Raw genomic sequence first — 56,896 nt, 5'->3', positions numbered from 1 at the left:
TCTCCAGAAAACACGGAGGTTTGCTCGTTTTTCCTGCTTCTGCAGGAAGGTGGTGCATTGCGGGTCAACTTTCCAATCCTCGAAACGAGGAGCTTGAGTCCGATTCTCCAAGTTCCACGTAAGGCCTTCGGTCTGTTCCAAGAACCAAGCCAAAGCCTTCTGGCTCTCCTTGTTTCCGGTGGCGTCCCGCTGTCTGGTCAGACTCATCGTCAGGGTGCGGTCAATGAATGCGACCCCATCGGCATCAAGACCGGTGTCCATCAATGACAGCGGCAATGGCCTGAAGGAATCTTCTCTGGTTTGTTTCGCGGCAAACGGAGCAATGCCCGATGCACTGTAATACAAAATGGCGCTCAATTGGTCGCATAACGAGAAGGGGGCATGCACTCCGTGGTGGACCCATGCCGAGGTTTGCGCATAGCGCGTCTCTTCATCTGCACAGGAAGCGAATAGATCAGCAATATCCTGGGGAAGCAGGAGAATTCGTCCATCTTCAACCGCCCAGATTCGCCACAACGGCAGGATGCCGCTTGAAAGGTCCAGAAAGGAGGAAGGCAAGTCGAGCAGTGCCTTTGCGAGTGTGCGGACAAAGCTGAGGGCCTCGCTCCGACGCGTGGTAGTCAATTCGGTGAACGGGAAAATGGGAAGTGGTTCGAAGGTCAGGCAGCGCTGTCCGTCGATGACACTGATACCTTTCCAATACCATGGGGCAAGGGACTGCCCGTCAAACAGATACCCCTGCGCTTTCTGGCCTTGCAGCAGATAGGAAGGCAGTTCCTGGTCCTGGGAACCGATGGAGATGCATTGCATCAGTACATGATCGATCAGGTGGGTGAAGGTACGATTAGCGTTTGACATCTGAAGCTCCTTGGCAGGCACACAGGTGCCATACATGTTTTTCCGTCCCTTCGGTGATCGGCTCAATGGCGGGATATTCCCTGCCTTGGCAGAAAGTGCCCAACAGGTTCCAGGATCCTTTTCGGCCCAAGGCCAGACGCAAGGCATCCAGACTGAAACGGTTACAGCTGCTGATCTTCGGACCGAGGAAATTCGCATTGGAAAGCAATGCATCGGTAAATGCCTGTCCATGTTCCTCAGCCTGTACCGAGGGAAGGAGGGCGTTGGCATTCGCCGACACTACGAACAGGGTGCTTTGCTCGTGTTTGATGATATATTCGAGAATATCCGCATATTTTCGGATCTGGCCGGAGGTACAACTTCCTGCCAACAACGGAAGCACCTTTGCCTGTGGATGGTAGCTTTGGATGAAGGGCAGGGTCAGTTCCAGAGCCGGCTCCTCCACGAAATAGCTTTCTTCCTGCATGAGTGCCGTTGCAAAGTTCTTTGTAAGGTCGGTGATCAAGGTGGATGCCCATCTTGTTTCCTTGCCGGCAATCCTCAGCGCCGATGACTCGGGTGCAAACAGGAATGCAGGTTCATGGATCGTCAGCACCTCCTGGTGCAACGGCCCGAGGAATACGATGAGTTCAGGGTGCAATGATGCGGTTTCGGCAAAACTGCGACTCATCGCTTCAGTGATGAGTGAAAGCGATGCATGGGGAACCAAGATGGATGAGGGAAGCATTCTGAGTAAGCCGCTTGCTGGGCGTACGGCAGTCCATTGGTCCAAGGTTTTTCTGTCCTCAGGATAAAAAATGGTATGGTGGCAGGAATCACGCATCGTCATGCTCCAAAAGTAATCGTGCAAGCCGCTGTTCGTCCAGTACGACTGCAAGGTTTTTTTCCTGTGTGGGGAGAACCAATCCTGTTTTTCCCCCTTTTGCTCTCCTGAGGTGCTTCACTTGGGTGTAGTACAAATCGGCTTTTCCCTCCTTCTTGGCTTTGGAGAACACGATGGCCAGATTCGCCGCATCGAGCAGAACCTCCAAGGGAACGGACTTTCCTTTGTTGTATTTGATGAATACATAGCCTCCTGGATAGTCACGGGTATGCATCCAGTAATCGTTGCCCCGGACATAGTGGCGGAGCAATTCATCGTTCTCCTTCGCATTCCGTCCCACCATCAGGGTGAATGCACCGCTTTGGATGGTAAGGCCCGGACTCTGCACCTTGGCTTGGGAGACCGATGTCTCCGAGGACAGCTCCTTTTTGAAACTTCTGATCGCTGCCTGCTGATTATCTTCGCTTCCCTCAAGCAGGGATGCAAAATGCAGTTCAGCCTGGGCAAGTTCCTCTTTGGCTCTCAACACTTCGCGTTCGGCATTCTCATAGGCACCTTTTGCTTTCTGGTATTTTTCGTAGTACAGGAGGATGTTTTCCCTGCCCTTGCGCTTGGGATCGAGCTCTATGACCACGGTTTCCCCGGTTTCCCAGTCCTCAAGCTCCACCTGTTGCTGGTTGTCTTTCAATTGATGTTGGTTGGCGCTCAACAAATCAGCAATCTTGCGTATTCTCAGGTAGTCCTCGCTTGCTTTGAGCGTGCGCAGGTGGCTGGCTAGGGTGGTGGTCAGGCTTTTGAGTTCCCTCTCGCGTTTGGCTTCCACCTTTCGTTTCAATTCCTGATAGGTGAACTCGTTGCTTTCGCTCCCGTACTCCTGCTCGATTTGACGGTTGAAGGAAGTGTCGGTCCGCTCCCGGATGAGAAAATCCCTTCCTTCCTCCAGCCTTGGAGGGGGGAGGGTGTAGGTCTGCCCACTGGCTTCACCCCGGTTCGGTCTGCGGTAGAGCAGATCGAGAATGACATCATCTGCATCGGTGATGAGGATGTTTGCTCCCGGTCCGCTGTAGAAACGCAGATACAGATTGAGCAAAACCCCATGGTTGTCGAGCCGTAGGTGTACCAGTCGATCGTAGGGTTGCTGCTGGACGGCCACGATTTTGGAACCTTGCAGGTTGGCACGGCAGAATTGGATGAAACGCTGTAATTTGGCTGTTTTGCCCTGTTGGTTCACCGTTACCGGACGGGTGAGCAGATGCAGTCGTGAGAAGGGTGTTCCGATTTCCGTATACAGCGTCCATCGACCGGTCTCAGGGTGGTAGAAGTTCCAGCTTAGGGAATGGAAATCGTGTTGGATGGTCTGTTGTAATGAGCTACCGACAAGCGGGAGCTCAGAGAGGATCAACTCGATCTCACGCCAATTGAGACTCATATTCCCTCCTCACCTGCTCATGGGCCAAAGCAACCCCGCCTGCGAGATAGAAGGATCCACATACCAGAATGGCAGCGTGTTCCGAGGTGACGGAATAGGCTGTCCGCAAGGCTTCCGTATTGTCTTCTCGAAGTAGGATCGTCGCCTCGATCCCTCGTTCCTTGGCTTTCTGGTTGAATAAGGAAAACAACAGAGCAATGTCACTCTTTTTGTAGGTGCCCGGTTTGCTGATGATGATTTTGGTGAAATGATCGAGCACCAAGTCAACCATATGCTGATGATCCTTATCTTCCAAGGCCCCGTATATGATGGTATTCTCCGTTCCTTGGTGAAGTGATGAGAATGATTCAAGCAATGCGGACAATGAATGGGTGGTATGAGCACCGTCGACATAGAGAGCCGGCTTCGATGCCAATTGCTGGAAACGTCCGGGTATTTGGTTGTCTTGCATGGCTTTGACGACGCGCTGGTCGTAAAGTCCCAGCGTGCGGAGAACCAGCAGGGCCAAGGCGCTGTTCTGCGCCTGGACGCTGCCGCGCATCGAAAGGGTCAACGTTTCCTTTCCGCCGTTCTTCCACGAATAGGTCACCACTTCCCCTTCGGTTGTGGTCGTGCTTGCAAGGGAAAGCAAGGCATCATCCAGTTTGTAGAGGGGGCTGTGTTGCGTCTGCGCCTCGCGCTCGAATACCTTCATTGCATCTTCTTGCTCGTAGCCGACGAAGACGGGTACACCTGCTTTGATGATCTTGCTCTTTTCCGTGGCTATCTCGGTGATGGTGTTTCCCAGAATCTTGGTATGCTCCAGTTCGATGGGACAGAGTACGCAGGCCTCAGGCAGGATGGTGTTTGTCGCATCAAGCCTTCCTCCAAGACCAGTCTCGATGACCGCCCATTGGCAAGCGGTGGCTGCAAAGAGCATATAGGCATATGCAGTATAGAGTTCGAAGGTGGTAGGATTGGTTTCTCCCCATTCATCCCGGAAGTGGAAGTGCTCTAGGCGACGTTGCAGTTCCTTTCCGGTCTCGACCAGAAGCCGGTCATCAAAGAATGTTCCGCTGAGCGTGAAGCGCTCACGATAATCGGTCAGGTGCGGGGAAAGGTACAATGCGGTTTTGTACCCGAGTGCGGTCAATGCACTGGCCAGGTAACTGGCCGTCGATCCTTTTCCTTTTGATCCAGCGAGATGAATTTTCCGGAACGAGCGCTCGGGGTTGCCGATATGCTCGAGCAACGCCTGCATACGATCCAGACGGTAGGTGCGGGTGGTATAATGATCGGTTTGCTTTTCCAGATTGGTAAAGCTTTCCATGAAATGAATGACATCGTCAAAACTACAAATCTGCATGTTCCAAACTTCCTCGACGTCAACTGTAGACGCTCGGAGGATTTTGGTCAACGCAAGGTTCCAAGAGATGCTGCGTTTGCATGCCTTGCTGTATGGCCGAATAGTACGGTGTTTGGAGGCTTCCCGTCAAATCGGAAACGGGCATCAATCCACGATGTGCAGTGCAGATGAAGGATCATGCGGGAAAATACCGGCCTCTGTCATGGTCCTCATGTGACGGTACATGCTGATGCCCGAATACCCATCCGCCTCGATGCGGTACTGCTTCAGACAACCGGAATTACAGGGAGTTCCCTCACCGCTTGTGGATGAGAACAGGCATCTTCACCCAGCCTTGGATCCGTTGTTTTTCCTTCCCAGACGTGCTGCACAAGCGAGTATTACACTATGACGCAATGTGAAAACGTGTCACGAAAATCTTGATTTTTCAAACTCATTCCGCCTATAGTATAGAAAGCAGGCATGGTATTCCATGCACTACGAGGAGTTGGATTATGGCTAGTGCAAAGAACGCTCCCAAACCCTGGGATTTTCTGGATGCCTTCCGTGGTACGATGTTCGAAGGCGAATGGCCGACCGTCGTACAGATGTTTGATATTTCCGTCAAGCGATATCCTGACAACAAGTGCTTCACCGCCTTTGTTCCGAAGAAGGAAACCTTCTCCTATGCCGAGGTGCATGCTTTTGTTACTGAAATTGCCAAATATCTGGTATCAAAGGGGATAGGAAAGGATGACAAGGTTGCGGTAAGCGGCAAGAACAGCCCGGAATGGGCCATGGCATATTTGGGAATTCTCTATGCCGGAGCGATTGTCGTTCCGTTGGACAGCACACTCAACAACAAGGACATGACCAAATTGATGGATTTTGCCGGGGTGAAGATTCTCTTTGCCGATACGGACCGTCTCGCTGATTTCGATACGGAGAATGCCTTGGGTTTGGTTGATCGCATCAGTCTGGAACCGGGTTCGGCGTTTCCCTTTGTCTTGGATGTAAAAGCAGACGCAAAGGGGGATTTCCACAAGGCTCAGAGCGATGAAACCGCCGCAATCCTCTTTACCAGCGGTACGACGGGGACTCCCAAGGGTGTCATGCTCAGTCACCGCAACCTGGTAAGCGATTGTTATCTGGCCCAAGGGAACATGAATCTCTATCCAAGCGATGTGTTCTATGCCATTCTGCCCATCCACCATGCGTATACCATGATGGCGGTATTCTTCGAGGCGATCAGCGTGGGTGCTTCCATCGTATTCGGCAAGAAGCTCATCATCAGTCAGGTGCTGAAGGAGCTGCGGGAAGGGGAAGTGACCATGTTCCTTGCCGTTCCGATGCTGTTCAATAAAATGATCGGAGCCTTGATGAATGGGGTGCGTGAGAAAGGAATCGTGCTGTATGGTTTCATCCGCTTTTTGATGGGTGTATCCGGTCTCTTGAAGAAAATTTTCAAAGTCAATGTCGGCAAGAAGATGTTTGGTTTTCTGTTGAAGAAGCTCTCGCTGGAGAAGAACCGGATTTGTATCAGCGGCGGCGGTCCACTTCCAGCCTCCACCTTCAAAATGTTCAATGAGCTCGGCATCGACTTTGTGCAGGGGTACGGCCTGACGGAAACCAGCCCGATCACCCACCTTAATCCTGTTGAAGCATACATAGAAACGTCGGTAGGGAAGAAGGTTCCCCAGACTGAGGTGAAAATCGTCCAGCCGGATGCGGAAGGGAATGGGATCATCTACATCAAGGGACCCATGGTGATGCAAGGCTATTACAACAATGCCGAGGCTACCGGCGAAGTGCTTGAGGACGGCTGGCTTAATACCGGGGATGTCGGACACCAGGACGGGCAGGGCTACCTGTATCTCACCGGTCGAGCGAAGAACATCATCGTGACCGAAGGCGGCAAGAATGTCTTCCCCGAGGAAATCGAGGACCATTTCCAGCTCTATAATGAGATAGATACCATCTGTGTTCTCGGGTATCTGATTGACAAGAAAACGAAGAGTGAGGGAATCCGAGCTTTGGTGTATCCTGCCGAGAAATATCGTGAGGATATGAACAAGGAACATGGTACGGAAGCGAAGCAGAAGATTGAGCAGCGGATACAGCAGATCGTCAGTGAGGTGAACAAGGAATTGCAGCCCTACAAGAAGATCACCCGGGTGACGGTAGTCGATGAACCGTTGGAAATGACAAGTACCAAGAAAGTCAAGCGCTTCGTAGTTGCACAGAAGTACAAGGACTAGGTATAGTGATGCCCATGAATAGTAGTGTACGGAGTTTTCTGAAGGCGCAGGCTCACGCTCTCAAACCGGTGGTCATGGTTGGCAAAGGTGGCCTGGACAACCGTATCGTCACCGCAATGGATCAAGCGTTGCTCAGCCATGAGTTGGTGAAGGTGAAGTTCCAGGCATTCAAGGACGAGATTCGTCCCTTGGCCGAGGAGCTTGCAGTCAAGACTGGTAGTGAACTGGTGAGCATCATCGGTTTCATTGCCACGTTCTATCGCGTAAGCGAGGGGCATTTGATTCATATCCCCAAGGATTTGGCCCAAAAAGGCGAATGAGGGTATGCATCGAGGATCAGGGCGGCTGTCTTGGTCCTTTTTTTGTGTCCGAGGGCAAGGCAGGCCCGCATCCAACGGAAGTCGGGCCTGCATAGAGAAAATCCACCAGAAGGTGTTACCCTGTGATACCATATCATTGTAGTGAATGGCAATAGCTCAGGTTGCAGGACCCTTATAGCACAGCAAGCCAAGTTTTTCACACATTTGGTACAGAATCGGAAGCTTTTCCAGTCCTTTTGCGTCATCCAGCGTATTCCAAAGCTGTTGGGATAGCAGGAAAAGGCGAGGGAAAAGCAAATACTCGGCCTGTCTGCTGCTGGTCACCTGCTCCGTCCAGAGGTTCGCCTGAGCTCCCAGGATTTTCTTTTTGGCTTGTTCATCCAAGGAATCTGAAACAGGGGAGAAGCTGGCGACCTGTGTGAGGGTACTTACTCCAAGGTTTCCCATTTCCTCCTTGCTGTCGGTATGTTTATAATCGAAATAACAGCCTTCGGTATTGGGGCTCATGATCACCTGATGGCCTCGCTTGCTGGCTTGGATGCCTCCCTCACTGCCTCGCCATGACATGACGATCAGATCCGGGGGGAGCCCCAGCTTCTCGGTGCCTTCCAGTACTTCATCCCATCCGATGGGGCGCTTGCCCTCCTGGTGCACCATTTGACAAATCTGGCTGGTCATCCAACTCTGCAATTGTCGTTCTTCGCTCAGACCCGCCTCCAGCATCCTCTGCTGGCATTTCGGACAGTGCTCCCACGCGGTATGGGGGCATTCATCTCCTCCGATGTGGATATAGGGGTCACTGAAGAGTGCTGCGATCTGCTTGATCGCATCACGGAGGAAATCGAGGACTGCATCATTTCCACAGCAAAGCACTTCATCAAAAATCCCCCAACGGTCCTGTACCTCATACGGGCCGGCAGTGCATCCGAATTCAGGATACGCAGCCAGAAGGGAGGATACATGACCTGGGGTCTCTATCTCGGGGATGATCAGTATATGGCGTTGATGTGCATACGCCTGTAGGTCAAGGATTTCCTCTTTCGTATACATGATGCCGTAGGTGCGTCCATCGGTGTATTGCAGCTGCCTGCGGTGGGCAGCTATTTTCTCCAGCCGATCCCATCCTTCAAGGGGGATTCGCCACCCTTGGTCGTCGGTAAGATGCCAGTGGAAGCGATTCAGATGGAACAGGGATGCCGTGTCGATGAGTTTCTTGAGAAACTCAATGCTCAGGTAATGTCTGCTGCAGTCAATCATGAAGCCACGCCAACCATAGTCCGGCGCATCCTCGATTTCACAGCAGGGAAGCTCGTGTGTAGTCAGCAGATCGAGTTTTCTGAGTGTGGAGAGCGCGCGAAACGCACCTGTGTTCGTACTTGCCCCGAGTACGATGGATTCGGATGTGATCGACAACCGATAGGCTTCTTCCTGCAAATCCCTCTCCAAGAGGATTTTGATATCATCGCCTTCCGTTTCGCAGGAAAAAATTTCCCGGGCGAACGATGCGATTACCTTGAATTGCGGTTCGCAAGAGAGGGTGGTGCCGCGATGAAGGATGAAAGTTCCTTCCGTATCTGTGATTCGTTTCGGTGAAGGAACGAGTAGTGCGCTTGCACGATATGGCTTGATATGCATGGGTTCTTCCTATCATCTCTTGGCCTGCAAGTCAAGTTCAGTGCTTGTACAAAGTAAAGAAATCTGTCGAGAAAGTTATGCTTGACAGCTGGGATGGCGGATGGTAGGCTTTGTTTGTACAGAGAGCGAACAAACTGCAGTGGTATCCAAACCAGTACCTTCAATACGGAGTAGAGAGAGGCGTATGAGAATTAACAACAATAACTTCCAAAAGAATGCCAACACCTCCTTGGTTTCGCAGCTGATATGGAAAAGTCCCGGCATCAGCAGGGTTGATATCGCCAGAGAACTGAATCTCTATCGGTCGACGGTCACCAATATCATATCCGCCCTGATCGATGATGAAGTCGTTTACGAAGGCGAGGAAGGCAGCGGAATGAGCCGGGGAGGGCGAAAGCCGATCATCTTGAGACTGAATGAGCGATTCGGTTGTGTGGTCGGTTTTGACATACAACCTTCCCATTATCGGGCGGTAATCCTGGATATCACCGGTTCCATGCTCTATCAGGACAAGGGAAAGCTTCCGGAATTGGATTTTGATGGTATTCTGACGTTTCTGATGGATCTGGTGCTTGCTCAGGTGGAGAAGTTGAACATTCCGTTGCTGGCAGTGGTCGCCGGCATTCCCGGTATCGTGGATGCCGAGAACGGCATCATTTTGTATGCTGAACCGTTCAATCTGCGAAATTATGACATATATTCCTTTTTTGCAAAGAAATATGATGTTCTGGTATTTGCGGAAAATGACGCAAACTGCACGGCATGGCTTGAAATGACAGTGAACCGTAACGTGAATCTTGGTGATTTCATGTGCATGATCGCCGATTACCATGAAGGGAGCTATCAATTCGGAGATCGTGCAGGGATCGGCGTGGGCATCGGGCTTTCCATCGGAGGGAAAGTCTACCATGGCAGCCATCACAGCAGCGGAGAGTTGTGCACCCTCAGCTGGAGGGGGAGCAATATCGGGCAGACAGGGCTCCCCGAGGATCTGCTCATCCGTTCCGTCTCGGATGAGCAGGCTTGGGAAGTCTGGATGGTCGACCTGTTCAGCTCATTGGTGCCGATCATTTCCGTGTTTGATCCCCGGGTGCTGTTCATCCACGGCAAACCGTTCAGCAATGAACCGAAGATCAGGACACTGCTTGAGCAATCCTGTCCGCAGTTTCTGGACATTCTCAAGAAGGTGGGCTGCAAGTTGATTTTCGACACGCAGGATGAGTCGGTCGTGGCAAAAGGAGCTGCAATGATGTTTCTGCAGAAGTTGTTTGCAGTGCCGGAACTGTCGGAAATTGAGAGCCGTACGCATTTTGATTGGGAGGATGTGGTTGCGCAAGCCTACCCGATGAAGAAGACCTATCGGAAACCTAGGATGGAGGTCTCCCATGCCTAAGACGCATACGCTTGCCGATGCACACCGGGAACAGCGGAGAGCCTACTGGACCTTGGTGCTCCCCGGGTTTTTGATCTACTTTGCGGTCATGGCGTTTCCAACGGTGTTCTCGGTCTTCCTCAGTCTCAGCGATTACAACGGGGGCAAGTTGTTCGGCGGAAAACCGGTCAGCTTGGTCGGTTTCAAATGGTATGGGAAGCTGTTCGTCGACGAATACTTCTTTCTGGCTTTGAAGAACAACCTGTGGATCGTGTTCGTCTCCGTATTCGGACAAATCCCGCTCGGCTTCTTTCTCGCCTACGTGCTCTATCGGGGGATCGTACGCAAACCCGATTTTTTCCAGACGATGATCTATCTGCCCACCGTCATCTCCACCGTGGTCATCGGCATTCTTTGGAAGTCCTTCTTTGCTCCCTACGGGGCCTTCCCGGAATTGATCCGGCTCTTCGATCCAACCTATGAGTATGGAATTTCGAATCATCCCATGTTTCCGGTGCTTTTCGTCATCCTGTGGATGTATACCGGTATGTATCTTATCATTTTCATAGCAAATTTGCAGAAGATCGACAGTGCTGTAATCGAGGCAGCCCGCATCGACGGTGCCAGTGAAGGACAAACGCTTCGCTACATCATTCTTCCTGCTCTCTCTGGCGTGTTGGTCACAACGGCGATCCTGGCGATCAGTGGATCCTTGAAAAGTTTTGACCTGATTTTCGTCATGACCGCCGGGGGACCCGCCAACCGAACCAGTGTCCTTTCGATCTACATGTTCGACAAGGCTTTCAAGGGTGCTCCGAATTATCCCTTGGCAAATTCGATCAGCACGGTGATGGTAGTCATCAGCTTTGCTTTGATCGGCTTGACCAAATGGGTGGAAGCCAAATTCGGGGGGAGGGAATAACCGATGCGGGATATCAAGGATACAAAGTCTGTGCGCGCCCGCATCGGGCTGGTGGCAACCTATATGGTTATGATTTTCTTTACCATTATGGCCATATATCCGTTGCTTTGGCTGGTGATGAATTCGTTCAAGACGACCACCGAGTTCCAGCTGAACAAGTTGGGCCTTCCCAAGGATTGGGTGGTGGTCAATTACCAGGATGCCTGGGTGCGGGGAAAGTTCCCCCAGCTGATCACCAACAGTATCATCTATACGGGCATTACCACCGTAGCTACGCTGGTCTTCTCATTTATGGCTGGATTTGCGTTTGCCAAGATTCCCAACAAGGCGACGAAAGTTCTCCACGGTTCGTTTGTGATCGGGTTGTTGTTGACCTTGCAGTCGATCATGGTGCCGTTGTTTTTGATCATCAACTGGGTTGGTTTGTATAATACCCGGCTCGGAGTCCTGATCCCCTACATCGGGATAGCCATGCCGATGGGCATCTACTTGGGGACGGAATACATCAAATCCATCCCGGATGCATTGGTTGAATCTGCGAGGATCGATGGGGCGACGTATCTGAAGATATTTGCCACGATCATTGTCCCGATGGCCGCTCCTGTCGGGGTGACGGTGGCCATCCTGACCGTAACCGGAACGTGGAATGAGTTCATGTTGATCAATATCCTGACCAGCAGCGATGTCCTCAAGAGTCTTCCTGTCGGGGTCCAGAAATTTGCAGGAGCACTATCTAGTGATTTCGGAAAGCAGTTTGCAGCCTTGGTGATCGGACTGGTTCCGATGCTGGTATTTTATTTGTTCTTCAGAAAGGAAATAACGAAGGGTGTAGCCGCGGGGGCTGTCAAGGGCTAATGGTGTTTGAATTTTATTTGACAGCCTATATAAGTCATGGTAGCATTAGTTTGTACAAAGTATGAACTAAAAATACGGGTGTTCTTCACCTCAGAACGGGGTGGTAACAAACGAACGAAGCGGGAGGGGAAACCTGAACGCAGTAGAGTTGAAGAAGTCATGAGGAGGTAAAAATGACTGGATTCAAGAAGTTTTCCGTAGTGGCTCTTGCATTGCTGATGGCATGTACATCGGTCTTTGCCCAGGGTACCAAGGAAGAGGCGACCGCCAAGGGACAGGTGGAATTGACGGTCCTCAACTACATCGACATGTCCGAACCGAACAGCGCGAATGAGATTGCGATGGTGTGGGACAAGTTCACCGCCGAGAATCCCGACATCAAGATTGTTCGTGAAGACTTGTTCAACGAGCCGTTCCACCAGAAGACGGAAGCCTACGTTGCCAGCGGCCAGGTACCCGACGTCCTGTATATGTGGCCCAGTGGACGTTCCACCAGCCTGCATACCACCAAGAGCGTGAAGGACCTCATGCCGTTCCTCGAGAAGGATGGTTTGGTTGGTGACTACAACCCGGCGGTCTTGGTTCCCCAGTTTGCAGGATATCTTGGTGAACTGCCCAATGGCTTGACCACCACCCATATGCTGTATGTCAATGCCAAGGTGCTTCGCGACAATGGTCTCTCCATCCCCAAGAGCTATGATGAAATGAAGGCTATGGTTGCACCGTTGAAAGCCAAGGGCATCGACCTCATCGCCATGGACAACATGGACGCATGGGTAATGCAGAGCTGCTTGTTCTCCATGGTAGTCGGCCGATTCGGCGGTACCGATTGGTATCCGAGACTGGCTTCCGGGCAGATCAAGTTCACCGACGATTGGTTCGTGAAATCCCTGCAGTTGATCGATGACATGTACAAATCCGGTATGATCAACCGCAACAGCCTGTCCAGTCCCTATGGTTCCTCACGCGGCAGTTTTGCAGCAGGAAAGGCTGCATTCTACATCGACGGCGACTGGTCGACCGCATCCTTCCAGACCGATATCACCACCGGCAAGGCATTGATCAGCCCTGCTTCCCAGCAGAATGATTTCGAACTCATGGTTATTCCGAACCTCCCCGGCGAAGTTATCCACAATTCCAACAGTGGTGTGGTGGGAACCGGTTGGGGTATGAGTGCGAACCTCCCTGCAGGTTCGGCCAAGGAAGCTGCTGCCTGGAAGTTGATCAAGTACTTGGAAGGCGAGTATGTACAGACCTACCGCCTGACCACCGGTGCTTCCTTCCCCTCCAACCTCAAGGTTGATGTGGCAAAGGTTGTGAAAGAGAAGAACCTCGAGCCGTTCATCGCCAAGAGAGCCGCATACTATGCAGCCTATACCACGATTACCCCGGTCATCGATGGTGTGTTGCACAGTGATGTCTATAACGTCATCAACACTGGTTTGCAGGAGATCGGCCTTGGTTCGAAGACTCCGGCACAGGTTGCTTCCGAAGTGCAGAAAGCTTGGGATACCTGGAAGAAGAACCAATAGGAAATCTCAACGCAGTACCGTATTACCAGGAAGAGGACCAAACGGTCCTCTTCCTGCATCAAATGAATATCTTCTCGTTCTTTCGTCACCTGATCTGTACAGAGCAACACTCCTTCAGCGGCTGCTCCCATACAAGTCGAACACCTTCAAGGAGTCCTTGAATTGTTTGATGGTACATACATCCTTGGTTTTGAAGAAGACCACTTTCTGGGCGGTCGGCCGGATATCGAACAGGTTGTCACTGAACACCCCCTTGATCGATCCGGCGTCCAATGCCACTTGGAAGGCAGGGTTCGTACAACTGACGGTGATCGAAAAGCCTCCGTTCACTTCGGCCACAACGGTATTCAGGCAGGGATCCTCCAAGCTGCACTCCTTGGGCTTTGCCAATAACAGGGTGTTCTCGATATATACGTCATCACTCTTGAGTTTGAGGTAGATGAACGTCCGCTTCGGATCAAGTTTGGGTTTCTTTCTCAAATCGATGGTACAGATATGATTGCTGGTCTTCGCCTCCAAGGTGAATCGGTACTCTTGTTTGCCGAGCTTCTGAGCTGAGAAGGTGCAGAACTTGACCGAGAGCTTCATATCCTCGATGGGTCTGGGAGCATCGTTTACGACATAGACTTCAACCTTCCCAGGTTCCTTCTGATAGGCGATGGGCAAGGCCGGGTTGTAGAAATGTTTGGCTGCATAGTGCAGGAGTTTCCATTTGCCCGTATAGTCGATGGAAGACCAGGAGGCGACCGGCCAGTTGTCATTGAGCTGCCAATACAGCGTTCCCATACAGTGGGGCAGCAAAGTCCGGTAGTACTCGATCGCCATTTTCATGGCAGTAGCCTGCTGGACCTGCGACAGGTACAGCATCTGTTCAAAATTGTTGGGGAACCGATAATAGCGGCTGAAATTTTCAATGATGATGGAATTACCCCGGTCATTCTTTTGATGGTGTTCCATAACCGGGCTGGTCAGGTTCCACATGTCCTCTGGAGCGTAGGTGGCCACTGTGGAAAGGGAAGGAAAACTTTGGTAACCAAATTCGCTGACAAACCGGGGTTTGATCGAATAGTAGTGCTCAAACGGCTTGCCTTCATGCCAGACTGACCAGAAATGCATATCACCGCGTTTGTCGCTGTGCCAATTGTCGGAAAAATCACCAGGACCTGAGGAAGGACTGGAAGGCCACCAGGTACGTTTTGGATCGAGTTCCTTGATGACTTTTCCGACCACTCCCTCGTTGAGCCGGTCGTAATCGACGACGTATCGGTATGGATGCGCTTTCGATTCCTCATACCAGCCGATGGCTCCCAGATCCTCATTGTTGCCGCACCAAAGTGCAAGGCTGGGATGGTCCATCAAACGCGGTACCTGATAGCGCAATTCCGCTTCCACGCTGCCAAGAAATTCCTGGGTTGCTGGATACATCGAGCAACTGAACATGCAGTCCTGCCAGATCAGGATGCCTTTTTCATCGCACAGATCATAGAAGTCTTCCATTTCATACAACCCGCCTCCCCACACGCGGAGCATATTCATGTTGGCATCCACGCAGGATTGCAGAAGTTGGTCATACCGTTCATGCCTGATGCGCGAGAACAGTGCATCCATGGGAATCCAGTTGGCTCCTTTTGCAAAGATGTCCCGACCGTTGACACAAAACGTCATACCCTTGCCACCCTGTACGTCTTCCTCGGTCCGTACCTCGAGTGTCCTGAAGCCCAGACGCTTGGTGTATGTCTGCATTCCAATCTGTAGTTCCAACGGGTAGAGCACTGCTTTGCCCTCCCCATTCGGCCACCAACGCTGAACGTTGTGACAACAGAGGTGAAAGGTAAGTTTGTTCAACCCGACATGCGTTGAGACAAGGCCCTCCTGCACGGCATCAGCGATGACGGCTTTGCAGGGAAGATCAGCTGCTTGCCGAGCGTTGTAGATGAGAGAGACGGTGACAAGCCAATCGTCATCCGCCCGGGCTGTGGTGTCGCAATTCACCGACTCGATCAAGCCTTCGTCGACGAAGGCCAGTTCGATCGGCTCATAGATACCGAAGCTGAGAATGCACGGACCCCAATCCCAACCGCTGTGGCACTGGGTCTTACGCACCAGGTTGCGGTGTTTTGCCGAGACCGGGTAGACCGAGTAAGGAATTGGATAGGGCAATTCCCTCGCTTTTTCCATCGCTGCCTGTTCGGCGCTGCGGAACCTGAGCTCGATCGTATTGCCGCCTTCCCGAAGGTGTTTGGAAAGGTCGAATCGCCATCGTCTGAACTGGTTGTCGCAAAATCCCACTTCCTCGCCATTGAGTGTGACGGCAATGATCGTATCGGCCATGGTCAGGGTGAGGACGGGGAGGCTGTTCTCCAACAATGATGCAGATACATCAAAGGTTTTGCTGAGCACCCAATCATGTTGTCCGACCCACTGGATGTCCAGTTCCTGCGTACCGATGTACGGATCCGGTATCAGTTGCTGTCCCAGCAAGGCTGAATGGATATCCCCCGGAAGGGTGCAGGGAATGGTCGGATGACTCTGAAAATAGGAACAATACGGAGCTATGGCGAGAGCATCCCTTGGGGAGAGCTCCCACACTCCGTTGATATCGATGGTTTGCATGTACATCCTCCTTCAGCGAGTATATCACAGCCTGCATCTGCTGTGCTGCTTTAGCGGGTACCATCCTTGTTCACTTCTGCAGGGCTTACTATACTACAACATATTTGAAATGTAGAAAGGATACAAAGTGAAGATTGGATCGGGTGAACCGAAAACCAAACAGGGAAGAGCATCGGCTTTGCTGCTTGCAATACTGGTTACTGTTTGCTTGCTTCTGATCACCGGCATACTCGCCCAAACGTGGAAGAACCGTCTGATCGAGAATACCAAGCATAGGGCTGAGCATGCTCTGTTGCAAGTTCGCAAGAATCTCTACCTCCTCTTGGGTAGCGAACAGACTTTCACCGCATTCTTCGCCCAACGGCTTGAGGAAGATTTGCAGAATGGCACCATGTTCGACCTTTCCCACTATGATACCTACCTGCAATTTCTCAGAGAAACTCAATCATCCTTTGTGTTAGCCACGATCATGCGCCAGTCGGAAATTCTGGACTTTTTCCCCAAGACAGCGGATGCATTGGATCCGAATGCGTTTGTTCTGATTCCAGAGCATCTTGCTGCTGTGCAGGCCATGGATACGGTGGTGCTGGACGGCCCCATACGCTATCAGGGAGCTTCCCGGTATTTCGTATGCAGGACAAGGTTGGATGAGGGGGGAGCGTCGTCGATTCTGTTGAATTTGTATTTTGATTTCGACCGACTTATGCAGATGATCACCGGAGATGCACTTTCGGATGATTACCAATATTTCATGGTGTTCTCCCATGTCGACGGACAGGCTACCTATGAATGGGGCGATCCTGCTGTCTTGGACAGCGATGCTGTCACCATGGACGTATCGGTATCCATGCTGGGAGGTACCATGAGCATCGCACCGAAACAGCCTTGGATGGGGCATTCTGTTCCCCTTTTGCTGTATACGATTCTCGGTGCGTTCGTCTCATGTTCAATTGGTTTTGTCATCTATCACCGGCACCAACGGTATCTCCTTCTTCAAGAACGCATCCATAGGGACGGCTTGACCAACCTTCTCAATCGTAAGGGATTCGAGGAAGTCCTGCGACATGCCCTCGCCGAGGATTTCCCGTTCGCGCTCGCTCTGCTTGATGTGGACAACTTCAAGCAAATCAATGATACCTACGGCCATCTTATCGGGGATCAGGCACTGCTTTCCTTGGTGGAGCAATGCAACAGGAGCCTGGCAGCAACCGACACTCTCGCACGGTACGGAGGCGATGAATTCATCTTCCTTTTCAGGAACTGTGCAACACAGGAGCTGTGCAAAGCGTTGCATCAATCAATTTCCCAAGCCTATTTCCGATCAGCCAGGATATCCTTTCCGATGGTGGTGAGCATGGGTGTTTCCTTCTTCCCCCGTGAAGGCGATACCTACGAAGGATTGTTCAATCTCGCCGATCAACGGTTGTACCGGGCGAAACAGGAAGGAAAAGGAAGGTTGTGCACCGAATAAAAAGAAACCAGGTTGCCGTAGCAACCTGGTTGGCTATGCAGCTCAGAGCCCCTGTTCCAACGCCAGGGTGACTGTGGTGCGATCACACACTTCGGCTGGTCCGAAGTACTGTACCGCCCCGGGATAGGTAAAGGACGTTGTTCTTGCCCAGTTGTCGCGATGTTCGGCGAAGTACTGGAAGGGTTTTCCTTCCAATTCCACCAAGGCTTTCTTGATAACCGGTTTATTCGTTCCATGACGGACTTCCATGTTCATCATCATGGTGATGGGAATACCGCCGGCGTTCCATTTTTCTGCCTGCTGACTAAGATTGGTGACCGAGGACAAGTAGCCGCTCAAACCGCCGCCGATCAGCAAAAAGGCATTATAGCCAAGGCTGTAACAGTAGTCTGCATCAAAATTGGTGGGGAACGCACAGCGTCCCTCATATCCGAAGAAATGGGTCATACTGCTGAATTTGCCGGTATAGCGACCTTCCGCCTTCATCTGCTTGAGTGTGGTTTCGACCATGGTGGCGAGCAGTTTGTCGGTCTCGATACGGGACACCTGAACATTTCCATGGGGGTCACGGTCCATCAGCAACTGCTTCTGAATTTCTTCGGGCAGTATGGTGAAGACCTGCTTGGATTTGCTGCTCAAGCGATCCTGGACGAACTGGATCCGTTCGTTGCTGTCCGAAATTGCATTGAAGGTGGATTCTTCCTTTGCCAGAAGGGAGTTGATTTCCTCGATGAGTGTCTTGATCTCAGGGATGAACTCGACCAAACCTTCGGGGATCAGGACAACTCCGAAATTATTCCCGTCGGCCGCACGGTCGGCAACTGCCTTGGCAATGGAGTCGACGATGCTGACCAGACTCTGCTGCTTCGCCTCGACTTCCTCGCTGATCAGGCAGATGTTCGGCTGGGTTTCCAAGGCGCATTCCAATGCGATATGGCTGGCACTTCGTCCCATCAATTTGATGAAATGCCAGTATTTCTTGGCACTGTTCGCATCGCGTTCGATGTTTCCGATCAATTCGCTGTAGGTCTTGGTGGCCGTATCAAAGCCGAAAGAAATCTCGATGAACTCATTTTTAAGGTCACCGTCGATCGTTTTCGGACAGCCGATTACCTGGATTCCGTGACCTTTTGCAAGAAAATACTCGGCGAGTACCGCCGCATTGGTATTGGAGTCATCACCACCGATGATTACCAAGGCAGTGATGTCATGGCTTTTGCAGACCTTGGCGCAGACTTCGAACTGGGCTTCGGTTTCCAACTTGGTGCGTCCGCTCCCGATGATGTCGAAACCGCCGGTATTACGGAAGGTTTCAAGGAAGGATGCGTCTATGATCTGGTAGGAATCTTCGAGGATACCGGATGGACCGCCTTTGAACCCGTACAAGGTATTGTCTGGATTGGCTGCTTGCAAGGCATCGTACAAACCGCTGATGACGTTATGGCCGCCGGGGGCCTGACCCCCGCTGAGAATAACCCCGATGTTGCGTCGCTTGGTGATGTCCTTGTTCTCGCCTTCTACGAAGGAAACCCGTGGAAGACCATAGGTATTGGGGAACAGGGCCTTGATAGCCTCTTGGTCGGTTGCTGTCTGGGTTGCTTCACCCAAGGATGGGACAACGCTGGTGATGCTCTGTCGCAAAATGGGGGGAAGCTTTGGCTGATAGGCATACCGTACTTGCTGCAAAGGGGAAATGTCCATGCTGAACTCCTACTGAAAAATGGTGTCTGAACGAACTAACCATAGAACAAAAAGTGCCTCTGTTTCAAGCATCTGCACTTGCATGGAGGTCAACAGACTGGTATACAACAGACAGGGGGTACAAAAGCATGTACCAAGAAATTCCCTTCGATACAGATTGGCTCTTTGCACCGGGATCGTGCCTGACACAGAACGATGATGCGTTTGTTGCCATAGACCTTCCCCACAGCCCTGTCATGTTCACCCCTTCGTACCAGGAAGAGGGAGCGCATTGTAGTCGCTTCACCTATCGAAAACACCTCGACCTGCACCTCAAGGAAGGGGAGTCGGCAACCCTTCGCTTTGAAGGCATTGCCAATCGTGCCCAATTCTTCATCGACGGCAGCGAAATCGCCGAGAGCCGTGGTGCCTACCTGCCTTGCATCGTGGAGCTGGCAAACCGAAATGCTTGCGTCCTGACCATACTCGTCGATGCAGCGGAGGATCCCTCCTTCCCGCCCTTCGGCAATACCGTGGATTACCTAACCTTTTGCGGCATCTACCGAACCGTGACACTGATTATACATGAAGAAACGATGTTCACGTTTCTGGGATTGGACAGTCCTACATCGGATTGCGTCATACTTAAGGGCCGTGCGGTCAACAGTGATCACCTTCCAGTGGAAGCGGTTTTGTATGATGGAACCACAAGGTTGGGAAAGGCCGGGACCAAGGTCGCCGAAGGCCGGTTCACGTTGCGTCTGGAACACCTTTCGCTTGAGACCTGGTCGGTTGACCGACCCCGTCTCTATACATTGGAAGTACGATTGGGGGAAAAGGATTGCAGGAGAATACGGTTCGGCAGCAGAACGGCAAAGTTTACCAAGGACGGGTTCCTGTTGAACGGCAAGCCCCTCTTTTTGGTAGGATTGAACCGTCATCAAGACTTCCCCTATCTTGGCTATGCTGCATCAGCTTCGCTGCAACGGGAGGATGTCGTACAGCTGAAGGCTCTCGGCATCAATCTTGTCCGTACCAGCCATTATCCACAGGATCCCTCCTTCTTGGATGCCTGTGATGAGCTAGGATTGCTGGTATTCGAGGAAATCCCCGGTTGGCAGCATATCGGGGATTCGCAAAGCTGGCGGCAAGCATGCCTGGATGCAGTGAAACAGATGATAGAGCGTGACTACAACCATCCTTCGATCATTCTGTGGGGCGTCCGCATCAATGAATCCATGGATGATGATGCGCTGTATCAGCCATCCAATGAATTGGCTCATGCACTTGATGAAACCCGCATGACTGGAGGTGTCCGCAATTTCCGGCACAGTCATCTGCTCGAGGATGTATATACCTTCAACGATTTCTCCTATGCAGGAAAAGGGCGGGCGTTGCTTTCCAAGCGTTCGGTCTGCAAGACTTCGGATCCCTATCTGGTGACGGAATGCATGGGGCATATGTTTCCGGTGAAAACCTATGATGGTCCGCAGAAACGGACGGAACATGCGCTTCGGTATTATCAGATCCTGGAAGATGCGCACCGCGTGCATGGCTTGTCCGGAGTCATCGGATGGTGTATGCATGATTATTTCACCCATGCGGACTTTGGAAGCGGCGACCAGATCTGCCATCATGGGGTGCTTGATTTGTACCGCAATGAAAAAGCGGCGGCTTCTGTCTTCACGAGTCAGAGGGAGGAGCCGAAGATGGTGTGCCTGCTCTCCAGTCTGGATGGAGGTGATTTCCCCAATGCAATGCTCGATCCGCTGCTGGTAGCCACCAACTGCGAACAGGTCCGTCTTTCCTTCGATGGCGTTGAGGTCGGTACCTTCAGTCCTGATGGAAAGCACTACGCCCATCTTGCCCATCCACCTCTCTTCATCAGCGACCTTATCGGAGGCCGCTTGCAACAGGAACGCTATCTTCATCGGTGGGAGTACCCGTTTCTGGCTCGCCTGCTTGCCAAGGTTGGACGGCAGGGCGGCAAGCTTACGGTGTTTGACACGTTGAAAATGGGCTTGTTCCTTGGGCTTCATCATCTCAAGTATGCCGATGCAGTCGCCCTGTTTTCCAAGTATGTAGGGAATTGGGGGAGTGCAGGCGGAACCTGGAAGCTCGAAGGTTTGGTGGGCGGAGTGGTGGCAGCCACCGAGACAATCTGTGCAACGATCGGGCCGGTCATGGAATTGGAAAGCATGGGCACCACCTTGTCTGAGGAGTTCGGAAGGAGGACTATGGCTCGAATACGGGTTCGTATCCGACGTCCGGGGCAATCGCTTGCACTGCCCTATGCATTCATCCCCTATACCGTCGATACCAATGAGCTTGTACAACTTGTCAGTCCAAAGCAGGATACGACGCTTGGAGGGAGTGCTGCAATTTTTGTCAGGACCAAGGGGTTGAAAGGCGAAGCGGTGGTGAGGGTTCACAGCAGATTGGGTGACAAAGAAGTCCGCTTTACGGTAGTCTAGGCCTATGTTGACTGTATATGTAGACGCCGACTCCTGTCCCACCAATATCCGTTCGATCATCCTCAAGGCAGTGATGCGGCACAACCTTCCCTCGTATTTTGTCGCCGACCGTCCCCTCAAGGACGTCCAGAAGGCGTATCAGGACCATACAAAGCAACTGCGCGAAGCAGCAAGGGCTCGGATTGAGGCCGGTGATGACAACCTGCGTGCGATCAAGAGCCGGCTGTGCATGGTAGTGGTCGCTCCAGGCATGGACAGTGCCGACGATTGGATCGCCGAACACTGTACAGCCCCTGCATTCGCCATCACCCATGACATTCCACTTGCCGATCGTCTGGTCGAACAAGGCATCACCGTGTTGGATGATCGTGGCAACACATTCACCAAGGAGAATATGGCGCAGCGGCTTTCGATCCGTAATGCCATGAAGGAATTCAGGGAGATGGGGGTCTTTGCGGAGAAACATGCCAAAGTAGGACCCAAACAAATCAAGGCATTCAGTGATGCGTTCGATACGCTCTTAACCTCACTGCTGAAGCAATACGGCTGAGAGAATTGCTTAGCAGGTGATGAGACACACTGCATTGGTTCTGTATAGAAACACGTTGGAGCGGGAACGGGTACTCTCCCGGCTCTCGGTTCTTCCGTATCTCGAGCTGCAAACATGCCGTCTGGATGCTGCGTGGCAGGCCGAGGAAGCTGGATTGGCAATTTGCTACTGCCGCGATCTTCCCAGCGCCTTTCGGCTCAAACAAACGAGGCGGATGGGCAACCTGCTCGTACTCTGTCCGGTGAATCTTGCCTCCATGATGTCATTGCTTGAGGACGCCTCCTGTAGGGTATGCAGTCTGGAAAGCTCAGCTCGGGTGTTGGAACATGCACTGGATTACTTGTTGCATGAACGGGTCCGCACCGAGACGACGGCCGAGCATTCGGTGTATCTGACCAGACGGGAAAAAGAGGTGATCGAATTGTTGATCAGCGGACAGGACAACCAGCAAATAGCTTCGGCTTTGGGCATCAGTGTGACTACTGTCATCGCCCACAAGAAACATATGTTCATGAAAAGCGGCGTGCATTCCTCCAGCCAGTTGGTGGTATGGGCAATGCTCACGCAACTTTCAGGGTAATGGTTTTCAGAACAGGGAGTATCGGAGAAAGAGGGAGGCGAAAAGGGAAGAGACCAAGGTGACCAATGTAATCTGGGTGTTCAAGGAAGGCCCCGCTGTATCCTTGAAAGGATCGCCGATGGTATCGCTGATGACCGCAGCTTGATGGGCGTCGGAATGTTTTCCTCCCTCGTTGCCGGCTTCCACCCACTTCTTGGCATTATCCCACAGCCCGCCGGTATTGGACATGAGCAAGGCCAGTAACAAGCCGCAGGCAATATTGCCGATGATGAAGCCCGATACCGCAACATATCCTCCAAAAAATCCTACCACCAAGGTCATCAAGATGGTGAACAGACCGGCAGGGATCAAGCGATGCAGGGCTGCTTTGGTGGCGAGATCGATACATGTATCATATTTGGGGAGAACCCCCGCTTTACCTTCCTTCAGTCCCTCGATCGTCTCGAATTGATGGTGTATTTCCTCCACCATCAGGCAGGCATTGTCCTGCACCGCTTGGATGAGCAGTGCGCTGAACACCGCAGGAACGCCGATGCCTACCAAAAGACCGAACAGGAACGAAGGGGACAATGCATCGAGAATCTGTACGGCTGAAAGGCCCAAACGAGCCGCTTCCATTCCGATTTGCGCGAGAAAGGCGCCGAGCAAGGATATGACAGCAAGACCTGCCGAGGCAATGGCAAACCCTTTGGTAATTGCCTTTACCGTATTGCCTGCACTATCCAAGGCATCGGTACGGGCCAATGTTTCTTCACCCAGGCTGCACATCTGGGCAAGTCCGCGGGCATTGTCCACTATCGGGCCGTAGGCATCGTTGGAAACCACCATCCCTACGATGCTGAGCATCCCTACCGAAGAAAGGGAAACGCCGAAGAATCCCATGCCCGTTCCCAAAGGGGCTGCAAGTCGATAGGAAAGCAGGGTACACAGAGCGATGCCCACCAAAGCGGGAAACGTGCTCAACAAACCGTAGGAGAATCCTCCCAACACGCTGAATGCAGGACCTTTCTTCCCTGAAGCGGCTACGCGCCGTACCGGTGCGTGCGTGTCATCAGTGAAGTGGTTGGTAACGATGCCGATCACTGAGCCGACTCCCAATCCCAACACGGTGCAGAACAGCAAAGCCAGCGGTGCATCCAACAGATAGGTGACCAATGCGAATCCTAACAGGGAAAGCAGGCTGGTCCCGTAGGTACTGCGATTCAGGGCTGAGGTGACCGACTTGCCCTCCTTTAGGCGAACACTGCCGACCATGAGGATGGTGGCGAAGGTACCCACGGCACTATAGGAGAGGACGAGATAGGCATACGAAGCGTCCAAGGAAAGGGCGATGACCAGACTGGCCACCAAAGCGGCTACATAGGAATCGAACAGATCGCTGCCCATGCCTGCGACGTCCCCGACATTATCTCCGACATTATCGGCAATGACTGCGGGGTTGCGGTAATCGTCTTCGGCCATTCCCAGCTCGACCTTTCCGACGAGATCGGCACTGATATCTGCGGTTTTGGTGAAGATGCCGCCGCCGGCCTTCGCAAAGAGAGCCAGACTGCTTGCTCCGAAGCTGAATGCGAGCAGGTAGGAAGTGTCATCGGTGAAGAAGAACAGCAGGGTGATGCCCGAGAGACTGGTGCACACCACAAAGATTCCCATGACCGACCCTCCCCTGAATGAACAGAGGAATGCTGAGGCAAGACTTTGGCGTGCCCGATCAGCGGTCTTGGCATTTGCTATGGTTGCCGCCTGCATGCCAAGCACCGCACACAGTGCGCTGAGGACTGTTCCGAAGAGGTAGGCTGCTGCGATGTACAGGTTCTCGATGCTTGGATCAAGAAAGAGTGGGCGAGGCAGCAGCAACAGGATACAGAGCGCCGCCGAAAGGCAGAATCGGGTGAGATACTTGGCTTCCCGAAACAGAAAGACGTTTGCTCCATCCTTGATCAGGGTGGAAATCCTCGTCAAAGATGGTGAGGGTTGGGGAAGACGGACGATCCATCGGTACAATGCAAGCGATACAACAAAGCCTGAGACAGAGATGAGGACAATGCCGATAAGAATGGCCATACCTATGCCTCCCTATCTAGTTTTGACCCGCCGGGCGCAGTTGTCAAGTTCTTGGAAGGCATGAAAAAGGCAGTGGGATCAGCCACTGCCGTATGGTTAGAAATCTGCGAGTTTCGGTGCCCGGGGATACGGGATGACATCCCTGATGTTCGCCATTCCGGTCACGTACTGGACCACCCGTTCGAAACCGAGCCCGAAACCGGCATGGGGTACCGAGCCGAACCGTCTCAGATCCAGATACCACCAGTAGTCCTCCGGATTGAGTTTGAGTTGCTGCATCCGTCTGACCAAGGTGTCGAGGTTGGACTCGCGTTCGCTGCCACCGATGATTTCCCCCAATCTGGGAACCAAGACATCCATCCCGCGGACGGTTTTCCCGTCATCGTTGAGCTTCATGTAGAACGCCTTGATTTCCTTCGGATAATCGGTGACGATGACCGGTCGTTTGCACACCACCTCGGTAAGGTATTTTTCGTGTTCGCTCTGCAGGTCGCTGCCCCAGGAGACGGGGAAATCAAATGCAGAATTATGCTTTTCCAGTTCCTTGACCGCATCAGTGTAGGTCAGGTGGGCAAAGGGGCTTTCCACGATTTGCTGCAAGGTTTCCATCATTCCCGACTCGACGAATTTGCTGAAGAAGGCCATGTCGTCCGGACATTTCTCCAGTACATTGCGGAACAAGTATTTCAAGAAATCCTCGGCTACTTCCATGTTTCCCTGAATGTCGCAGAACGCCATTTCCGGTTCCACCATCCAGAATTCCGCCAGATGCCGTTTGGTATTGGAATTCTCTGCACGGAACGTGGGCCCGAAGGTGTAGATGTTCTTCATGGCCATGGCGTAGGTTTCGCCTTCAAGCTGACCGCTGACCGTCAAGAAGGATTGGCGCCCGAAAAAGTCCTTGGAGTAATCAATCCGGCCTTGTTCGTCCTTGGGAGGATTGTTCAGATCCAAGGTAGTGACCAAAAATTGCTCGCCGGCCCCTTCAGCGTCACTGGCACTGATGATCGGTGTGTTCACATACAGAAAACCCCGTTCCTGAAAGAACTGATGTACGGCGAAACTGAGGGTATTGCGGACCCGTGCGACTGCACCGAACATGTTGGTTCTTGCCCTGAGATGGGAAATTTCCCGCAGATACTCGACCGTATGCCGCTTTTTCTGCAACGGGTAGGTGTCCACCGGGCATTCCCCTACCAAGGTAAGATCGGAGCACGAGAGCTCGACATCCTGGTTGCCGCCGCTGCTTTGCACGATCGGGCCTCTGCAGACAACCGAGCAACCGGTGGTGATGGCGTTGAGTATGGTTTGGTCAGCCAGTTTTTCCTTGTCGATGACCACCTGCAATCCCTTCAGGCACGATCCGTCATTCACCTCAAGGAAACATACGGTTTTGCTGTCACGCTTGGTACGTACCCATCCTTCAGCGCTGATGATTTGATCTGAGGGAGTTCTCTTGAGCAGGTCGGAAATTCGTTCTTTCATGGGATCATGACTCCTTATGGTATTGCGCCATTATGATTCCTTTGGCCGTGCAGAGTCAATATTTACGAACAATTTGCAGGTATTCGCAGATTGTTGCCCCTCGTTGATCCACGTGAGGCTTGGTGAGTTTTGTTCTGTTCCCTAGATTTTGGCAATACAAAGAAAAAAGTAGGAAGATGTGGTTATTTTGACAGATTGACAAATAGTGAAAATATGTATATAAAAATAGTGTACTAAACACGGAGGCCAAGATGTATAAAACCATCCCCCAGCTATTTGCCCAAGTCGTTTCCCGGTATCCAGCATATACAGTCCAGATGACGAAGGATGCACAGGGTGTATTCACTTCTGTATCCTATTCAGAACTCTTCAGTGAGGTGAACAGCCTTGCAGCCTCCCTGTCCAACCGAGGGATCAAGCGAGGGGACTTGGTGGGCTTGATCAGCGACAATCGCACTGAGTGGCTTGCCTCCGATCTTGCCATCCTTACGTTGGGAGCGGCGGATGTGCCCCGCGGAAGGGATGCAATGCCGTACGAGATCAGCTTCATTCTCTCGGTTACCGAAGCTTCATTCTGCTTTGTTGAAAATGCTGTACAGCTTCGCAAAATCGTCAATCTCCTGGACAAGCTTCCTGCTCTCAAGCACTTGATCGTCATGGACCGTTCTTTCACCGAGGAGCAGAAAAACCAAGTGGTGGTAAGAGAGGGAGTACAGGTCCTGTTGTACCAGGATTTGATTACCGAAGGGCGGGCCCTGCTCAATGATCGGTCGGTTGCGCTTCAGCTGGAGAACATTCGCGAAAGCGGCACGGTCGACGAAACGGCCACCATCATCTTTACCAGCGGTACTACCGGTGATCCGAAGGGTGTGATGCTTACCCATGCGAATTTTGCCTATCAGTTGGAAGCCGTCCCCAGACTCATAACCGAGCTTGCCCCCGGGCAACGCTGGCTCAGTGTCCTGCCGGTCTGGCACTCCTTTGAGCGCATCCTCCAGTATGTGATCATCAGCAATGCCTCGACGGTAGCGTATTCCAAACCGCTTGGTTCCATTCTGTTGGCCGATCTTTCGGTCGTCAACCCGCATTTCATGGGTTCGGTTCCCCGTATCTGGGAAGCCGTCAAAGCCGGGGTGTTTGCCAGTTTGAAGAACAAGAAACCGATCGAGAAGGCGTTGTTTTCCTTTTTTGTCAAGGTTGCAGGTGCTTACAGCCATAACCATGACCTGTTGACCGGTGAAATCGCCACCTTCAAGAGGCGAAGCCGCTTCTTAGATGTACTGCGTTCTTTCCTTCCGGTCATCCTGCTCACCCCATTTTACAAATTGGGTGACCATTTGGTGTTTGGAAAAGTGAAACAAAAATTGGGGACGAATTTCATCGCCGGGGTCAGCGGGGGAGGTTCCTTGAGCGAAAGCGTCGATTTGTTCTTCGCATCGATCGGCATCAAGCTGCTTGATGGCTATGGATTGACCGAGAGTGCCCCGGTGGTTGCCGTAAGGCCGCTGCAGCACGGGGTGAAGCGCACCGTCACCCCGCTCGAGGGGACTGAAGTCAGGATTATTGATGAAGCCGGCAATGATGCAAAACCCGGGCAGAAGGGAGTGGTCATGGTTCGCGGTCCGCAGGTGATGAAAGGGTATTTCAAGCGGCAGGATCTGACCGACCGTGTTCTGAGCAAGGATCTTTGGCTCGATACCGGCGATTTGGGGATGTGGACACACCACGGGCAGTTTGCACTCTGCGGACGTGCCAAAGATACGATCGTCCTCAGCGGTGGGGAAAATCTTGAGCCGGTGCCCATCGAAGCCAAGCTTTGTGAAAGCGAGTTCATCGAGCAGGCAATCGTCCTGGGCCAGGACAAGCGGTATTTGGGGGCCTTGATCGTTCCGAACCTCAAACGGATCGAGGAATATCTGAAAGAGAAACAGATTCCCTATATTACAGAGAAGTTGACATCCATGCAGGAGGTGAAAACCTTGATCGAACATGCCATTGCGGAAATGATCAACAGCAAGCATGGATTCAAGAACTTCGAACATATCGTTCGGTTCAAGTTACTGACCAAGTCGTTCGAGGTGGGAAGGGAATTGAGTGCAAAACAGGAATTGAAACGATTCGAGATCAATCGTATGTATGAACAGGAAATCGAGGATTTGTTCGTTAGTTGATATCGCTTTGTGTGACACCTTGGCAGGCACTGTCAGCTTTCTTGCATTTTTCGTCCGGCTCTTATAGTATGGAGACAGACAATCGTACCAGGGGATGCAATGATACAGATCATCGGTACCAAGAAATGCAAAGAGACTGCGAAAGCCATTCGCACGTGCAAGGAACAGAGACTCGAATACCAATTCGTCGACCTGACGGAACGTGCACTCTCTGAAGGGGAATGGCGTTCCATTTTTCAGGGATATGAACCGCTTTCACTTATTGACAGCCAAAGTTCGTATTATACCAAAGAAGGATATGCCTTTCGGGAATTCGATCCGCAAGAGGAGCTGAAGGAACATCCCCAGCTTCTGAAAACTCCCATTCTTCGCTCAAAGGGAAGGGTGCATGTCGGGTTTTCTGTCGACATCCTGACTTCCTGGGGAACGAACTGATGTTGCAGTATGCTGTTTTGGGCAGTGGCTCAAGCGGGAACAGCTATGTTTTTTCCGATGGTCAGGTTTCCCTGCTCATCGACCAAGGCTACAGCGTAGCTGAATTGACGCGCCGTCTTGCTGCATTCTCCATCCCATTGCAGTCGATTCAGGCTGTTTGCGTAACCCATCTGCATCCCGACCATGTACGGGGGGTTGGGGTTTTGTGCCGAAAGCTTTCCATCCCGGTCTATTTCTCTTCTGAAGCGGTATGCACACAACAGGCATTGGTGCAAAAGCTTGGAATTCCCGAGGGAAGGCTAATGCCCGTCACCCCGTTCGAAGTGGTGTCGGTCGGTCCATTTTCCCTCTTTTGTTTTGGAACCAGTCATGATAGTACCGGTTCCGTAGGGTGGTATGTGACCTATGCGGGTGAGCAACTGATGGTGCTCACCGATACCGGAATCACCTCAGAAGAGCAGAAACAACTTGCTTGCCAGGCTTCGGTCTTGTTCCTTGAAGCCAACTATGATCCGAAGATGCTGAAAAACGGTCCATACCCAGCCTATTTGAAACGAAGGATAGACGGCCGTTTCGGCCATTTGTCCAATGAGCAGGCGCTTTCCTTTCTCCAGGAGAGTGGCTTTCGCGGCAACCATGTCTATTTCATTCATCTGTCTGATATCAATAATGATCCCACTCTGTTGGAAGAAGCGGCACACGCGGTTACCCAATTACCGTTCACCGTGTGTCGAAAGAACCAATGCTATGGGCAGTGGGGGGAGCTTGTATGAGTAAAAAAGCAAAAAAGAAGATCGATAAGGCAAACATCTGGACGTTGAAACGCATCAAGCAACTCAAGCGTGATGACGGCTTGAAGATGAAATCGGTCACCGGTTACACCATGGAGTCGGTAGTGGAAAGTACGGCCTCCAGGAATGCCTCTCGCATCGCGCTGCGCGTATATGGGGAAGAGGACAGTGAAATCACCTACGGTCAGCTCAAGGCGATGAAGGACGCGATTGGTGTGTTTCTGCTTGAGCATGGCTTTGTCCGAGGCGATCGGATTGCCGTGATGGGGGAGAGTTGCCCCACTTGGCTTATCGCCTATTTCGGCATCACCAGTGTCGGATGTGTGGCGGTGCCCATTCTTCCCGACTTCTCCACCAAGGAAGCCTGTCAGATCCTCGAACATTCCAAGGCCAAGGGTGTGGTGGTCAATACCAAGCACTTCGAGAAGGTATTGCCGTTTGTCCAGCAACACCCTTCATTCTTGGTGCGCTTGGAGGATTTGTTCCATATACCTGAACCGATCTGCAAGGAGTTGACGGACAAAACCCAGTTTTCCAGTGCGCCGGGACGTGATTTGACCAGAAGAAAGCTTGACAAGAAAGCCCAGCAACTGCGTGCTTCCTCCTTGGCAAACGAAGATGACCTTGCCAGTCTGATCTATACCAGCGGGACGACCGGAAACAGTAAGGGTGTGATGCTCACGCATAAGAATCTGGTGTGGAATGCCGATATTTCCACCGATGTCTATGTACATCTGAAACCCGGGGACCGCGTGCTTTCCATCTTGCCGATCAGCCATGTCTATGAATTCACCACCGGTCAGATTCTTGAATTGCTCTGTGGTTGTGAGATCGTGTACCTCGGCAAAGCTCCCGCCCCCTCGGTACTGCTTCCCGCACTGAAGGAGGTGAGGCCGCGCATCGTCATGACGGTTCCCCTGCTCATCGAGAAGGTGTATCGTGCCTCGGTGCTCCCGGTCCTCCGGGACAATGAACATCTGAAGCGTTGGTTGAAATTCCCCTTGACCCGTCGTTTCATCTACCGGACGATCGGTCGCAAGCTCAAGGTGACCTTCGGCGGCAAGCTCAAATTTTTCGGCATTGGAGGAGCCCCGTTGGACCGGGAGGTCGAACAGTTCCTCGCTACTGCCAACTTCCCGTATTCAATCGGCTATGGCTTGACAGAGACCTCTCCCTTGATTGCCGGTGGGCTGCCCAATCGTCATGTGGTGGGTACCATCGGGAAAATCGTCGAACATGTCCAGGTACGACTTGAGGATCAGGATCCAACGACCGGGGTGGGTGAGATTCTGGTCAAAGGCCCGAATGTAATGCTGGGCTATTATGACAACCCTGATCTCAACGCGGCAGCCTTCACCGAGGATGGATTTTTTCGTACCGGTGATTTGGGTCATTTGGACAAACAGGGGCGGCTCTCAATCAAGGGACGCACCAAGACCATGATTCTGGGAAGCGGAGGGGAAAATATTTATCCGGAGTTGATCGAGGCTGTGATCAATAATCAGAGCTTTGTCACCGAATCCTTGGTGGTTCCCGAAAGTGGTGGTTTGATCGCCCTCATCAAGATTGATCTGGATTCGTTCGCCCAAAAAATGGCATTGAATGTCAACGATGCCAAGATTGAGGCGACCAAGTACATCGCCAAGATCCGCGAGGATGTGAACAAGGAACTGAGTGCATTCAGCAGACTGAGCAGTGTGGAGTTGCAGGAAGAACCGTTCCAGCGCACTCCTACGCAGAAAATAAAACGGTTTCTCTATTCCCGCTTGAAGGACGACCATTCCAAGGAGCAACACAAGCCTTGAGGTCCAAGGCTAGTGTGTGGTATATCTTCGGAAAGGAAACACCATGGCAAACGTAGATATCAGAATTCGATCAATTGAATCGCTCGCAACTCCCGACGAGTTGGTGGCGATGTTCCCGGTGGATGCCCAAACAGGTGCTTTCATCCGACAGACCAGACAGACCGTCAACGATATCATCCAGGGGAGGGACCGAAGATTGCTTGCAATTGTAGGTCCCTGCTCACTTCATGACCCCAATGCGGCGCTTGCGTATGCAAAACGGCTGAAGGTTCTCGCCGAACAGGTTGCGGATGAGTTCTTTGTGGTGATGCGCACGTATTTTGAAAAGCCGAGGACCGTCGGCGGTTGGAAGGGCTTGATCCTTGATCCGAATATGGATGGCAGCTACGATATCGGCGGAGGGATCACCTTGGCAAGATCGCTGTTGCTACAGATCATCCAGCTGGGGCTTCCGGTCGGTTGTGAAGTACTCGATCCAATCATTCCCCAATATATTGATGAATTGATGAGCTGGTCATCCATCGGTGCCCGTACGACCGAAAGCCAGATTCACCGGAATCTTGCCAGTGGCTTGAGTGTCGCCGTAGGATTCAAGAACAGCACCAGCGGTGAACTGATCAATGCCGTGAATGCGATCAAGAGTGCAACGCAACCCGCCTCCTTCATCGGTATGGATGGGAAGGGGGCCAGTGCCATTTTCAGGACTACCGGCAATGATTGTTGCCACCTGATTCTTCGGGGAGGGGATCAAAGTCCCAACTACTACGAGGATGATGTGGAGGCTGCAAGACTTCTCATGGAGCGGGAAGGCGTGAATCCTGCCATCATCATCGATTGCAGCCATGCAAATTCCCGTAAAAATTACGACCGACAGAAGCGGGTTCTCCGCTCGGTCATCGACCAGGTCAGTTGGGGGGAAAAGGCCATTCGTGGATTCATGTTGGAAAGCAACTTGAATCCGGGTTGTCAAAAGATTCCTTCCAATCTTTCCGAATTGAAGTATGGCGTTTCGGTTACCGATGCCTGCATCGGTTGGGAGGAGACCGAACGTATTTTGCTGCATGCTTGCGAAATGCTTCGCAAGGCTCGTCTGGAAGGCGGCAGTATCCAACCGCTCTGATTTCGGAGGTGTCTATGGTTCCCTCAGTATTGGTTATCCTCGCACAGGGTTTTGAGGAAGTGGAGGCGATCACCCCGATTGACCTGCTCAGGCGCAGTGGTGCCCACGTCACGGTGGCAGGTCTTGATGCGTTGATGGTGAAAGGTTCCCATGGTTTGGAGATTGGCTGTGATGCACTGCTTGCAGACTGTCGCAAAGCATCGTATGATTGCGTGGTTTTGCCCGGGGGAGGCCAAGGTTCCCAGAATCTTGCCGCTTCCTTCGAGGTTCTGGAAATGGCGATCAAAACCGCACAATCCGGTGTAGTGGCCGCCATTTGTGCTGCTCCCGCCATTGTATTGGGAAAGACCGGCTTGTTGGACGGCAAGAAGGTGACCGGGTATCCGGGTACCGAACAGCATTGCCCCGGTCTGCATCTACGTAAGGACAAGGTGATCATCGACGGAAATCTGATCACCGCCCAAGCCGCCGGCAGTGCGATGCGGTTCGCCCTTGCCATCATTGCCACATTGTTCGATGAAAGTACAGCAGAGAAAATTGCTGATCAAGTGAAATATGAGGAGTGACAAACGTGCCCGCAATCGGCTTTGACAATGAAAAGTATCTCGAGGAACAACGGCATTTCATCCTTGAGCGTGTGAAACAGAGTGATGGGAAGCTCTACCTCGAGTGCGGGGGAAAGCTTCTCTTCGATTACCATGCAGCCCGCGTACTTCCCGGTTTTGATCCGAATGTGAAGATGCGGGTGTTCCAGTCCCTGAAGGACCAGATCGATGTCATCATCTGCATCCATAGCGGGGATATTGAGCGACGCAAGATGCGCAGCGATTTCGGCATCACCTATGATACCGATGTATTCAAGATGATCGACGACTTCGCAAAGTGGGGTCTGAAGGTCACCCGGGTGGTCATCACCCGCTTCGACGAGGAACCGGGGGCGATCCACTTCAAGAATATTCTTGAACAACGGGGCATCACGGTCTATACCCACCGTTCCACCCGCGGGTATCCCAATGATGTCGATCTGATCGTCAGTGATGAGGGATACGGGGCGAATCCGTATATCGAGACCGATCGGCCGGTGGTCATCGTCACCGCTCCCGGTCCGGGCTCGGGAAAGCTCGGCACCTGCCTCTCCCAGATGTATCACGACTATCGCTGCGGGCGCAGGAGCGGGTATTCCAAGTTCGAGACCTTCCCGATCTGGAACCTCCCGATTGATCATCCGGTGAACATCGCCTATGAGAGTGCAACCGCCGACATCGGTGACAAGAATTTGATCGATCACTTCCATGCCAGCGCATACAACCAGATAACAGTCAACTATTCCCGTGATTTGGAGGCGTATCCACTGCTCAACCGGATCTTGAGCAAGATTACCGGACAGGATTGCCCGTACAAGAGCCCCACCGATATGGGGGTGAACCGCTGCGGCTTCGGCATCATTGATGATGCGGTCGTCCGTAAGGCCGGAGAGCAGGAGATTATCCGCCGATACTACCGTGCCGCCTGTGAGTATGTTCAGGGCATCAGCAACAAGGAAACCGTAGAACGAAGTCGATCGATCATGGAGGCGGCCAAGCTTTCACCCAGTGATAGGATTGTAGTCCCTGCAGCCTTGGATGCCTTGGAACGGGGGATTTCCCGGAACAAGGGTATCAATGGGATTGTATGCGCCGCAGCGATCGAACTGCCCGATGGGCAGATTGTAACCGGGTGCAATTCCCCATTGCTCCATGCATCCTCCGCATTGATTCTCAACGCCGTAAAGGTGCTTGCCGGCATCGACCATGAGGTGGATTTGATTCCGCCGGCGATCGTACAATCGGTGACGGCGATGAAGCGGGATGTGCTCAAGGGCAGGGGAGTGAGCCTGAATCTGGATGAGGTGCTCATTTGTCTTGCGATGAGTTGTGCCATCAGCGAGGATGCGAAGAAAGCGTCTCAGGTATTACCGCTTCTCAATGGTTGTGAGGTGCATATGACCCACATCCCCAGTGCAGGCGATACATCGGGCCTGCGCAAACTGGTGCTGAACGTCACCAGTGAACCCCAGTTCCCGACCTCGAATCTCTATAATCCTGCCTGATCACGATCCGAAAAGACCGGCGATCAACGGCAAAACCCCCAGGACGGCCAGGATGCGGAACGTATGCATCAGGACGATCTTGGGGGTTTCCAATCCCAGTTCATCACTGATCAATCCCATTTCCTGAATGCCTCCGGGGGTGGCGCTGAACAACGCCGTACCCCAATCCATACCGCTGACGGCATGCAGGATGAATGCGGTGAAAAATGCCATGAAGAACAATTCCACAACCAGAATCAGCGCAGGGAGGATGAGTTGTTGCACCCCCAACGCCGATTGTCCCCCGATTCTGCTGCCGATGTAGGTTCCTGCACTGATCTGCACGAAAGTTTTGAGTGAGGATGGGAAAATAGCCTTCTGACACACGAGATTCAAGGTAGCAACAGCGATGATCGCTCCCAGGATGGGACCGGCCGGGATATTGAATAGGTGAAACGTGAATCCACCGCCCACGGCACACAGAAGTGTGAGCAGGACGTCCGACAGGTGTACGGAATTCTTTTGGGAAAGATCGTTTTTTGTATACAATGTTTGTTGTGTAGGTGCTGGTATTTTCAGCAGTGATTTGATCATCGGCGGGAAGATCAGGATGACGGTAATCAATCGAAACAACTGCAACAGTGCAACGTCTTCCATGACCGCCCCAAAGTCAGCTGCCACCAGGGCAAGGTCACTCACGCCTCCCGGAGCACAGGCAAAAAAGGATGTCATGAAGCTTAAATGGCTCCACCTCTGCATGAGATAGGCGAATAGTAAATTGATTGACAGCAGCGATACAATCAACACAACGACGGGAATAATCATGGTATGCAGGGTTTTGATATCCCGTCTACTGAATTTCTTACCGATTACCATCCCTGAGAGCATCTGCACGAATATTCTGAGATTGAGTGGGTACACCACCGTTTTTACACTGAACGTATTGAACAGCATGACCGCAATCAGCGCTCCGATCAAGGCACCTGCAGGAATTCGTAATCGTTTGAGCAACAAACCTCCTGCAGCCCCGATGAGATGGAGGAGAACCAAAAACAGCACTGTCATATGAATAATCCTTGCAAACGTTGGTATCAGGAGAAGCAGTATGCCCTGAGATGTATGCGAGTATACCATACAAACGCGGTCGATGATATCGTTTTGTATACAATTATGTACGTGTTCAAATGCTTGACGCATTGACGGGCTCTTGGTACCTTCTAGATATGAAATTATCGACTAAAGGAAGGTATTCCCTGCAAACGATGGTCTATCTGGCTACCTGCAGGGAACATTGTAGTATTCGCAGCATCAGTGAAGCCACCGGCATCACCAGTGGGTATCTGGAGCAATTGATGATTCCGCTTCGCCGGGCTCAGCTGGTGGAAGCTGAACGCGGCGTACAGGGCGGCTATAAAATTGCTCGAACGGGAATTACCTGTCATGATGTTCTGGCTGCCAGCGAAGGGGATTTTCATCCGGCGCCGTGCAAGCAATGTCATAAGACGGATGCTTGCAAGACCCACCAGATCTGGGCCCTTTTGCAGAGCGCTGTAGTGGATTTTTCCAAACTGGTTACTATTGATGAGCTTGCCTCCCATCTTGTCGAAGGAGAAGCAGGGGGTGGCATTTGAAAATTTCAACCCGTGGTCGCTACGGCTTGCGGCTGTTGGTGGACATAGCAGAGCATGGCAGCGAAGGTCCGGTCGCCCTTGCCACGGTTGCCAAACGTCAGAATCTCAGTGAGAAATATCTCCAGCAGGTTGCCTTGTTGTTGACTCGAGGTGGGTTCTTGCTCTCAGTCAAGGGTTCGGGGGGAGGGTACTTGCTCAGCAAGGATCCCCAGGCCATAACCATCTATGAAGTGCTGAACCTTTTGGAAGGAAACATTGCCTTCGAGGAAGTACCGAATGGTGAGGAAAGTGCCATCGAAAGAACCATCCGGGTTCATTTTTACCAGAAGTTGGACCTGGAAGTAAAAAATGTATTTGAAAACGTTACTCTGGCAGAAGTTACTAAAGCTGAGTGGTTTACGTACGTAATTTAGGGATGGGGGCTTGACGAACATTGCATCCTTAAATACTATTAAAACTATAAAAATACTAGGATATAACCTGCAAAGAGGGAGGCATACCACATGGGTTCTCATGTACACCAATCCATTACGGAACTGATCGGAAAGACCCCGTTGATTCGGATCAATCGCCTGAATACCGGAGGAGCGACTGTCCTTGTGAAGATGGAAAGTTTCAATCCACTTTCCAGTGTGAAGGATCGTGTGGCCTTGGCCATGATCGAAGGGGCTGAGAAGCGCGGATTGCTCAAGGAAGGCTCGGTGGTGATCGAACCCACCAGCGGGAACACCGGTGTCGGCCTTGCCTACATTTGTGCGGTCAAGGGATATCGCCTGATCATCACCATGCCGGAAACCATGAGTGTTGAACGAAGGAAACTGCTTGCAGCCTTGGGTGCGGAGTTGATTCTTACCGATGGGTCGCTCGGTATGAAGGGAGCCATCTCGAAAGCGGAAGAGCTTGCCCGCAGGACTGCAGATTCCTTCATCCCCTCACAGTTTGAGAATCCTGACAATCCTGATGCCCATTATCGTACCACCGGACCTGAGATCTGGGAGGATTCCGGTCATGATGTCGATCTTTTCATCGCAGGCGTGGGCACCGGCGGTACCATCAGTGGAGTCGGACGATTTTTGAAGGAGAAAAATCCGAAGGTGCGGATCGTTGCCGTCGAACCGGCTACCAGCCCGGTGCTCAGTGAAGGTCACGGAGGACCGCATAAGATCCAAGGTATCGGAGCAGGTTTCGTCCCCAATACACTCGACCGTTCCCTCATTGACGAGGTAAGTACCGTTGAGGATGCGGTTGCCGGAGAAACTGCACGGCAGGCAGCCAAGCAGGAAGGCCTGCTTGTGGGTATTTCCAGTGGAGCAGCTTTGAGTGTCGCACTCGCCTATGCAAAAAAGCCCGAATGGGAAGGGAAAATCATTGTGGTATTGCTTCCTGACAGTGGGGAGCGATATCTGTCGACCTGGCTGTTCAGCGAAACCTAGGAAGTCTCTTGTTCCTACTGGTTTCTGTGATACTATGAAGTATGAGAGAGCTGTTTCGACTTCCAAACGTCCAGGCAGCAAGAACCGCTGCTTCCTATCAATTGCTCAGTAAGGAAGCACTCCATTTTATGGGAGTGGACCATATCCAGCGTTCCTTGGAGCAAAAGCAGTTTGAGATTGTTTTTAAAAGCGGGGATCCCGACCGATTCCCCCATTTGAAGGCATATCTACAAGGGGATAAGGTATGGTGGATCGTGGTCGGTACGACCATGTATCCACAGACCCCTTTGCTTGGCAAAGAAGTTGCGTCCCAGGTACTCAGGCATGCCCGAACCGAGGATGCCAAAGTGTTTTATGCTCCCTTGATGTTCATCAACACCAAATCGCAGAATATTTCCCTGCCGAGCAAGAATGGCCGTTTCACCGTACTCTTTGATGGATTCATTCCGGTGAAATGTCGTCCGCACCCGTGAGATAGACGGGTTTGTTCCGACCCCAATCATCCTTTTCCTTCCCCCAGTGCAATCGATACGGAGCATCGAGCAGGAATTGTCCAACCCATGTGATGAAAAACTCCTCGCTGCAGGGGACCTCAAGCACACAGAACGATTGTGTTTCAAGTTCATTCATCCCTAAGGCATGTCGTGCTTTGGCAAGCATCATGCTCAGATTGTGTTCACTCTGCTCGTCCACCATGGTGGAGAGAAGCGGATCTGCAAGATATGAAAGTGCATGCTCAAACAGTTGCTTACGATTCTTAGCCAATGCGAGTATCCCGCTGGTCCCGGTCTCATAATCGATGCCGACCAAAGCTTGGCATGATCCCTTACGGGCAAAGAGCATGGCGACATCCAGAATCCGACACTGCATGCTGAAGGATAATGCGTTGAAAAGGTCGGACAAATGCGGATAATTCTCCAGGTACATATCAGCAAAGCTGAAAGGATACAGCAATCCAAAGGATGTGGGCGACAAACGGCAGGCGATGTTTCCCAGCAGAGAAAGTTGTCCAATATCCAGGATGGAAAGGATGTTTTGATGCTCTGCAGTGAGAAAGGCGTAGCGGGCACGCATGGCTTTGGTGCTGCAACTTTGGTTCCATGGGATTTGATTCATGCTGGTAGTATACGTCATTGTGCCGAAAATAGCGAAAAGAAGTGACCTTCCGGTTGCTTGCAAGAGCTGATGCGCTTTGCTAGAGTAGCACTATGATGCATATGCTCAATTTGGAGGCGACGCTTTTCTGCGGTCAAACCTTTGCATGGAAGAAGAATGGACCGCTGTATCAGGCGGTGATCCAGGATCGATTCATACAATTCAACGAGGCCGATTTTTCCGAGTTGGTTGTGAACGATGCATTTTTGTTTCACTATTTTGATATGGATTGGGAATATACCAAAGCCGAGTCAACCTTATGTATGCGTGATGAGCATCTGAAAACCTGCATCGAACGGTATCGGAGCTTACATATTCTGAATCAGGACCCCTGGGAAGTCCTTGTGGGGTTTCTGCTCAGTCAGAACAACAACATCAAACGGATCAGGCAGTTGTATGAACGTTTGAGTGTTCAGTATGGGAGAAGCAGTGAAGCAGGGTTTTTCTCCCTGCCAAGGCCCGAGGCACTGGAAAGTGTCGACGAGACCGCATTGCGCTCGCTTGGCCTTGGGTTCCGCGCTCCCTATCTTCTCGATGCGATACAACAGCACCGGATTCTTTGGGCATTGCCCGCTTTACCTTACGAACAAGCCTTGTCCGCCCTGATGCAAATCAAAGGGGTGGGGCCGAAGGTGGCTGCATGCATCCTGCTGTTTGGGTATCATCGGATGGAGGCGTTTCCGATGGACACTTGGATGCAAAAAGTGATGCAAGACCGGTATCCGGGAAAAGACAGCTCGTATTTTGCGCCTTATGCTGGCCTGGCCCAGCAATATTTGTTCCATGCCGAACGAAACCAAGGAGGACACGTATGATTCCACTCACTATCGCAGGAGTGCGTTTTGATCAATTTCCTCCCTCTGTACATGCGTCCTTTTCGTTCAGTGAAAACCAGTTGCAGGATGCAAGTGTCAAGATCAAGAAACAAACCCAAAGTGAAGCTGTGCTGCTTTTGTCCACGTGTGATCGTGTTGAAGTATGGTGTGAGCAAAGCAAGACCGGTTTGGTTGAGCCGATGCTTCGTGCACTGTCCCTTCCTATCCTTGCTTGGCGAGACCATGTCTATACACTCGGAGGCGAAGCATGCATCGACCATGCCTTTTCCTTGGCCAGTGGGTTGCTCAGCCCCTTGTTTGGAGAGGATCAGATCATCAGCCAAGTGTTGAAAAGCTTGGAGCGGGCACGTTTCTGTGGCTGTGCTTCCCCGTTGCTGGAATACCTGGGTCGTGAGGCTGTCACCACCGCCAAGAAAATACAGAGCAAAATCAACCTGCAAGTTCCTGATGAGACGATCGCCGAAGCGATTGAGGCAAGGTTGGGACCTGGAGCGCAGCAGGTTTTGGTAATCGGAAGCAGTGCACAAGCCAGAGTGGTCGCTGCTGCCTTGGCAAGCCATCACCATACGGTGACCATGACGTTCAGGGATCTTGAAAAGGCCGATCTGTTGCTTCCCCCTGGGGTGGCGGCAATTTCCTACACAGAACGTTTTTCCTTGTTTTCCAAAGATTTGGTCGTCATCAGTGCAACCAAAGGCATGGAATATACCGTAACCCTTGAAGAGACGAAAGACGTTCGCATGTTTTTCGATCTTGCCGGTGTACGGGACATCGATCCTTTTATATCGCGGAAAGAAGGTGTCCTGTTGTATACCTTACAAGACTTGGATGTGCCCTTGCCGGCTCGCTCGCGTGCGATCGCTCAAGCTGACTCCCTCATAGCCGAGGATACGGCGAAGGTGGTGCGATACCTTGCGTTCCGAAGGTCGGTGGAGGATGTGCAAAGTCTTGCGGCCAGAGCGGCAAATGATTTGGTGTATCGCCTGCAGGGTCCCTTGAAGGAATGTGACGATGGTTTGCGAACCACCTTGTATGAAACTGCCAGAAAAGCCTTCAGCCACCAATTGTACCGGCAGAAGAAGGGGATCTCCTATAAGCGGTATGACCTTACCCGTCCCTTCCACACCGGGATGGAAAGCTATGCCGGCGATCCTCCCGTGGTACTGAAGCAGGTGCACACCATCGAGCGAGAGGGATGGAACCTAACCTCCTTGCGGTTTGGTTCCCACAGCGGGACGCATATGGACAGTCCGTTTCATATGCTGGCATCAGGTCCGAGCCTTGATGTATTGGACCCATCCCGTTTTTTCTGCACTGCCTACGTAATGGATTGTACCGGCTTTGCCTGCATCGATTTGCAGATGGTCTGTACTTTGGAGCCGATGTGGGATGCGATTCTCTTATATACCGACCAAGGCAATCATCCGGTGCCGCTTACGATCGAAGCGGCGACTTGGTTGCTGGACAGGGGAGTACGCCTGTTCGGTTTCGATACCGCAAATGCGGACGAGCAAGGATCGATGGAGTTTCCCCTGCATCATCTCCTGTTTTCCCGCGAGGCACTGATCCTTGAAAATCTGACGAATCTCGAACCGATTCTGGGGAAGGTGGTCCAACTGACCTGCCTCCCCCTTCTGTTCGAACATGCGGATGGTGCTCCCACCCGCGTCATTGCTTGTGTCGCCGATTAATTGAAGGTGAAGGCATTGGAGAAGGTTCGGCTCTCGCCGGCAGCAAGATGAAGCATGCCTTCCATCTTCGAAAGCTCAGGATTTCTTGCGGCATCCTGGAAGCTGTACATCGGCTCAACACAGATGAATTGGGCATGCAACTGTTCCTTGGTCCAGATCACCAAGGTAGGCATATCAGCTCGCTGTACTGTTACGCTGTGTTTCCCCTGCGTACTTGAAAGTTTCACCCATGCGGATCGTAATCCGTTGAGGACGATGGGCCCCTTGTCAGTTTCAGTCCTGCTCAGTTGCAATGTTTTCTGATGATGCAGGAATTGCTTCTCCGTCTTGAAGATACCATTGACCGGGTAGAGCCGATCGACGGATTCCTCCTGTTCGAATTCAACCACAAAGGTGCTGAGATCCGCTCCGTTCTGATTCATGTCCAGGCTGAAGGCGGGGTGCCATCCAAACGTGCACCACAGTTGCTCATTCGCTTTGATCTGAGCCGTACTGCGGTATCCGTCATCGAGCAGGGTATGGGTGACCTGCAAGGAGAAATCGAAGGGATAGAAAGCTTTGGTTTCCTCGTTGGAGGAAAGCAGGAACACCGCTTCGGTTTCCGTGTGGGACAGGACTTGGAACGGCATGTCGCGTGCGAATCCGTTGACCGGCATCGGATAGGATTTCCCTTGTACCTGAATGTGTCCGTCGGGGAGGGGACCGGTTACGGGAAACAGCAACGGGGTGTGTCTGCCCCAGAACGCAGGGTCACCGTTCCAGATGTACTGATTACCCTGTTGCGTATTGATCAGTGAATGGATTTCAGCACCCACATTTGAGAGTTCCATGACATATTTTGCGTTTTTCAGTGTTATCATTGTAGACTTCCTTAGCTCAATCGTAGGGTTTTCTGCATTCCATTGCAAGTTCCAACCTGCACACACCCCGTCGATATGCTATACTCTAGGTAGTGGAGGAACCTGCATATGAGTACACAGACCGTATTTACTATCGGAAGACAGTTCGGAAGCGGCGGAAGGCAGGTAGGAAAGCATCTTGCTGAAAAGCTAGGGATCCCTTTCTACGATAAGGAGCTTATCGCGATCAGCGCCCGGGACAGCGGTTTGAGTGAAGCGCTGTTCTCCAATGCTGATGAAAAGGCCACCAGCAGTATTTTCTATTCCTTGGTAATGGGCAACTATCCGATGGCCAGCGGGGCATTGGGAGTTACGGAAATGCCCTTGAACGACCAGTTGTTTCTTATCCAAAGCAAAACGATCAAACGTCTTGCCGCCGAAGGTCCCTGCGTCATTGTCGGACGATGTGCCGATTACATCCTCAGGGATATGGAACATGTGTTGAATATTTTCATTCATGCTGATCTTGCCAACCGGAAGGAACGGGCGGTCAGGGTGTATGAGGTACCGGAGAACAAAGCCGAGGATGCCTGCCTGAAAGCAGACAAGCAACGTGCCAATTTTTACAATTATTACAGTGACCGAAAGTGGGGAATGTGCAGGACGTATGATCTGAGCCTGGACAGCGGCAAACTCGGTATCGAAGGGTGTGTCGAACAAATCCTCGGTTTCGAGCAGCTGTGGATGAAGAATGAAGGCAAGGCCATCTGATGCTGTTCGATCTTTTGGATATGCTTGAATGGTATCGTGGTCTCCATCCTGCATGGCAGACGGTGATCGACATCCTCGATCGCAGTCTGCCCTATGCGGATGAGGCGGGAAATCATCAGGTTGACGGGCTTTCCTATCAAGTGCTGTCCTACGTCTCAACCGATATGGGAACCGCTCATACGGCTGAGTACGATGAATTACATGTCATCCTGGAAGGCGAGGAGATGTGTTCGCTGTATCAGGGTGACAAGGCAACGGTGGTGGTGCAATGCACCACGGGCATGTTCATTCTGTTCAAAGCCGGGGAGCAATACCGTCATGGTCAGCAGGCAGCTTCTCCTACAGCCGTACACAAAGTGATTTTCAGATTGCCTGAACCTGCTGCTTGAATCGTTCTCGTTTGCGCCAGAGATGGGAGAGCATGAAGCGCTCTCCTTTTTTTGCATCCCCAGCCCTGATCGCTTCGACCAGGCGTCGATGCTCTCGTTGTGTTTTTTCGATGCCTCTGTTGGTGAGATGTTGGGAGAACAACAGCACCGCCTCGCTTAGATTCAATCGACTGTAGGTGAGCGTCAAAAGGTCGTTGTTCGCCAGTTTGACCAATTCTAGATGAAACTGATAGTGGAGCGCATTGAAAGACTGTACATCAAAGGATTGTTTCTGTTGCCATAATGCATCCATGTGCTTCAGCAACCCTTCCAGTTTGGTTGGGTCGGCGTGGTTTTCACAGGCCAGTCGAATGGCCAGAGCTTCCAGATATGCCCTGACTTCGGTCAATTGCTGATAATCGACCATGGTGGTGTCCCGGACATAGCTTCCGCTATGGGCGATGATGACGACGAACCCATCCTGTTCCAAACGCTTGAGCGCCTCACGGACCGGAGTACGTGAACAGGAAAACTGCGTTGCCAGCGTATTTTCCGAAAGTTTTGCTCCGTTGGAAAGTTCACCTTGGCGGATGCGGTTCTTCAGAAAAGTATAGATGTCCTCTATCAATTGGCTTTTGTTGTGCGTGTCCATCATCTTCAGTATATACAAACGCCTCTGATGTGCATAGATACGAAAAAACCGCAGTGTAAAACTGCGGCCTTTCCAAAGTGTTACTCTTGGTTTACTGGTCGATGCCGACCAGTTCAATATCGAAGATCAACAGAGAGTTGGGCAGGATGGTGTCGGTTCCGTTCTCACCGTATCCAAGACTAGGATGGATCCAGGTACGGATGACGCTTCCTGTGTTCATGGTCAACAGTGCCTCGGTGAAACCAGGGATCAAGCTATTCACCGGGAAGTGGGCAGTTTGTCCTGCATCGTATGAACTCTCAACCACCGTACCGTCCATCATCTGCAGTTGGTAATTCACCTCAACCTTGTCCTCAAGGCTCGGCTTCTTCCCGTCACTGGGGGTGAGAACTTGGTATTGCAGTCCACTGGCGGTGGTGATCACGCCGTCATTGGTCTTGTTCTTGGCCAGGAATGCTTCTGCATCCTTCAGGTTGCTCGCAGCAACTTCGGTTTTCCAAGCCTGGTACTCATCCTCAAGCACTTTCTGATATTCCATGAAAGCACTCTGCATTTCGGTGTCATTCATCATCAGGGTGTTGTTGCACGCAAAATCCAGCGCACCGGAAGCATAGAGATCACCGTTGACGGTGATGCCCTGTCCGGCCATATTCAATGCCAACAGATATCCATAGGTATAACTGAAGATGTTCACCAAATCGGTCGGTTTGGCCAATGAAGCAACTTCCTCGATCGAAGCGTAGGAAGCTGTACCGTAGTCGGTGGGAGCCTGACCGGCATTCCATACCTTCTCCTGGTAATCATTGACGTTCGCATACAGCTCCTCAAGTGTGAAATATCCATTCTTGACTTCACTCTGGGAGTCGGCATATCCGTCAAGGGCACCCTTTACATAATAGCCGGCATCAAAGAACAAACCTTGGGAAGCGAACGATTGGAGCAGCATGTAACCGTAGGCATAGCTGAAACGGTCGGTAAGGCTCCCGAGGGTGGTCTGCTGGTCCATGTTGATCGAATAGGGCAGAACCCCGGTTTGCACCAATGGGTTGATGTAACGGATATCAGAGGCAACTCCCTGTGAAAGTACTACTTCCACATAATCGCCGCTGGACAATGAGGTTGCCGGGTAACTGGAAACGGTATCGCTCGAGGTTTGGAACGTGATGTCCTCGCCTTCAAGTGTGCGAGCCACAAATATCATCTGGCCGTTCTGATTCAGGGCTGAGAGGATCCGTACCGTTACGGCTCCACTCTGGCTTTCCTTCATGCCCATTGCAAACAAGGCAGAAGAAAGAAGCATCATGACCAAGAGGGTCACGACCAGCTTTGTACGATTATTCTTCTTCATAGTCATTCCTTTTTTTGGGTTTGTTGCAATGCTTGCAACTTCCTTCCAATGTACGTGCTCTTTTCCCAAACGTCAATGCACAATCGTTCAGCCGTAGTTTGGTGAATGCACCTATTGTACTACATTATCGCCAAATAGGTCCATTCTTGTAGTTTTGTGAACTTTTCTGCTGATTGCCAACTTGGCATTCCCATGATAGGGTAGGTGCATCCATGTGTGCAAGGAGTCGAAGTATGCCGTTGATTACCACCCAAAAACCCGATGCCAAGGACAAGGCGTTGTTGTATGAAACCGTAAGGATAGCCCATGAGGCGAAACTGAAAGGCAACCATCCTTTTGGGGCTTTGCTCGCTGATGCAAAAGGGGCCATCCTGATGGAGCAGGGCAACGATTATGAGGAAGGAGGGTCTGCAATGCATGCCGAGACCTTGCTTTTGTTCAAGGCAAGCAAACGGTATGACAGCGAATTCCTTGCCACCTGCACGCTCTATACCAATGCAGAGCCGTGCGTCATGTGCACCGGAGCGCTCTACTGGACCAATGTCCGCCGTTTAGTGTACGGGATTACCGAAAAACAATTGCTTGCCTTGACGGAGGCGGATGTGCAGAACCCCACCTTCGACCTTCCAAGCGCCGAGGTGCTTGCGCATGGACAGAAGGACATTGAGGTGGTGGGACCGACCGACGATCCCTCCCTCATAGAGGCAATCGTGGCCGATCATATCGGATTCTGGGTGCATTGATGATGGAGCTGCCGTATCTTTTGAAACGGGAGAACATCTGCAGGATAGAAGACGGACGGATCCTCATCGGCGATCGCAGGGTGTTCCCGTTCAAGCGTCGGTTTGAAGTTTGCACATCGGTTGAGGAAATCGCCGGTGCTTTGCAGTCCATGGTGACCCAAGGCGGTGGACCGCTTGAGGTTGCCTTGACGACGATGGTGTACGTTGCCAAACAGATGCGGGAAGGCCGCTTGCCTAGAGATCCTGCCGTCCTTGAGAGGGCCTGCGACCTTCTGATCGCAGCCAGGCCCACCAACACCACGATGAAACGGGTCATTCAGGGATTGCTTGCAGAACTTGCTTCCCATCCTTCCGATTGGCTTGATTTGGTCGAGCCGAAAGTCGAGGCTGTCCAAGCTTCTTTTGATCATGTCTATGAGGTCATGGGACGATTCGGCAGTTCCCTGCTGGGGCCGGAGAATACCATTCTGACCACCTGTTTCGCCGAACATACCTTCCTGCTTTCCCTCGCGTATGCACAGGCGGAAGGTAAGCACGTACGGGTGATCGCCAATGAAACAAGGCCGTACCTGCAGGGATCCCGGCTTACCGCTCCCAGTCTGCAGGAGATGGGCATTGAGGTGCAGTTGATCACCGATGGAATGGGGGCGACGGTGATTTCCGAGCATATGGTCACCCATTACATGACAGCAGCAGATGTCGTCTGTCTCGATGGGACGGTGGTCAACAAGGTGGGCACGCTCTCGAATGCGCTTGCCGCACACGCCTATGGCGTTCCGTATTATGCGTTCAGTGTTTCCCCTGATCCCACCAAGAGGGGAAGGCAGGATCTGGTAATGGAAATGCGTAGTGCCGGCGAAGTCACCCAATGCCTGGGCAGAAGCACGACCAAAAAGGGGATCGGTGCATTGTACCCTGCTTTCGATAGTATCCCTGCCGAATTGGTGCGCGGCATCGTCACGGCAAAGGGCGTGCTTTCCCCGCATCAGATACAGAGGAGTTTTTCATGAAAGCTATCATCGGAGGAACCGGTGTCGATACATTGGACGGCTATAGCCTGCAACCAAAGCAGGTAATTACCGATTATGGCAAGGTGGAGGTGTTTCTGGGTGCAGGCCGATATGAAACCTTGGTGTTTCTTCCCCGTCACGGCTCACAGCATTCCCTTCCTCCCCATATGATCAACTATCGTGCGAATGTCGCGGCGCTGCGCCAACTCGGTGTAGAAGAGGCAATCGGGATCTATGCGGTCGGATCGATCTCGGCGAAACTCGAGCCTGGTTGTATCGGTCTGGTTTCTGATTTCATCGATCTGAGCGGAGGAAGCCGGGCCAACACCTTTTTTACCGGAGGCGAACATCAGGTGGTCCATGTTGCCATGGATGAAGTGTTCGACCAAACCCTGCAACAACGACTGCTGCACCTTGATCCCAGCTTGGTTGATGCAGGGGTGTATGCCTGCACCAATGGACCAAGACTGGAAACCAAAGCGGAAATACGGTATTTGGCCTCTCTCGGCTGCGATATCGTCGGGATGACCCTTGCCACCGAGGTAAGCCTGCTTCGTGAAGCGGGGACCAAGACGGCAGCTTTGGCCTACAGCATCAACTGGGCTGTCGGTATTCAACATGCCGTCGCCTTCATCGATGATGCGCAGATAGCACGACTGAAAGACCGGATGACTCACTTGTGTCTGGATGCATTGCTCAATTCCTCCAGATGATAGGGGGTATTCTGGTACACAAGGTAGTTGAGCCAATTGCTGAACAAGAGATGGGCATGCCCTCTCCAAGTGACTTGGACTTGATTGCCTTGGTAGTAGTGAACGGGTTCCAATGCGTCCAACCCGGCATCTGTATCCCGTCGGTACTCTTCATCCAGGGTCCGTTCGTCATACTCACTGTGCCCTGTCACGTAGACCCTCCTTCCATCACGACTGGCCGCCAGGTACAGTCCAGCCTCCTCTGAGCGTGCGAGGACCAAGAGATCTTGCTGGGCTTGTACCGCTGCTTCCGATACTGTGGTGTGGCGTGAGTGAGGCGCCCAAAAGCAGTCGTCGAATCCTCGGACCAACGGATGATGCTTCTGCTCAACCGTATGCGCATATACCCCGCTGAGTTTCGCCGGGAGTTTGTGTTTCTGTATTCCATACGCATGATAGAGTGCAGCTTGCGCAGCCCAGCAGACGTACAGTGAGCAATAGACCTGCTCCTTTGCCCAAGAAAGGATCCGTTTCAGTTCATCCCAGTAGGCGACTTGTTCGAATTCCAAGGTTTCGACAGGACTCCCGGTGATGATCAAGGCATCAAAACGCCGATGTTTGACCTCGTCGAAGGTCTCATAAAACGTCTGAAGATAGGAGCGGGGAGTATGTTTGCTCTCGTAGCTGGCTGTGGTCAGGAAGGTGACCTCCACCTGGAGGGCTGTATTGCCCAACAGGCGGAGAAATTGCTGTTCCGTACGAATCTTGTCCGGCATCAGGTTCAGTAGAACCACTTGCAGCGGCCTGATATCCTGATGGATGGCACGATCTTTCGTCATGAAGAAAATATTCTCCTGTTTCAGTGCCTCGGCTGCAGGAAGATGTTCGGGGATGGTTACTGGCATGCGGGGCCTCCCACCTGTGCAAAGGCTTGGTCCAGATCGGCAAGCAGGTCATCGATATGCTCGCAACCAATGGAGAGCCTGATGGTTGTATCGGTGATTCCCTGGCTTTCAAGCACCTCCTTGCTCAACTGTGCATGCGTGGTGGAACCGGGATGGATGACCAGTGATTTGACATCCGCCACATTGGCGAGCAGGCTGAAGATACGCAAAGAATCTATGAAGGTCTGTGCATCGGCCTTGCTTCCCTTGATGTCGAAGGTAAAGATACTGATCCCCCCGTTCGGGAAATACCGTTTGTACAATGCATGATACGGATTATCCTCAAGACTGGGGTGGTTTACCTTGGCTACCTTGTCATGGTTCGCAAGGTAGTTGACCACCGCGAGTGTATTCTGTACATGGCGTTCCACGCGCAGGGATAGGGTTTCCAATCCTTGGAGGAAAAGGAAAGAATGCCAAGGGGAAAGGCAGGCACCGGTGTCCCTGAGTAAGACTGCCCGTGCTTTGGTAATCCATGCAGTTTCCTTCGCCGCTTCAGTGAAGCTTATCCCATGATAGCTTGGATTGGGTTCACTGAGAGCGGGGAATTTCCCGCTGGCTTTCCAATCGAATGCACCGCTGTCTATGATGACTCCGCCCAGGGATGTGCCATGACCCCCAATGAACTTGGTCGCCGAATGTACGACGATGTCGGCACCGCTTTCAATGGGACGAACCAGATACGGAGTTGCAAACGTGTTGTCCACTACCAATGGTACGTGATGAGCGTGCGCAATGGCACTGAGCGCCTGAAGATCGCATAACGTTGCATTGGGGTTGCCGACCGTCTCGACAAAAAGCGCCTTGGTCGTCGGCCTGAAGGCGGATCCCACGGCGTCCAGATCCACAGGATCGACGAATGTTGTCTCAATGCCCCATTCACTGATGGTTTGGGAGAACAGGTTGTAGGTACCTCCATAGATTGTTTCGGCTGAAACGATGTGCTCGCCCTGCTTTGCAAGATTGAGGATGGCGTAGGTGATCGCCGCAGAACCACTGGCTACCGCCAATGCCCCTACGCCTCCTTCCAGCGTTGCAATCCGTTTTTCAAACGCCTCCTGGGTGGGGTTGGTGAGACGGCTGTAGATATTTCCGGGCTCCGTCAGATTGAATCTGGCTTCGGCATGGGCGCAGTTGTCAAAGACATAACTGGCGGTCTGGTAGATGGGAACCACACGGGCTCCATTTGCCGGATCAGGTTGTTCTTGGCCTGCATGCAGTGCCAGTGTCTCGAAATGATACGTAGTAGTGTGCATGATTTGCTCCTGATTGTTCATAATGTGGGGTGATCGGTTCGAAGAACGGATGGATTCACATATGGTCTACAACGGAGCCACAGCGAGGATGTTTGGCTGTTTTCATGGAAATTCCTTGGAGTTGGTTTATGCGCGTGCACAACGGCACATCATAGGATCGGTTGTATCAGCAGTCATTTGCATCTGCATCATCGATGTGCCTCCTCCAAGAAAGATATCCTACCGAAAGGCTGGAAATTGTATTTAGTCTAGATGACTCGACGGTACGTGTCAACAGGATTGGCAAAAAAAACCGGGAGTTTTTGGCTCCCGGCTTTTGTTCAGTCCTCGATGGCCATATAGGCGTCGAATTCCTCGAACATCTTTGGATCTGGATGTTTCTCCAGCAGGCTGAAAATCACCATGAAAATGGATGCAATGATGAAGCCCGGCAACAGTTCGTAGACATCGAAGAGGCCGCCGGAGAGTTGTTTCCAAATTACGACGGTAAGTCCTCCACTGACCATGGCGGCAATCGCACCGTTTCGGCTTGCCCGTCTCCAGAACAAGGAAGCGAGGATCACCGGTCCGAAGGTTGCCCCGAATCCAGCCCAAGCGTAGCTGACGACATCAAATATGGAGGAATTGGGGTCCATGGCAAGGAAGATGGCAATGATGGTAATGGTGACTACGGTAATTCTGCTCACCAACAGGGTTTCCTTGTCGGAGGCATCCTTACGAAGCAATGCTTTGTACACATCCTTGCTGAATGCCGATGATGCTACCAAGAGTTGGCTGTCTGCAGTACTCATGGATGCAGCAAGAATGGCACAAAGGAAGAACCCTGCAATGAAGGTGGGGAATATCTTCTGCATGCTTGCAATGAAGACTGCTTCGGCGGCGCTTTGGGATTCATAGACCAGAGGTACCAGAAACACTTTTCCTACCACGCCGACCAGAAGGGCCGCTGCCATTGCAAGACTCACCCAGACCATTGCAATCCTTCTGCTGGTCTTCACCTCGGCATTGCTGCGGATGGACATGAAACGGACCAGGATGTGCGGCATTCCAAAATAGCCGAGGCCCCAGGCCAATGCGCTGAGAATCTGCAAAAAGCCATAACTGGTTCCCGGCGGAGTAATGAAGGGATTGATGAAATGTCGGCCGAACTGCGCCAGTTCATTGAACGTATGGGCAGGTCCGCCGGCAAGAATGAGAGCAATGAAACCTGTGGCGATCAAGGCGATGAACATCAGACTTCCTTGGAGGAAATCGGTAGCCACTACGGCAAGATAACCGCCGAGCAGCGTATACCCCAGGATTACGGCGACCCCGAGCAACAGTGCGATGTAGTAGTTGAGTCCAAATACGGCGGTAAAGAGTTTTGCGGAGGCAAGAAAACCGCTTGCCGTATATACGATGAAGAACATCAGGATGATGATGGAACTGATCGTTTGCAACGCCTTCGACTTGTCGTGGAAGCGATTGGTCAAGAATTCAGGAATGGTAATGGAGTCCTTTGCATGGATGGTGTACTTGCGCATCCGTTTGGCAACGAGCAACCAGTTCAGGTACGTGCCGACCAGAAGCCCGACGGCTGTCCAGAAGGCTTCCTGCAATCCGGAGAAGTAGGCGAGGCCGGGAAGCCCCATCAACAACCAACCGGACATGTCCGAGGCTTCGGCGCTGAGGGCGGTGAACCAGGGGCCTATCGAGCGCCCTCCGAGGAAGTAGTCACTGGTTGATTTTGTTTTCTTGTACGTCACAAAGCCGATGGACAACATAAGCCCAAGGTAGATGGCGAATGCCAGAGCGGTGATAATTTGATAGCTGTTCATGGACAATTCTCTCCCAACTGAAACATGTTTATTCAGAATACCTGTTGTAGAAGCAGGATTCAAGAGAAATCCAAATTAAGATGTATAAAAACCTGCATATTTATGCAGGTTTTGGAAGATTTTATGGTTGCAATACTACGATCAGCTGCTGGCAGCTACCGTCTTGAGGAACTTTCTGAATATGAAGGCTATGAGCATGGTGCCGAGTATCATGACGAAGGAGAGTGCGTTGATGACCGGTGACACGCCGTATCTGATCATCGAATATACATACAACGGCAGGGTTCCCGAACCAGGTCCCGACACGAAGAAGGTGATGACAAAGTCTTCGAGGGACATGGTGATGCACATCAGAAAACCGGAGAGGATGGCCGGGATGATGGTGGGGATGATGACCTTCATCAAGGTCTGGCGTTCATTGGCCCCGAGATCGCGAGCGGCTTCGAGGGTGGAGTAATCGAACTCATCCAGTCGGGCGCTGACCATCATGAAGACGAATGGCAGGTTGAAGGTGGTATGGGCCACAAAGATGGTGAACATTCCCAGTCGGATTTTCACCGCCGAGAAGAAGATCAACATCGAGATACCGATGATGACCTCGGGCAGTACCATCGGTAGGTAACTGACGGTGGAGATGTAGCTTCGTCCGTGGAATCGATACCATTTGATGCCGATTGCGGCCAAGGAACCCAACACGGTTGCACTCATACTGCTGGTGAGGGCGATGATCAGGCTGTTTTTGAAGGCGGCCCACAAGGAAGGGCTGTCGAAGATCAGCTTTTCATACCAGACCAATGATGCATGGTCCCATTGCATGCCTTTTGCACTGTTGAAGGAAAAGAAAACCACAACAAACAAGGGGATGAAGAGAAAGACCACCACCAAGGAGAGCATCACATAGGAAAACGAGATGTTGGTTTTATTTGAATACTTGTGGTAATTCATTTTACACCTCGTTGACTGTGATGCGTCTTGATGTTGTGTTCCAGTGCTTGTTGGGATGTCTTCTTGTTCTCTTTCTGTGATTGCTCGCGCTTCCCGTTGGTGAGCATCCAGAATACACCCACCAAGGAGATGAGGGTGAGAATCATCGAGAAGGCGGAGGCCAACGGCCAGTTTCTCGTCTTCGATACTTGATCGACGATGATGTTGCCGATCATGGTGGAGTCTTTTCCTCCGACCAAGAGAGGAACGGTATACGCACCGAAGATGGGAATGAAGGTGAAGATGAACGCGGTGCTGAGACCGCTCTTGATGTTGGGGAACATCACCTTGAGGATGGCTTCCAGCTTGGACGCTCCAAGGTCGCGTGCGGCATCCAGCAGGGAGAAGTCGAATTTATCGATGGTGGTGAACAACGGAAGGATGGCAAACGGCAGGTACATGTAGATGAGTACAAGAATGACAGCCCCGTTGTTGTAAATGAGCTTCAGCCCTTCGTCGATCAAACCCATGCGCATCAACAGGGAGTTGATGAACCCTTCAGTGGAGAGGATCGATATCCAGGCATAGATGCGGATCAAGGAATTGGTCCAGAAGGGAATGATGATCAAGAAAAGCAAGAAGGTTTGGTGCTTGCTTTTTGCCATGGCATAGCCGCAGGGTATGGCGATGAGGATGCACAGGAAGGTGGATACCACGCTGATCCACAGTGTTCGGAATACAACCAAACCGAAGCTTGGGTTGAACATCTGTTTGTAGGCGGTGAGGGTGAACTGTGCTTCCACCCCTCCATACAGCCCCCGTTTCATGAAACTGTAAAGAATGATGATACCCAATGGAACGGTGAAGAAGAGGGTGAACCACAATCCCATCGGATACCCGTAGATGGTACCCAGCAGTTGTTCACGCTCCCTTGGCTTGAGGACTCGTTTCATCGCTCGGTATCCTTTACCAGGTATCCGTCGGTCGCTGTCCAGCTGACGTACACCGTATCCTTCCATTCGATGTCGGGTCCATCTTCCAGGAATGCCGTATGCTGTTTGAAAACCTTGACTTGGGTGGAGCTTTCATTTTCCAGCTTTACATAGAACTTCGATTGGAAACCGGAATACACCGGTTCCTCGACGATTCCCTTGAAGGTATTCAATTCCTTGGTGGTCGAACGCGGGACATTACTCGATATTCTCACTTTCTCCGGTCGAACAGTGAAGTCCATCAGTGAACCGATCTGCTGAGGTTCGTAATCGGTTACGGTAATCTCCCCTTTGAGGGCGGGAACCTCGACGCGCATCAGATACTCCGATTCGTATGGTTCACAGGAAAGCACTTTGCAGGGAAAGATGTTGGTTTCTCCGATGAACTGTGCGACAAACCTTGTTGCAGGGGCTTCGTATATTTCATACGGAGTGCCGATCTGCAAGACCTTGCCTTTGTTCATGACTGCAATTCGGTCAGAGACGGAGAGTGCTTCACTTTGGTCATGGGTTACATAGATGAAGGTGATGCCTACCTTGTCATGGATCTGGTCAAGTTCCACCAAAAGGTTCTGTCTGAGTTTTGCATCCAAGGCTGACAGAGGTTCATCCAAAAGAAGGACTCTTGGCTCATTGATGAGGGCTCGGGCAATTGCTACACGCTGTTTCTGCCCGCCGCTGAGCATCGAGGGTTTCTTGTACAAGTGTTCCTCAAGCTGGACGAGTTTCACATATTCTTTGACCTTCTGGTCGATGACTTTCTTTTCTACATGCTTGAGACGAAGGGGAAATGCAATGTTTTCGTAGACGGTAAGATGGGGAAACAACGCATACGTCTGAAATACGGTATTGGATTGACGTTTGTCAGGAGCCAGGGGCAGAATGTCCCGGTTGTCGAACGCCACGTTTCCCGTATCCGGATAATCAAATCCAGCAATAATTCTCAGTAGGGTGGTTTTTCCGCACCCTGAGGGACCGAGCAGTGAGAAAAACTCACCTTTATGGATTTGGACACTCACATCATCGAGTGCCTTGAAATCGCCATAGGAGCGGGTGACCCGTTCGACAGTAACTTCAACACCTTTCAATCTTTTCCCTTCCCTCCACTCGTTTCAGGCGCAGAATTTCCCAAAAATTGCTTTGGGAGCCTTCACGATGTACTGCGAATATCGAATATTTGACCAGCTCTGTCAAGCAGTTTGCCCGAAAAAGCAGGACAATTGTATAAAGGTAAATAAAAACATATTATATAAAAAAATAAAGCAGTTTTACCAATGGTTTTCAAAGCGATGAATTCCAATGATACGTTTAGGCTAATCCAAGAAGGGGAAAGGTGCAAGACCTGCAAAGTGACTGTACCTAAGATTTGAGGAAATCGAGGCGCACAATCTTTCCGGTTGAAGGGTTTTCCCGATACACAGCCGGTCCTTCCTCGTCGTATCCGAACCAGATGACGCGAGTGAATTCGGCTAGTTTCGGATCCTTGGGGTCGTCGTACACCCGACAGTAGTCGAAGGGATGATTGGTCTGGATTCTCTGGTCGTAATGCAGCATGGTTTCCTCATTGTTCGAATAATCCAGCCTATAGCAAACATATGCCATACCTTATCTATCAATCTACTTGACAACAGGTATGTCGTCAATATTCTGAGCATTCCCAATCGATGGAATGCCAGAAAAGTATGGATTCAATGCATCACTTCTGACAGAACTTCTATTCGTTGAGCAGCACGTAGTGAAGGTGGTCCTCCCAGATGCCGTTGATCTGCAGGTAATGGGTGCTCAAGCCTTCTTCCCTGAATCCGAGTCCTTGGACCAATTTCCGTGATTCTGCATTCCTGGGCATGATATTTGCCTCCACTCTATGGAGTCCATAGGTGGAGAAGGCCAGTACAAGTATTTTCTTTAGGGCTTCGGTCATGAATCCTTGGTGCAGGTGCATTGCATCCAGTCCGTAGCCGAGGAAGCATGATTGGAACGGGCCGTAGACAATATTGGTCAACGATGCTTTGCCGATGATATGCTGTCCGTTTTTTTCAAAGAGGTAGAAAGGCAGGCTGGTTTTGTTCTCAAAGGCCATTTGCTCGAATTCCAGCAACTTTCCGCAGGAATCCAGTGCATAATATGCATCATCCCGCGTTGGTTCCCAAGGTTTATGGAATGTTCGATTATTCAGCAGATATTCCTGCAGCAAGGGAGCTTGCTCGCCAGAAAGTACCTTCAAAGTCAGCCGTTCCGTGGAAAAGGTGGTCACCGTATCCTCTTTTATTTCTGGCATGAAGCACAGTCTTGCATCAATAAGCTTTGCAAATGATACAACGGGCGGTCACGAACATAATCATCCTTGGTTTCTCCGTTTGAGGAGGAGAGGATGTTTCCGTCGCGATCCAGCAACAAAAAACCGGGAATATAAAAACGATCGGGTCCCAGAAGACCCATTACGTTTGTCCTTTCTCTATCCTCAAACCTGATATACCCGAATGGGTAGTTTCCTTGGTCGAGAAATGCCAACAAGGCTTGGTTTGATTGGTCGTCTTTGTGTCCGGCAAATATGATTTCGATTCTGTTGCCGAAGAGCTGCTTGTATTGTTCATAGGTCTGCTTTAATTGGTCGGCATAGGCAACACAATACGGACACCAGTCTGCAGCATAGTACATGAGCAGATAATCGGAGTCGATCTCCATTTTGTTACCTTGCCGGTCAACTACTGACTGTTTGAGTATTTCAAACGGTGTCTGTTCCTGCCTGGTGGTACTGCACCCTCCCAATAGCATCAGCATTGCCAAAGATGCTGCAAATAGAAAACGTTTCATCACTTCTCCCCACATTGCCAATAAGTATAGTGGAGGATTGATGGTGGAGCAACCAAGAATCAAGTGGTAGGTTAAGTCCCAGACAAAAAAACAAGCAGATACAAGAAAACTGCATCTGCTCATCCAACAAATCTGAGGCTTTACGCCAAAGAGGTCTCGAACCTCTGACCTACTGCTTAGAAGGCAGTTGCTCTATCCAACTGAGCTATTGGCGCACAAACTCTGATGCACAAGGCATCAAAGGCGATGAAACCTTAGCGTAAATTATGAAAAAGGTAAAGATGGTACGCAAAGAAAAAGATTTGAAGAAATATGATTGATAACCATTATATTTAAGCTTGCCTA

Annotated in this window: 51 protein-coding genes and 1 tRNA gene (1 of these 52 cut by a window edge); 28 read left to right on the top strand and 24 right to left on the bottom strand. The window is 51.6% G+C overall.

What is annotated here, in order from left to right; translation table 11 throughout:
- The 4 genes in view from AB7C91_RS04395 to AB7C91_RS04380 are tightly spaced (each overlapping or abutting the next) and all read right to left on the bottom strand, a layout consistent with a single transcriptional unit that may run on beyond the window.
- Positions 1-858, bottom strand: the 5' portion of a protein-coding gene (locus tag AB7C91_RS04395; protein ID WP_428589471.1) for a hypothetical protein. It extends 621 nt beyond the left edge of the window; only the first 858 of its 1,479 coding nucleotides appear in the window; the start codon lies at positions 856-858; its stop codon lies off the left edge, out of view.
- A complete protein-coding gene (gene amrB, locus AB7C91_RS04390) occupies positions 845-1,687 on the bottom strand; it encodes an AmmeMemoRadiSam system protein B (protein WP_332446326.1) in 843 nt (280 codons plus the stop codon). Before amrB ends, AB7C91_RS04395 begins: the two co-directional genes overlap by 14 nt.
- Positions 1,674-3,110, bottom strand: coding sequence for an NFACT RNA binding domain-containing protein (locus AB7C91_RS04385; protein ID WP_428589468.1), 1,437 nt, complete (start codon positions 3,108-3,110; stop codon positions 1,674-1,676). The genes amrB and AB7C91_RS04385 overlap by 14 nt, the downstream gene beginning before the upstream one ends.
- Complete coding sequence (locus AB7C91_RS04380) at positions 3,091-4,455, bottom strand: bifunctional folylpolyglutamate synthase/dihydrofolate synthase (RefSeq protein WP_332446324.1); 1,365 nt, start codon at positions 4,453-4,455, stop codon at positions 3,091-3,093. Before AB7C91_RS04380 ends, AB7C91_RS04385 begins: the two co-directional genes overlap by 20 nt.
- Positions 4,456-4,949: 494 nt before the next feature.
- Between AB7C91_RS04380 and AB7C91_RS04375 the strand changes: the two genes are divergently transcribed.
- Both AB7C91_RS04375 and AB7C91_RS04370 read left to right on the top strand, forming a co-directional pair.
- Entirely contained in the window at positions 4,950-6,692 is a 1,743-nt protein-coding gene (locus tag AB7C91_RS04375; RefSeq protein ID WP_428589465.1) for an AMP-dependent synthetase/ligase, read from the top strand.
- A 14-nt stretch (positions 6,693-6,706) separates the two neighbouring features.
- Entirely contained in the window at positions 6,707-7,012 is a 306-nt protein-coding gene (locus AB7C91_RS04370) for a YhbY family RNA-binding protein (RefSeq protein ID WP_332446322.1), read from the top strand.
- A 156-nt stretch (positions 7,013-7,168) separates the two neighbouring features.
- Here the strand turns inward: AB7C91_RS04370 and AB7C91_RS04365 are convergent, their stop codons facing one another.
- On the bottom strand, positions 7,169-8,647 hold the full coding sequence (locus AB7C91_RS04365) for a beta-N-acetylhexosaminidase (protein WP_428589462.1): 1,479 nt from the start codon (positions 8,645-8,647) through the stop codon (positions 7,169-7,171).
- A gap of 184 nt (positions 8,648-8,831) precedes the next feature.
- Between AB7C91_RS04365 and AB7C91_RS04360 the strand changes: the two genes are divergently transcribed.
- The 4 genes from AB7C91_RS04360 to AB7C91_RS04345 all read left to right on the top strand — a co-directional run bounded on the left by AB7C91_RS04360 (position 8,832) and on the right by AB7C91_RS04345 (position 13,328).
- Positions 8,832-10,040 (top strand): ROK family transcriptional regulator, encoded by a 1,209-nt coding sequence (locus AB7C91_RS04360; protein WP_332446320.1) that lies wholly within the window; start codon positions 8,832-8,834, stop codon positions 10,038-10,040.
- Positions 10,033-10,941: a sugar ABC transporter permease gene (locus tag AB7C91_RS04355; protein ID WP_332446318.1), complete on the top strand. Its 909-nt coding sequence runs from the start codon at positions 10,033-10,035 to the stop codon at positions 10,939-10,941. Before AB7C91_RS04360 ends, AB7C91_RS04355 begins: the two co-directional genes overlap by 8 nt.
- Positions 10,942-10,944: 3 nt before the next feature.
- Positions 10,945-11,796, top strand: coding sequence for a carbohydrate ABC transporter permease (locus AB7C91_RS04350; RefSeq protein WP_332446317.1), 852 nt, complete (start codon positions 10,945-10,947; stop codon positions 11,794-11,796).
- A 173-nt stretch (positions 11,797-11,969) separates the two neighbouring features.
- Positions 11,970-13,328 carry an ABC transporter substrate-binding protein gene (locus tag AB7C91_RS04345; RefSeq protein WP_332446316.1) on the top strand — a complete coding sequence of 453 codons (1,359 nt, stop codon included), beginning with the start codon at positions 11,970-11,972 and terminating at the stop codon, positions 13,326-13,328.
- A gap of 114 nt (positions 13,329-13,442) precedes the next feature.
- Here AB7C91_RS04345 and AB7C91_RS04340 read toward each other — a convergent pair whose 3' ends face one another.
- Positions 13,443-15,941 carry a beta-mannosidase gene (locus AB7C91_RS04340; RefSeq protein ID WP_332446315.1) on the bottom strand — a complete coding sequence of 833 codons (2,499 nt, stop codon included), beginning with the start codon at positions 15,939-15,941 and terminating at the stop codon, positions 13,443-13,445.
- A 127-nt stretch (positions 15,942-16,068) separates the two neighbouring features.
- On the opposite strand from AB7C91_RS04340, the gene AB7C91_RS04335 reads away from it, so the two are divergent.
- On the top strand, positions 16,069-17,412 hold the full coding sequence (locus AB7C91_RS04335) for a diguanylate cyclase domain-containing protein (RefSeq protein ID WP_428589455.1): 1,344 nt from the start codon (positions 16,069-16,071) through the stop codon (positions 17,410-17,412).
- 42 nt (positions 17,413-17,454) lie between these two features.
- On the opposite strand, the gene AB7C91_RS04330 is transcribed toward AB7C91_RS04335, so the two are convergent.
- On the bottom strand, positions 17,455-19,113 hold the full coding sequence (locus AB7C91_RS04330) for a diphosphate--fructose-6-phosphate 1-phosphotransferase (RefSeq protein WP_428589452.1): 1,659 nt from the start codon (positions 19,111-19,113) through the stop codon (positions 17,455-17,457).
- Positions 19,114-19,241: 128 nt separating this feature from the next.
- On the opposite strand from AB7C91_RS04330, the gene AB7C91_RS04325 reads away from it, so the two are divergent.
- Genes AB7C91_RS04325 through AB7C91_RS04315 form a run of 3 tightly spaced genes read left to right on the top strand, consistent with a single transcriptional unit; the run spans position 19,242 to position 22,696 of the window.
- Positions 19,242-21,566 carry a glycoside hydrolase family 2 protein gene (locus AB7C91_RS04325; protein WP_428589449.1) on the top strand — a complete coding sequence of 775 codons (2,325 nt, stop codon included), beginning with the start codon at positions 19,242-19,244 and terminating at the stop codon, positions 21,564-21,566.
- 4 nt (positions 21,567-21,570) lie between these two features.
- Positions 21,571-22,116, top strand: coding sequence for a YaiI/YqxD family protein (locus AB7C91_RS04320; RefSeq protein ID WP_332446311.1), 546 nt, complete (start codon positions 21,571-21,573; stop codon positions 22,114-22,116).
- A 19-nt stretch (positions 22,117-22,135) separates the two neighbouring features.
- Complete coding sequence (locus AB7C91_RS04315) at positions 22,136-22,696, top strand: response regulator transcription factor (RefSeq protein WP_428589446.1); 561 nt, start codon at positions 22,136-22,138, stop codon at positions 22,694-22,696.
- Positions 22,697-22,702: 6 nt separating this feature from the next.
- Here AB7C91_RS04315 and AB7C91_RS04310 read toward each other — a convergent pair whose 3' ends face one another.
- Both AB7C91_RS04310 and asnS read right to left on the bottom strand, forming a co-directional pair.
- On the bottom strand, positions 22,703-24,760 hold the full coding sequence (locus tag AB7C91_RS04310) for a sodium-translocating pyrophosphatase (RefSeq protein ID WP_428589443.1): 2,058 nt from the start codon (positions 24,758-24,760) through the stop codon (positions 22,703-22,705).
- 96 nt (positions 24,761-24,856) lie between these two features.
- Positions 24,857-26,245: an asparagine--tRNA ligase gene (gene asnS, locus AB7C91_RS04305; RefSeq protein WP_332446308.1), complete on the bottom strand. Its 1,389-nt coding sequence runs from the start codon at positions 26,243-26,245 to the stop codon at positions 24,857-24,859.
- 251 nt (positions 26,246-26,496) lie between these two features.
- On the opposite strand from asnS, the gene AB7C91_RS04300 reads away from it, so the two are divergent.
- From AB7C91_RS04300 to AB7C91_RS04270, 7 genes are all read left to right on the top strand, one after another.
- A complete protein-coding gene (locus AB7C91_RS04300) occupies positions 26,497-28,416 on the top strand; it encodes an AMP-dependent synthetase/ligase (protein ID WP_428589439.1) in 1,920 nt (639 codons plus the stop codon).
- Between the two features lie 99 nt (positions 28,417-28,515).
- Complete coding sequence (locus AB7C91_RS04295; RefSeq protein WP_428589436.1) at positions 28,516-28,851, top strand: arsenate reductase family protein; 336 nt, start codon at positions 28,516-28,518, stop codon at positions 28,849-28,851.
- Positions 28,851-29,624, top strand: coding sequence for an MBL fold metallo-hydrolase (locus AB7C91_RS04290; RefSeq protein WP_332446305.1), 774 nt, complete (start codon positions 28,851-28,853; stop codon positions 29,622-29,624). The genes AB7C91_RS04295 and AB7C91_RS04290 overlap by 1 nt, the downstream gene beginning before the upstream one ends.
- Positions 29,621-31,447: an AMP-binding protein gene (locus AB7C91_RS04285; protein ID WP_428589433.1), complete on the top strand. Its 1,827-nt coding sequence runs from the start codon at positions 29,621-29,623 to the stop codon at positions 31,445-31,447. Before AB7C91_RS04290 ends, AB7C91_RS04285 begins: the two co-directional genes overlap by 4 nt.
- Before the next feature lie 43 nt (positions 31,448-31,490).
- Positions 31,491-32,567, top strand: coding sequence for a 3-deoxy-7-phosphoheptulonate synthase (locus AB7C91_RS04280; protein WP_332446303.1), 1,077 nt, complete (start codon positions 31,491-31,493; stop codon positions 32,565-32,567).
- Between the two features lie 14 nt (positions 32,568-32,581).
- A complete protein-coding gene (locus AB7C91_RS04275) occupies positions 32,582-33,133 on the top strand; it encodes a DJ-1 family glyoxalase III (protein ID WP_332446302.1) in 552 nt (183 codons plus the stop codon).
- A gap of 5 nt (positions 33,134-33,138) precedes the next feature.
- Positions 33,139-34,656, top strand: a complete 1,518-nt coding sequence (locus AB7C91_RS04270; RefSeq protein WP_332446301.1) for a DUF1846 domain-containing protein — start codon at positions 33,139-33,141, stop codon at positions 34,654-34,656.
- Here the strand turns inward: AB7C91_RS04270 and AB7C91_RS04265 are convergent, their stop codons facing one another.
- Positions 34,657-35,700, bottom strand: coding sequence for an AbrB family transcriptional regulator (locus AB7C91_RS04265; protein ID WP_332446300.1), 1,044 nt, complete (start codon positions 35,698-35,700; stop codon positions 34,657-34,659).
- A 158-nt stretch (positions 35,701-35,858) separates the two neighbouring features.
- Here AB7C91_RS04265 and AB7C91_RS04260 point away from each other — a divergent pair, with 158 nt between their 5' ends.
- The 4 genes from AB7C91_RS04260 (at position 35,859) to AB7C91_RS04245 (ending at position 38,172) form a co-directional block, all read left to right on the top strand.
- Entirely contained in the window at positions 35,859-36,266 is a 408-nt protein-coding gene (locus tag AB7C91_RS04260; RefSeq protein WP_332446299.1) for an Rrf2 family transcriptional regulator, read from the top strand.
- Positions 36,263-36,679, top strand: a complete 417-nt coding sequence (locus tag AB7C91_RS04255) for an Rrf2 family transcriptional regulator (protein ID WP_332446298.1) — start codon at positions 36,263-36,265, stop codon at positions 36,677-36,679. Before AB7C91_RS04260 ends, AB7C91_RS04255 begins: the two co-directional genes overlap by 4 nt.
- A gap of 90 nt (positions 36,680-36,769) precedes the next feature.
- Positions 36,770-37,699 carry a cysteine synthase A gene (cysK, locus tag AB7C91_RS04250; RefSeq protein WP_332446297.1) on the top strand — a complete coding sequence of 310 codons (930 nt, stop codon included), beginning with the start codon at positions 36,770-36,772 and terminating at the stop codon, positions 37,697-37,699.
- A 41-nt stretch (positions 37,700-37,740) separates the two neighbouring features.
- On the top strand, positions 37,741-38,172 hold the full coding sequence (locus AB7C91_RS04245) for a hypothetical protein (protein WP_332446296.1): 432 nt from the start codon (positions 37,741-37,743) through the stop codon (positions 38,170-38,172).
- Here AB7C91_RS04245 and AB7C91_RS04240 read toward each other — a convergent pair.
- A complete protein-coding gene (locus AB7C91_RS04240; protein ID WP_332446295.1) occupies positions 38,141-38,815 on the bottom strand; it encodes a hypothetical protein in 675 nt (224 codons plus the stop codon). The genes AB7C91_RS04245 and AB7C91_RS04240 overlap by 32 nt on opposite strands.
- Before the next feature lie 92 nt (positions 38,816-38,907).
- Between AB7C91_RS04240 and AB7C91_RS04235 the strand changes: the two genes are divergently transcribed.
- Positions 38,908-39,669 (top strand): DNA-3-methyladenine glycosylase family protein, encoded by a 762-nt coding sequence (locus AB7C91_RS04235; RefSeq protein WP_332446294.1) that lies wholly within the window; start codon positions 38,908-38,910, stop codon positions 39,667-39,669.
- Complete coding sequence (locus tag AB7C91_RS04230) at positions 39,666-41,381, top strand: cyclase family protein (protein WP_332446293.1); 1,716 nt, start codon at positions 39,666-39,668, stop codon at positions 41,379-41,381. The genes AB7C91_RS04235 and AB7C91_RS04230 overlap by 4 nt, the downstream gene beginning before the upstream one ends.
- Here AB7C91_RS04230 and AB7C91_RS04225 read toward each other — a convergent pair.
- A complete protein-coding gene (locus AB7C91_RS04225; RefSeq protein WP_428589424.1) occupies positions 41,378-42,241 on the bottom strand; it encodes a hypothetical protein in 864 nt (287 codons plus the stop codon). The two genes, AB7C91_RS04230 and AB7C91_RS04225, sit on opposite strands and share 4 nt — an antisense overlap.
- Before the next feature lie 108 nt (positions 42,242-42,349).
- Between AB7C91_RS04225 and AB7C91_RS04220 the strand changes: the two genes are divergently transcribed.
- Both AB7C91_RS04220 and AB7C91_RS04215 read left to right on the top strand, forming a co-directional pair.
- Positions 42,350-42,991, top strand: coding sequence for a cytidylate kinase-like family protein (locus tag AB7C91_RS04220; RefSeq protein ID WP_332446291.1), 642 nt, complete (start codon positions 42,350-42,352; stop codon positions 42,989-42,991).
- Entirely contained in the window at positions 42,991-43,380 is a 390-nt protein-coding gene (locus AB7C91_RS04215; protein WP_332446290.1) for a YhcH/YjgK/YiaL family protein, read from the top strand. Before AB7C91_RS04220 ends, AB7C91_RS04215 begins: the two co-directional genes overlap by 1 nt.
- Here AB7C91_RS04215 and AB7C91_RS04210 read toward each other — a convergent pair.
- Positions 43,355-44,011 (bottom strand): GntR family transcriptional regulator, encoded by a 657-nt coding sequence (locus AB7C91_RS04210; protein WP_332446289.1) that lies wholly within the window; start codon positions 44,009-44,011, stop codon positions 43,355-43,357. The genes AB7C91_RS04215 and AB7C91_RS04210 overlap by 26 nt on opposite strands.
- Before the next feature lie 91 nt (positions 44,012-44,102).
- Positions 44,103-45,359 carry an FKBP-type peptidyl-prolyl cis-trans isomerase N-terminal domain-containing protein gene (locus tag AB7C91_RS04205; RefSeq protein ID WP_332446288.1) on the bottom strand — a complete coding sequence of 419 codons (1,257 nt, stop codon included), beginning with the start codon at positions 45,357-45,359 and terminating at the stop codon, positions 44,103-44,105.
- A gap of 233 nt (positions 45,360-45,592) precedes the next feature.
- Here AB7C91_RS04205 and AB7C91_RS04200 point away from each other — a divergent pair, with 233 nt between their 5' ends.
- From AB7C91_RS04200 to AB7C91_RS04190, 3 genes are read left to right on the top strand one after another with little or no spacing between them, the layout of a single operon-like run.
- On the top strand, positions 45,593-46,102 hold the full coding sequence (locus tag AB7C91_RS04200) for a nucleoside deaminase (protein ID WP_332446286.1): 510 nt from the start codon (positions 45,593-45,595) through the stop codon (positions 46,100-46,102).
- The gene (locus AB7C91_RS04195; protein WP_332446285.1) at positions 46,102-47,112 is read left to right on the top strand and encodes a translation initiation factor 2; all 1,011 of its coding nucleotides are present in this window, start codon (positions 46,102-46,104) and stop codon (positions 47,110-47,112) included. Before AB7C91_RS04200 ends, AB7C91_RS04195 begins: the two co-directional genes overlap by 1 nt.
- Positions 47,109-47,825 (top strand): MTAP family purine nucleoside phosphorylase, encoded by a 717-nt coding sequence (locus tag AB7C91_RS04190; protein WP_428589418.1) that lies wholly within the window; start codon positions 47,109-47,111, stop codon positions 47,823-47,825. The genes AB7C91_RS04195 and AB7C91_RS04190 overlap by 4 nt, the downstream gene beginning before the upstream one ends.
- Here the strand turns inward: AB7C91_RS04190 and AB7C91_RS04185 are convergent.
- The 10 genes from AB7C91_RS04185 to AB7C91_RS04140 all read right to left on the bottom strand — a co-directional run bounded on the left by AB7C91_RS04185 (position 47,786) and on the right by AB7C91_RS04140 (position 56,766).
- Positions 47,786-48,709: a homoserine O-succinyltransferase gene (locus tag AB7C91_RS04185; RefSeq protein ID WP_428589415.1), complete on the bottom strand. Its 924-nt coding sequence runs from the start codon at positions 48,707-48,709 to the stop codon at positions 47,786-47,788. The genes AB7C91_RS04190 and AB7C91_RS04185 overlap by 40 nt on opposite strands.
- Positions 48,700-50,004: an O-acetylhomoserine aminocarboxypropyltransferase/cysteine synthase family protein gene (locus AB7C91_RS04180; RefSeq protein ID WP_428589412.1), complete on the bottom strand. Its 1,305-nt coding sequence runs from the start codon at positions 50,002-50,004 to the stop codon at positions 48,700-48,702. Before AB7C91_RS04180 ends, AB7C91_RS04185 begins: the two co-directional genes overlap by 10 nt.
- 320 nt (positions 50,005-50,324) lie before the next feature.
- Complete coding sequence (gene putP / locus AB7C91_RS04175; RefSeq protein ID WP_332447244.1) at positions 50,325-51,821, bottom strand: sodium/proline symporter PutP; 1,497 nt, start codon at positions 51,819-51,821, stop codon at positions 50,325-50,327.
- Between the two features lie 141 nt (positions 51,822-51,962).
- Entirely contained in the window at positions 51,963-52,766 is an 804-nt protein-coding gene (locus AB7C91_RS04170) for an ABC transporter permease (protein WP_332447243.1), read from the bottom strand.
- Positions 52,763-53,698: an ABC transporter permease gene (locus AB7C91_RS04165; protein ID WP_332447242.1), complete on the bottom strand. Its 936-nt coding sequence runs from the start codon at positions 53,696-53,698 to the stop codon at positions 52,763-52,765. The genes AB7C91_RS04170 and AB7C91_RS04165 overlap by 4 nt, the downstream gene beginning before the upstream one ends.
- A complete protein-coding gene (locus AB7C91_RS04160) occupies positions 53,695-54,825 on the bottom strand; it encodes an ABC transporter ATP-binding protein (RefSeq protein WP_332447241.1) in 1,131 nt (376 codons plus the stop codon). The genes AB7C91_RS04165 and AB7C91_RS04160 overlap by 4 nt, the downstream gene beginning before the upstream one ends.
- Positions 54,826-55,096: 271 nt before the next feature.
- Complete coding sequence (locus tag AB7C91_RS04155) at positions 55,097-55,339, bottom strand: hypothetical protein (RefSeq protein ID WP_332447240.1); 243 nt, start codon at positions 55,337-55,339, stop codon at positions 55,097-55,099.
- A gap of 112 nt (positions 55,340-55,451) precedes the next feature.
- Positions 55,452-56,015: a GNAT family N-acetyltransferase gene (locus AB7C91_RS04150; RefSeq protein WP_332447239.1), complete on the bottom strand. Its 564-nt coding sequence runs from the start codon at positions 56,013-56,015 to the stop codon at positions 55,452-55,454.
- On the bottom strand, positions 56,003-56,551 hold the full coding sequence (locus AB7C91_RS04145; RefSeq protein WP_332447238.1) for a thioredoxin family protein: 549 nt from the start codon (positions 56,549-56,551) through the stop codon (positions 56,003-56,005). The genes AB7C91_RS04150 and AB7C91_RS04145 overlap by 13 nt, the downstream gene beginning before the upstream one ends.
- Before the next feature lie 141 nt (positions 56,552-56,692).
- A tRNA-Arg gene (locus AB7C91_RS04140) sits at positions 56,693-56,766 on the bottom strand.
- Positions 56,767-56,896: the final 130 nt, after the last annotated feature.

The organism is Sphaerochaeta sp. (genome assembly GCF_050256055.1).
Lineage (GTDB): Bacteria > Spirochaetota > Spirochaetia > Sphaerochaetales > Sphaerochaetaceae > Sphaerochaeta.
The sequence above is the reverse complement of the archived record's forward strand: the minus strand, read 5'-3'. Positions and strand labels throughout refer to the sequence as shown.

What these genes read in the sequence shown, in the direction of transcription:
- amrB (WP_332446326.1), bottom strand. Translation starts at nt 1,687, where the DNA reads ATGACGATGCGTGATTCCTGCCACCATACCATTTTTTATCCTGAGGAC.
- AB7C91_RS04385 (WP_428589468.1), bottom strand. Translation starts at nt 3,110, where the DNA reads ATGAGTCTCAATTGGCGTGAGATCGAGTTGATCCTCTCTGAGCTCCCG.
- AB7C91_RS04380 (WP_332446324.1), bottom strand. Translation starts at nt 4,455, where the DNA reads ATGCAGATTTGTAGTTTTGACGATGTCATTCATTTCATGGAAAGCTTT.
- AB7C91_RS04375 (WP_428589465.1), top strand. Translation starts at nt 4,950, where the DNA reads ATGGCTAGTGCAAAGAACGCTCCCAAACCCTGGGATTTTCTGGATGCC.
- AB7C91_RS04370 (WP_332446322.1), top strand. Translation starts at nt 6,707, where the DNA reads ATGAATAGTAGTGTACGGAGTTTTCTGAAGGCGCAGGCTCACGCTCTC.
- AB7C91_RS04365 (WP_428589462.1), bottom strand. Translation starts at nt 8,647, where the DNA reads ATGCATATCAAGCCATATCGTGCAAGCGCACTACTCGTTCCTTCACCG.
- AB7C91_RS04360 (WP_332446320.1), top strand. Translation starts at nt 8,832, where the DNA reads ATGAGAATTAACAACAATAACTTCCAAAAGAATGCCAACACCTCCTTG.
- AB7C91_RS04355 (WP_332446318.1), top strand. Translation starts at nt 10,033, where the DNA reads ATGCCTAAGACGCATACGCTTGCCGATGCACACCGGGAACAGCGGAGA.
- AB7C91_RS04350 (WP_332446317.1), top strand. Translation starts at nt 10,945, where the DNA reads ATGCGGGATATCAAGGATACAAAGTCTGTGCGCGCCCGCATCGGGCTG.
- AB7C91_RS04345 (WP_332446316.1), top strand. Translation starts at nt 11,970, where the DNA reads ATGACTGGATTCAAGAAGTTTTCCGTAGTGGCTCTTGCATTGCTGATG.
- AB7C91_RS04340 (WP_332446315.1), bottom strand. Translation starts at nt 15,941, where the DNA reads ATGCAAACCATCGATATCAACGGAGTGTGGGAGCTCTCCCCAAGGGAT.
- AB7C91_RS04330 (WP_428589452.1), bottom strand. Translation starts at nt 19,113, where the DNA reads ATGGACATTTCCCCTTTGCAGCAAGTACGGTATGCCTATCAGCCAAAG.
- AB7C91_RS04325 (WP_428589449.1), top strand. Translation starts at nt 19,242, where the DNA reads ATGTACCAAGAAATTCCCTTCGATACAGATTGGCTCTTTGCACCGGGA.
- AB7C91_RS04320 (WP_332446311.1), top strand. Translation starts at nt 21,571, where the DNA reads ATGTTGACTGTATATGTAGACGCCGACTCCTGTCCCACCAATATCCGT.
- AB7C91_RS04315 (WP_428589446.1), top strand. Translation starts at nt 22,136, where the DNA reads ATGAGACACACTGCATTGGTTCTGTATAGAAACACGTTGGAGCGGGAA.
- AB7C91_RS04310 (WP_428589443.1), bottom strand. Translation starts at nt 24,760, where the DNA reads ATGGCCATTCTTATCGGCATTGTCCTCATCTCTGTCTCAGGCTTTGTT.
- asnS (WP_332446308.1), bottom strand. Translation starts at nt 26,245, where the DNA reads ATGAAAGAACGAATTTCCGACCTGCTCAAGAGAACTCCCTCAGATCAA.
- AB7C91_RS04300 (WP_428589439.1), top strand. Translation starts at nt 26,497, where the DNA reads ATGTATAAAACCATCCCCCAGCTATTTGCCCAAGTCGTTTCCCGGTAT.
- AB7C91_RS04295 (WP_428589436.1), top strand. Translation starts at nt 28,516, where the DNA reads ATGATACAGATCATCGGTACCAAGAAATGCAAAGAGACTGCGAAAGCC.
- AB7C91_RS04290 (WP_332446305.1), top strand. Translation starts at nt 28,851, where the DNA reads ATGTTGCAGTATGCTGTTTTGGGCAGTGGCTCAAGCGGGAACAGCTAT.
- AB7C91_RS04285 (WP_428589433.1), top strand. Translation starts at nt 29,621, where the DNA reads ATGAGTAAAAAAGCAAAAAAGAAGATCGATAAGGCAAACATCTGGACG.
- AB7C91_RS04280 (WP_332446303.1), top strand. Translation starts at nt 31,491, where the DNA reads ATGGCAAACGTAGATATCAGAATTCGATCAATTGAATCGCTCGCAACT.
- AB7C91_RS04275 (WP_332446302.1), top strand. Translation starts at nt 32,582, where the DNA reads ATGGTTCCCTCAGTATTGGTTATCCTCGCACAGGGTTTTGAGGAAGTG.
- AB7C91_RS04265 (WP_332446300.1), bottom strand. Translation starts at nt 35,700, where the DNA reads ATGACAGTGCTGTTTTTGGTTCTCCTCCATCTCATCGGGGCTGCAGGA.
- AB7C91_RS04260 (WP_332446299.1), top strand. Translation starts at nt 35,859, where the DNA reads ATGAAATTATCGACTAAAGGAAGGTATTCCCTGCAAACGATGGTCTAT.
- cysK (WP_332446297.1), top strand. Translation starts at nt 36,770, where the DNA reads ATGGGTTCTCATGTACACCAATCCATTACGGAACTGATCGGAAAGACC.
- AB7C91_RS04245 (WP_332446296.1), top strand. Translation starts at nt 37,741, where the DNA reads ATGAGAGAGCTGTTTCGACTTCCAAACGTCCAGGCAGCAAGAACCGCT.
- AB7C91_RS04240 (WP_332446295.1), bottom strand. Translation starts at nt 38,815, where the DNA reads ATGAATCAAATCCCATGGAACCAAAGTTGCAGCACCAAAGCCATGCGT.
- AB7C91_RS04235 (WP_332446294.1), top strand. Translation starts at nt 38,908, where the DNA reads ATGATGCATATGCTCAATTTGGAGGCGACGCTTTTCTGCGGTCAAACC.
- AB7C91_RS04230 (WP_332446293.1), top strand. Translation starts at nt 39,666, where the DNA reads ATGATTCCACTCACTATCGCAGGAGTGCGTTTTGATCAATTTCCTCCC.
- AB7C91_RS04225 (WP_428589424.1), bottom strand. Translation starts at nt 42,241, where the DNA reads ATGATAACACTGAAAAACGCAAAATATGTCATGGAACTCTCAAATGTG.
- AB7C91_RS04220 (WP_332446291.1), top strand. Translation starts at nt 42,350, where the DNA reads ATGAGTACACAGACCGTATTTACTATCGGAAGACAGTTCGGAAGCGGC.
- AB7C91_RS04215 (WP_332446290.1), top strand. Translation starts at nt 42,991, where the DNA reads ATGCTGTTCGATCTTTTGGATATGCTTGAATGGTATCGTGGTCTCCAT.
- AB7C91_RS04210 (WP_332446289.1), bottom strand. Translation starts at nt 44,011, where the DNA reads ATGGACACGCACAACAAAAGCCAATTGATAGAGGACATCTATACTTTT.
- AB7C91_RS04205 (WP_332446288.1), bottom strand. Translation starts at nt 45,359, where the DNA reads ATGAAGAAGAATAATCGTACAAAGCTGGTCGTGACCCTCTTGGTCATG.
- AB7C91_RS04200 (WP_332446286.1), top strand. Translation starts at nt 45,593, where the DNA reads ATGCCGTTGATTACCACCCAAAAACCCGATGCCAAGGACAAGGCGTTG.
- AB7C91_RS04195 (WP_332446285.1), top strand. Translation starts at nt 46,102, where the DNA reads ATGATGGAGCTGCCGTATCTTTTGAAACGGGAGAACATCTGCAGGATA.
- AB7C91_RS04190 (WP_428589418.1), top strand. Translation starts at nt 47,109, where the DNA reads ATGAAAGCTATCATCGGAGGAACCGGTGTCGATACATTGGACGGCTAT.
- AB7C91_RS04185 (WP_428589415.1), bottom strand. Translation starts at nt 48,709, where the DNA reads ATGCCAGTAACCATCCCCGAACATCTTCCTGCAGCCGAGGCACTGAAA.
- AB7C91_RS04180 (WP_428589412.1), bottom strand. Translation starts at nt 50,004, where the DNA reads ATGCACACTACTACGTATCATTTCGAGACACTGGCACTGCATGCAGGC.
- putP (WP_332447244.1), bottom strand. Translation starts at nt 51,821, where the DNA reads ATGAACAGCTATCAAATTATCACCGCTCTGGCATTCGCCATCTACCTT.
- AB7C91_RS04170 (WP_332447243.1), bottom strand. Translation starts at nt 52,766, where the DNA reads ATGAATTACCACAAGTATTCAAATAAAACCAACATCTCGTTTTCCTAT.
- AB7C91_RS04165 (WP_332447242.1), bottom strand. Translation starts at nt 53,698, where the DNA reads ATGAAACGAGTCCTCAAGCCAAGGGAGCGTGAACAACTGCTGGGTACC.
- AB7C91_RS04155 (WP_332447240.1), bottom strand. Translation starts at nt 55,339, where the DNA reads ATGGCATATGTTTGCTATAGGCTGGATTATTCGAACAATGAGGAAACC.
- AB7C91_RS04150 (WP_332447239.1), bottom strand. Translation starts at nt 56,015, where the DNA reads ATGCCAGAAATAAAAGAGGATACGGTGACCACCTTTTCCACGGAACGG.
- AB7C91_RS04145 (WP_332447238.1), bottom strand. Translation starts at nt 56,551, where the DNA reads ATGAAACGTTTTCTATTTGCAGCATCTTTGGCAATGCTGATGCTATTG.